17 protein-coding genes and 3 pseudogenes (2 of these 20 only partly in view) are annotated in these 57,671 nt (G+C 72.8%); 2 read left to right on the top strand and 18 right to left on the bottom strand.

The genetic code is table 11. From position 1 onward, the window contains the following. A protein-coding gene (locus IEZ11_RS42010) for an outer membrane protein assembly factor BamB family protein (RefSeq protein ID WP_189268323.1) crosses the window boundary here: on the top strand, positions 1–1,054 show its 3' portion. The gene continues 980 nt to the left of window position 1, outside the view; the window shows 1,054 of its 2,034 coding nt (coding positions 981–2,034); its start codon lies off the left edge, out of view; the stop codon is at positions 1,052–1,054. A 101-nt stretch (positions 1,055–1,155) separates the two neighbouring features. On the opposite strand, the pseudogene IEZ11_RS42005 reads toward IEZ11_RS42010, so the two are convergent. From IEZ11_RS42005 to ccrA, 6 genes and pseudogenes are all read right to left on the bottom strand, one after another. Further along, positions 1,156–1,697, bottom strand: a pseudogene (locus IEZ11_RS42005) (transposase); the annotation flags it as partial. Between the two features lie 210 nt (positions 1,698–1,907). Further along, complete coding sequence (locus IEZ11_RS42000; protein WP_189268322.1) at positions 1,908–2,537, bottom strand: malonic semialdehyde reductase; 630 nt, start codon at positions 2,535–2,537, stop codon at positions 1,908–1,910. Then, positions 2,530–5,328, bottom strand: a complete 2,799-nt coding sequence (locus IEZ11_RS41995; protein ID WP_189268321.1) for a helix-turn-helix transcriptional regulator — start codon at positions 5,326–5,328, stop codon at positions 2,530–2,532. Before IEZ11_RS41995 ends, IEZ11_RS42000 begins: the two co-directional genes overlap by 8 nt. Positions 5,329–6,141: 813 nt before the next feature. Beyond that, on the bottom strand, positions 6,142–7,002 hold the full coding sequence (locus IEZ11_RS41990) for a 3-hydroxybutyryl-CoA dehydrogenase (protein ID WP_189268320.1): 861 nt from the start codon (positions 7,000–7,002) through the stop codon (positions 6,142–6,144). Then, a complete protein-coding gene (locus IEZ11_RS41985; protein ID WP_189268319.1) occupies positions 6,999–8,000 on the bottom strand; it encodes a 3-oxoacyl-ACP synthase III family protein in 1,002 nt (333 codons plus the stop codon). The genes IEZ11_RS41990 and IEZ11_RS41985 overlap by 4 nt, the downstream gene beginning before the upstream one ends. A 3-nt stretch (positions 8,001–8,003) precedes the next feature. Then, positions 8,004–9,368 (bottom strand): crotonyl-CoA carboxylase/reductase, encoded by a 1,365-nt coding sequence (gene ccrA / locus IEZ11_RS41980; protein ID WP_229713690.1) that lies wholly within the window; start codon positions 9,366–9,368, stop codon positions 8,004–8,006. Positions 9,369–9,609: 241 nt separating this feature from the next. On the opposite strand from ccrA, the gene IEZ11_RS41975 reads away from it, so the two are divergent. Then, positions 9,610–10,695: a cytochrome P450 gene (locus tag IEZ11_RS41975; RefSeq protein ID WP_189268317.1), complete on the top strand. Its 1,086-nt coding sequence runs from the start codon at positions 9,610–9,612 to the stop codon at positions 10,693–10,695. A gap of 21 nt (positions 10,696–10,716) precedes the next feature. Here IEZ11_RS41975 and IEZ11_RS41970 read toward each other — a convergent pair whose 3' ends face one another. The 12 genes and pseudogenes from IEZ11_RS41970 to IEZ11_RS41920 form a co-directional block, all read right to left on the bottom strand. Continuing rightward, complete coding sequence (locus IEZ11_RS41970) at positions 10,717–11,547, bottom strand: ROK family protein (RefSeq protein ID WP_229713689.1); 831 nt, start codon at positions 11,545–11,547, stop codon at positions 10,717–10,719. Positions 11,548–11,608: 61 nt separating this feature from the next. Then, entirely contained in the window at positions 11,609–12,835 is a 1,227-nt protein-coding gene (locus tag IEZ11_RS41965; RefSeq protein WP_189268316.1) for an LLM class flavin-dependent oxidoreductase, read from the bottom strand. Next, on the bottom strand, positions 12,835–13,590 hold the full coding sequence (locus IEZ11_RS41960; RefSeq protein ID WP_189268315.1) for an arylamine N-acetyltransferase family protein: 756 nt from the start codon (positions 13,588–13,590) through the stop codon (positions 12,835–12,837). Before IEZ11_RS41960 ends, IEZ11_RS41965 begins: the two co-directional genes overlap by 1 nt. A gap of 28 nt (positions 13,591–13,618) precedes the next feature. Then, positions 13,619–21,844: a type I polyketide synthase gene (locus IEZ11_RS41955; RefSeq protein WP_444544945.1), complete on the bottom strand. Its 8,226-nt coding sequence runs from the start codon at positions 21,842–21,844 to the stop codon at positions 13,619–13,621. A gap of 269 nt (positions 21,845–22,113) precedes the next feature. Continuing rightward, positions 22,114–28,335, bottom strand: a pseudogene (locus IEZ11_RS41950) (SDR family NAD(P)-dependent oxidoreductase); the annotation flags it as partial. Next, a complete protein-coding gene (locus IEZ11_RS41945; protein ID WP_373295039.1) occupies positions 28,332–33,689 on the bottom strand; it encodes an SDR family NAD(P)-dependent oxidoreductase in 5,358 nt (1,785 codons plus the stop codon). The pseudogene IEZ11_RS41950 and the gene IEZ11_RS41945, both read right to left, overlap by 4 nt. Further along, complete coding sequence (locus IEZ11_RS52785; RefSeq protein WP_444544944.1) at positions 33,686–34,309, bottom strand: acyl carrier protein; 624 nt, start codon at positions 34,307–34,309, stop codon at positions 33,686–33,688. Before IEZ11_RS52785 ends, IEZ11_RS41945 begins: the two co-directional genes overlap by 4 nt. A gap of 183 nt (positions 34,310–34,492) precedes the next feature. Further along, positions 34,493–40,006, bottom strand: a pseudogene (locus IEZ11_RS41940) (SDR family NAD(P)-dependent oxidoreductase); the annotation flags it as partial. Between the two features lie 116 nt (positions 40,007–40,122). Further along, complete coding sequence (locus tag IEZ11_RS41935; RefSeq protein ID WP_189268310.1) at positions 40,123–55,482, bottom strand: type I polyketide synthase; 15,360 nt, start codon at positions 55,480–55,482, stop codon at positions 40,123–40,125. A 240-nt stretch (positions 55,483–55,722) separates the two neighbouring features. Next, positions 55,723–56,754, bottom strand: a complete 1,032-nt coding sequence (locus tag IEZ11_RS41930) for a 3-dehydroquinate synthase family protein (protein WP_189268309.1) — start codon at positions 56,752–56,754, stop codon at positions 55,723–55,725. Further along, positions 56,747–57,412: an HAD-IA family hydrolase gene (locus IEZ11_RS41925; RefSeq protein WP_189268308.1), complete on the bottom strand. Its 666-nt coding sequence runs from the start codon at positions 57,410–57,412 to the stop codon at positions 56,747–56,749. Before IEZ11_RS41925 ends, IEZ11_RS41930 begins: the two co-directional genes overlap by 8 nt. Further along, positions 57,397–57,671 carry the end of a Gfo/Idh/MocA family protein gene (locus IEZ11_RS41920; RefSeq protein ID WP_189268307.1) on the bottom strand. It continues 787 nt past the right edge of the window, so the window shows 275 of its 1,062 coding nt (coding positions 788–1,062); its start codon lies off the right edge, out of view; the stop codon is at positions 57,397–57,399. Before IEZ11_RS41920 ends, IEZ11_RS41925 begins: the two co-directional genes overlap by 16 nt.

The raw sequence follows: 57,671 nt of genomic DNA, 5'->3' as shown, positions 1-57,671 counted from the left end.
ACCCGCCGAGGACCACCGCGCCACATCCGCCCGTCCGGCACCGGCGATCCCCCCTCGGGAATCCGTTCCGGCAGGCCCCGCTCCGATCAGCGGCACCGTACGCTGGCGGGTGCAGGTCCCGGACGCGGGGGCCTACACGGTGGCCGTCGCCGACGGCGTCGTGTACCAGCCCACCCACCGTGACCTGCTGGCGCTGGACGCCGCCACAGGCCAGGAACGGTGGCGACTGACGTCCGCCCTCCCGTTCCACTCGTCACCGTTGGTCGTCGACACCACCCTCTACATCCGCAACGGGAAACACCTGTGGGCCGTGGACACGGTCACCGGTCACGTGCGGTGGAAGCGTGCGACCGACTACCTGGGAGACACCCGGCCGGCGGTGGCCGACGGCACGGTGTACCTGGCCGTCGGCGACGGACTGTGGGCCCTGGACGCGGCCACCGGCCGCAGGCAGTGGAAGCAGCGGCTCAGGCCGCGCCGGCCGCGCTCCTACCAGCAGTTCACCTCCCCCGCGGTGGCCGACGGCCGGGTCTACGTCTCTCACCCCCGTGACTCCCTGTGGGCGCTGGACGCCGCCACGGGAAGCAGACTCTGGCAGGTGAGGACCTACGCCTCAGCTCACGCCGCACCCGTCGTGGCCGACGGCACCGTCTATGCCGGCCGTCGCCATGGCCTGATCGCGTTGGACGCCGTCAGCGGTGAACAGCGGTGGGAGCGCCCCTTCGGCGATCCGACGTGGTCCACGCCCACGGTCGTCGACGGGACCGTGTACATGGGCAGCGACGGCTGGTACCTGTGGGCCGTGGACGCGGCCACCGGGGAGGAACGCTGGAGGCAGGAGACCGGAGCCGCTCGTGAGTCGTCGGCGGCGGTGGCGGACGGGACCGTGTACATCGGCAGCGAGGACCAGTCGCTCTGGGCGGTGGACGCGGCCACCGGCGAGGAACGCTGGCGTCTGCAGACCGGCGGGGAGGTGCATGCGACGCCCGTGGTGGCGGACGGGACCGTGTATGTCGGCAGCGAGGACGATGTCCTGTACGCGATTCACACCTGACGCCCTGTGTCCCCTTCCCCCACGGGAAACGATCACTCGCCGGACGGGGAAGGATCTTCGACCCTCCGCGGGACCAGTGGTCACACGTACTCATGAACACCCCAATGGACACGGCAGCGCTGCCAGGAGGCGCCGAGCATGACCTTGCGGACCGCGGCGACCAGGCGGACCCCGGACAGGCCGCGCTCGCGCAGGGATCGCAGGAACTCCTTCCAGAACGTCTCGCTCTCGCTGTCGCCGACCATCAGCCCGAGGACCTCGCGGTTGCCGTCCTCGGTGATGCCGGTGGCGACCACGCGGTCAGCGGCTCGTCCAGGGCCTGGCAGATCCGTGAGACCTCGGACTTGGAGATACCGCTGTCGCCGCCGAGGGCTTTTGCCAGGTCATCCACGCTGCGGGTGGAGACACCGTGCACGTATGCCTCCTTGACGACGGCGTAGAGGGCCTGGTCGATGCGGCGCCGGCGTTCCAGCAGGGAGGGGAAGATGCTGCCGGTGCGGACCTTGGGGGTCTCCAGGTCCAGGTCGCCGGCCAGCATGGTCAGCACCTTCTCCCGGTGCCCGTTGCGGATGTTGGTCCGCATCTGCGTGTGCTCGATCAGCTCCTGCACCATCCGCTCGGCGACGGCGCGGATCAGCTCGATGACGGCTTCATAGCGGGCACCGGCCTGGCTCTCGGCGGCCCAACATCACCCTGACCAGCTGAAGTCAGTACTCACCGGCAGAACTACGGCCTCACCACTCGATCGCAGCCGTCACGTGGAGTCCTGCTGCACTCGTAGCGCATGCGGAATGACCGGACGGCCCGGCCATCGCGTCGATGGAGTGGCCGGGCCGTCGCGGCAGCAGGTGGCTCAGGCCGTCCGTACCGCCTGCTCGAACGTGGGCCTCGGCAGTCGCTCGCGGAACGAACCCTCGGTCGGGTAGCCGATGTTCACCAGGAGGATCGAGCGCCAGCGGCCGTCGTCGAAGAACTCCTTGTCCACCGCCTCCGCGTTGAAGCCCTTCATCGGACCGGCGACCAGCCCGGTGGCGCGGACCGCGAGAATGAAGTAGCCGGCCTGTAGGTTGGCGTTGAAGTCGCCATGGGTGATCCGCAGTTCGTCGTTGGCCTCCAGCATGGACCGGAAGTTCGGATTGGACGGCGCAAGCTCGGGCACGAACTCCGGGTACTGGGTGTCCACCGCGATCACGGCGGTGACCGGTGCGGACGCGGTCTGTTCCTGGTTGGGCTTGGCGACGCAGGGCAGCAGTCGCTCCTTGCCCTCCGGTGTGCGCACGTACAGCACTCGCATCGGGTTGATGTTGGCCGAAGTGGGCGCCCACTTGACCAGCTCGTACACGGCCCGCAGGCGCTCGTCGGACACCGGTTCGGAGCTGAATTCGTACCCGGTCCTGGCGTCGGTGAATAACAGTCGCCTTCCCTCGGGCGACAATTCGTAGAGGTGTGAGAGGTCTGCGGAAGTCGAGGTGGTCTCAGTCACGGTATTCTTCCTTTCCCTTGTGTGAGTGGTGAGTCAGTCGGCGTCGTGCGGCCGACCAGGTGTCGAGCTGGCAGGGCAGTTCGTCCCGGCGCTTCACGTTGAGTTTGCGGAAGATCCGGGTGAGGTGCTGTTCGACGGTGCTGGGCGTGATGTAGAGCTTCGCGGCGATCTCGAGATTGGTGTCGCCCTCGACGGCGAGCGCGGCGACCCGGAGTTCCTGCCCGGTCAGCAGGGACAGTTTCTCCTCCTCGGCGCGGGCCAGTTCGACCGTCTTGGCTTCCTGGTCGTACAGGCTGGCTTCGTCGCACAGCGGCTGTGCACCGGCGGCCTCGGCGAAATGCAGGGCGCGTCGCGCGGTGCGGCGGGCCTTGAGCTGGTCGCCGGATTGGCGGAGGGCGATACTGAGGTCCGTCAACACGCGCGCCAACTCGTACTTGTCGCCACAGTCCTTGAGCACGTCGACGGCGTCGGTGAGCAGCTGAGGTCGCCGGGTGTCCCGGCTGACGCGCGCGAGCACCCGCATGGCCTGCCCACGGGCGCGGCCGCTGCTCGGTGGCAACATCGCCAGCTGGTCGCGCAGCAGCCGCCGCGCCTGCTCCGGGTTGCCGTGCCGGGACCACGCCTCGGCAGCGCTGGTCCGCCACGGCACCACGCCGGTGTCGCGGGCTCCCCACCCTTCGGCCAGGCTGCCGCAGGCGAGGAAGTCCGCCAGCGCGGCCTGCGGCAGCCCGACGGCCAACCGGTAGTGCCCGCGCGCGTGCAAGAAGTGCAGTCCGTAGCGGCTGCGCAGCGCGCTCTCCGGCACGGGTAGGCCGAGCAGGCGCTTCGCGGCGGCCAAGTCGCCCATGCGAACTGCCGCGTGGACCGCGCAGCCGACCGGTAGCCCCACCAGGATGCCCCAGCCCTGGACCGGGATCTCTGCGAGCGCCGTGACGGCCTGGCCGAACGCCCCGGGCAGGTTGCCCTGCCGTAACAGGGCTTCGGCCCGAATGGCCATGAACACCGCGTGCCACGTGGGCATTTCGGCGTCACGTGCTTCGTTCAGCAGCCGGTCGGCGTGCGCGACGGCGGCTTCGAGGTGGTCGGTGTAGACCAGTGTGAGCAGCGCCAGCGCGGCGGTTTCCCCGCTCCACAGGGAATCGTGGTCGAGCGCCAGGGACTGGAGCACCAGTTCGGCGTCGGCCACGCCCGGGTCGGCGGGCCCGCCGGCCAGGCCTCTGGCCAGACTCGAAGCCGAGTGCAGCCACGGCTCCGCGAGGGCCGAGGAGGGAGGTGACGTCGCCGTCCTACGCTCGAATGTGTGCTGTGGGAAGGTGAACGCCAGCCACTGCACAAGATCGTTCAGATCGCCGTCGTCCGGCGTCCGGCCGACCGTGGACAACAGCGGTTCGATGGCGTCGATCTGCCCGAACCACGCCGCTCGCCAAGCCAGATCGAGGATGTCACGTGGGCTCGACCAGCCGGCTGCGCTGTCCTTCAGCTGCGACTCCACGTGCCGAGCGGCGGCGAGGGGCTTGAGCTGCCACTCCAGGCGGCTGAGCCGGGCCTCGACGGCGGCGCGCGCCGCCGGATCCCGTTCGGCGCGGCTGGCCATCTTCACACATTCCAGGGCGAGCCATACCCGGTTGAGAGCAAGCGCCTCGCTGGCCGCATCGAGCAGGAGCCCGGCGGACCAGGGCAGTTCGTGCTCGTCCGCCTGAATCAACTGGCGTGCCACGTCCAGCGCCGGCGCCCCTTCGTCATGCAGCAGCAGCGCCGCCCGCCGGTGCAGGCCCGCACGGGACTCGGCCGACATGTCAGAGAGCACCGCCCGAGCGGCCGAGGGATGCCGGAACGCCTGCAGATCGAGCAGGCCCGCGTTCGTCAACGGCAGCAGGTTCATGTCCACGCGGTCGACGGCGGCCAGTTCGGCCACCCGCTCCGCTGTCGCCTGCCCACCGAGCACCGCCAGCGCCCGGACCACCTCGACGCTCTCCGGTGGACAGCGGCGCAGGCACTCCACGAACGCCTGGGCATACCCCTGCGGGTAGCCGGTGCCGGTGGCCTCGTATGCCCGGACGAGATACTCCAGCACCAGCGGGTTCCCCGCGCTGAGCGCCATGAGGTCGGCCGGGAGGGATTCCGCCGCGGCTTTGCCCACCCGGCGGGCGGCGGCAAGGCGTACGCCGTCCTCGCTGAGGCGGTTCAGGACCACCCGCTGGAGGTTGGGCCGCATCAGCAGGCCGGTGGGCATCCGCCAGCCGAGCGGATGCCGGCTCTCGTCGGCGGTCAGCACCACGAGGACACGGCCGGCGCTCGCGGTGGGCAGCAGGTGCAGCAGGGCGTTCAGTGAGTCGGTGTCGAGGTGATGGATGTCGTCGATGACGAGCAGAACCGGCACGGATTCGGCCAGGTCAACCAGATCTGCGGCCAGCTCGCACAGTTGTCTGATCAGTGCCGGGCCGTCGGCTTGGCCGATGCCCTCACGCAGTGCCAGCAGTCGACGGCCGACGGCGGTTCTGAAAAGATTCGGAACCGCCACGTTGCGAAACAGCCGATCCAGTATGCCAACGTTCAACGTGCGCTCATCCGGATGGATATGGACACCGAAGGCTAAGACACCCTCGGACTCCGCCTTCTCCAAAAAGCGCCAGACGACCGCACTCTTGCCTGTTCCGATCGCGCCCTCCACCAAAACCATCCGGACCCGGCCCTCGCTCGACCGGCGCAGCGCCACGTCGAGTGCGGCCGCCGCCTTCTCCCGTTCGACGAGTTCGTCGATGGCGTCGTCGATATGCTGGACCGTCGTCACCGCTTGTTGTGTGCCACAAGCTCGTCCTACCGCCATACGCATCACGCCTCCTCAAGATCAAGCGGATCACACGATTCCTATCGCGGCAATGCCCATAAAGGCACTCCTGTGTTCATGTGGGTGCACGTCGAGGGCGATGGCGAACCGGCGGCGGCCGAACGCTCCAGGCATCCCTGATCGAGGCCCGGGAGAGTGCGCGGGGATGCCGGGCTGATGCGTGCACAGCGGAGTTGGGTGGTCAAAGGGGCAGCTAGGGCATCGCCCGGTCATCCGCGACGGCCGTCGTCACAGGCGTGGGGTTGGGCATCGGTGCGGGCACGGACGAGCGCAAGTGGTGCTCGCCGGCGGTCCTGCCGCCCTGGGCACGGAAGTCCTCGAAGACCGGCGGCGTGTCGGGCAGTTCGTCCGCCCTGCTTCTGAGCCGACGGCCATCGCGCGTGGTCAGGGTCCTGGGCGGACCTGCTTCCAGGCACAGTGGGCAAGAGGAGCAACACGCGCACGCAGTACGCGGCCGAGTCCGAGGAGGTGCGCCGCAGGAGGTCTGCGGTGCGCGTTCCGGGCCGCGCGTGTCCGCCTCTTCCGCTTCATCGAGGTCGAGGACAACCGCTCGCGACTGCCAAAGCGTCCCGTCCAGGGGTGGGCCGACCCATGCGGTACCAGGGCCTTGGCAGCGCAAGACCTCGCCCTCGCCGTGCAGCCACCCGCTGTCCGAGGTCGGGGGGAGCCTCCCCCCTCAGGTGAACTCCCTTGCCGGTGGACAACGTGAATGGGCCGCCCGGTGCGGGCGGTATGTTTCACCGCTGCATACGTCTCTCAGGGGTAGAGGTGGAAGCCGCGACCACTCTTGCGCCCGGTCAGGCCGCACTCGACCATGCGCAGCAACAGGGGCGGCGGTGCGCAAGCCGGGTCCTTCGACTGCGCGTACATCGCCTCGCCGACGGCGACGATCACCTCCAGGCCGATCAGGTCCAGCAGCGCGAGCGGCCCCATGGGGTGGCCGCAGCCCAGCGTCATGCCCCGGTCCACGTCCTCGGCGCTGACGCCCCCCGCGTCCAGCATCCGCACGGCGTTGAACAAGAACGGCACCAGCAGCGCGTTGACCGCGAAGCCGGGCCGGTCCTTGACCCGGATCACCTGCTTGCCCAGGGCCCCGGTGACGAACGACTCGGCCCGGTCGCAGGTGGCCGCCGAGGTGCACAGCGACCCGACGATCTCGACCAGCGGCATCTTCGGCACCGGGTTGAAGAAGTGGGTGCCGACCACGCGGCCCGGGTCGCGGGTGACGCTGCCCAGGCTCATGATCGGGATGGACGAGGTGTTCGACGCCAGCACGGCCTCCGGGTCCTCGACCACTGCGTCCAGCACCCGGAACACGTCCTGCTTCGCCGGCAGCGACTCGCTGATCGACTCCAGTACGAGCTGACGGTCCTCCATCGACTTCAGGTCGGTGCCGAAGGACACCCGGGCCACGGCCGCATCCCGTTCGACTTCGCCGATCCGCCCCTTGGCCCACTGGCGGTCCATCGATTCCGCCAACCGACGTTGGGCGCGCTCGGCACTGGCCAGGCACGATGCCACCACCCGCACGTCCAGGCCGGCCAGGGCGCAGACGTCCACGAGTCCGCCGCCCATCGCGCCGGTGCCGACCACGCCCACCCGTTCGATCACGGTCACGCGGGGCCACCGCCCCAGCGCAGCAGGCCGTTGCCCACCGACATGCCGGACCCGAACGCCGACAGCAGCACCAGGCCGCCCGGTTCGACGGTGCCCTCGCGGACAGCGTGGTCCAGGCCGATCGGCACGGAGGCGGATCCGATGTTGCCGTACTGCTCGACCACTTGGACCAGTGGTGTGCCGGCCAGCCCGCAGCGCGCCGCCAACTCCTGGATGAGCACGCCGTTGGCCTGGTGCGGCACGAAGCAGTCGATCTCCTCGACGCTCACGCCGGCGTCGGCGAGCAGTTTGTCCACGCTGGGCGGGATGTTCTCCAGCACGAACTCGCGGACCGCACGGCCCTGCATGCGCAGAAAGTGGCCGCCTGCGGCGACCGACTCGGGCGACGCCGGCGATCGGCTGCCGCCCGCGGGAATGCGCAGCAGGTCCTGTGCGTCGCCGCGGGTGCTCAGGTCGATGCCGAGGATGCCGTGTCCTTCCGTGACAGCGCCCAGGACCACTGCGCCGGCCCCGTCGCCGAGCAGTACGGCGGACCGGCGGTCGCTGAAATCCAGGAAGCGGGAGTAGACGTCCACACCGATCAGCAGGACGTGTGCGCCGGGGCGTGCGGTGATCAGGCCCCGGGCCACTTCGAGGCCGTAGACGAAACCCGCGCAGACCGCGTTGAGGTCGAAGCAGGCGGCCGAGTCCGCGCCGACCAGCTGTTGCACGACGCTCGCGGTGGGCGGCAGCGGGTAGTCGCCGGTGGACGTGCAGACGATGATGTGGTCCACCCGGTCGGCGGTGAGGCCGGCGTCCGCCAGTGCGGCCTGCGCGGCGCCCGCGGCAAGATCCGAGGCGGCCTCGTCCGGGGCCGCGTAGCGCCGGCTGCGGATGGCGGTCTTGCGGAGGATCCATTCTGCGGTGGTGTCCGGGATCCGGGCGGCGAGTTCGTCGTTGCCGACTTCGCGGGCCGGCACGTACGCCCCGGTGCCGAGGATGCCGATGGCAGAGGTCATCGTCTACTCACCTTCCACGACGGCCGTCATGCCGCGCAACGGGTTGAGCCGGTCGTCGCCGCCGACGCGGGCGCGCAGCTCGGGATCCGTGACGCCGAGCCCCGGCCGGTCGGCCAGGCACAGCAGCGCGATCTTGCCGACGTGCCGGTTGTGCTGCACCACCCGGACCGCCTCGCCGACCTCGTCCATCGGGAAGACCGCGGACACCGTCGGCACGATCGCGCCCAGCTCGAACAGCCGGTTGCAGTCCCACGCCTCCTGGAGGTTGGCCACGTGGCTGCCGACCACCCGCTTGAGCTTCATCCACAGGTAGCGGTTGTCGAACACGTGCTGGTAGCCGGTGGAGGAGCCGCAGGTGACCACCACACCGCCGCGGCGCACCACGAACACCGAGACGCCGAAGGTCGCCCGGCCGATGTGCTCGAAGACGATGTCGGGGTCCCGGCCGGTACGCTCGCGGACGATCGCGCCCAGCCGCTTGCCGATCCGGATCACCTCGTCCGGGTCGTCGGTGGGGTCGTCGGTCAGGCCGATCTCGTTGCGGTCGATGATGATGTCGCAGCCCAGTCGGCGCACGGCGTCGGCCTTACGGGCGGAGCTGACCACGGCGACCGGCACGCCGCCACCGTTGCGCACCAGCTGCACACCGTAGCTGCCGAGGCCGCCTGCCGCGCCCCAGACCAGCACCACGTCGCCCTGCTTCATCCGCGCGCCGCGCTCCCCGACCAGCATCCGGTACGCGGTGCTCGCACACGCGGTGTTGGACGCCGCCTCCTCCCACGTCAGGTGCGGCGGCTTCGGGATGAGCTGGCTTGCGCGGGCCACGGTGTAGTCGGCCATGCCGCCGAAGTTCGTCTCGTAGCCCCAGGCGAGCTGCTCCTCGCCGATCATGCCGTCCGAGTGCGTGCCGGGATCCTGCTCGTCCACGTAGGCGGCGCTGACCACGACGTGATCGCCGATCCGCCAGCGGCGCACCCCGGAGCCGACCCGGACCACCACGCCGGCCGCGTCCGAGCCGAGCACCTGGTAGGGCAGGTCGTGCCGGCCGGCCCATCCGCCCTTGCGGCCGAACTTCTCCAGGAATCGAAAAGGCGACACCGGTTCGAACTGTGCCGACCACACGGTGTTGTAGTTGACGGAACTCGCCATCACGGCGATCAGTACCTCGTCGGGCGCCAATTCCGGCATCGCAACCGATCCGACGCGGAGAGATTTTCGGACGTCCTTGTCCGAAAGACCCGAGAACATTGCCTCGTCCTCGGCGCAGACGTGTACGGCCCGGAATTCCGCGGGCAGATCGGCACGTTCGATCTCCTCCGCTGACACGGCGTCGGCCAGCGCGTCCGTTAGCGAGCCCACTGCCACCATCCTTATTTCAGGGGTTGTCAACAGGCCAACACTGCTCTGGCGGGCGCCGTCGGAACAACCCCCTATCCACTCACCGGAGACCCCCTCACTGCACCCCGGAACACCAATTTTCCTGGTATCCCGTTGCTAGCATCACGCCGTGACCGAAATTCAGAGCGAGCATTTTCCGATCTTCGATCCACAGTCCATTGCAGCGGAACGGAATCGGCACGTTCCGCCGAGACGGGTGAGCCTGAACGGAATGCCGGTATGGCTGGTGTCGCGGTACGACGAGGTGCGGGAATGCCTGTCGAATCCGGCGCTGAGCCCGCCCGCGGCCTTCGCCGCCGAGCACGGGCTGGCCTCGCCGCTGAGCGGACTGTTCGAGGACACCGTGATCGGCAGCAACCCGCCGACGCACACCCGGCTGCGCCAGCCGCTGACCAAGGTGTTCAACATACGCCGGGTGGACCAGCTGCGGCCGCGGATCCAGGAGATCACCGACTCACTGCTGGACGAGGTCGCCGCCGACGGCAGTGCCGACCTGGTGCAGGCGCTGGCCGTGCCGCTGCCGCTGCTGGTGATCTGCGAGCTGCTGGGCATCCCGACCAGCGACCGGGAGCAGATTCACCACCAGGCGCAGGCGATGCTGGCCGCCGGTTTCGATCCGGAGGCGATCGCCGCTTCCCAGACCGCGGCCGCGCAGCTGTGGGACTACATGGCGGACCTGACCGAGGAGAAACGCCGCTCCCCCGGCAACGACCTGGTCAGCGACCTGGTCGCGGCCAGCGGCGAAGAGCGCCTCAGCCAAAGCGAGTTGGTGGCCGGCTGCCGGGCGCTGGTGATCGCCGGCTACGAGCTGACCAGCGGGTTCATCGGCAACGCCCTCCACTCGCTGCTGTCCCGGCCGGAGGTGGCCGCGGAACTGCGCGAGCGCCCGGAGATCGACCTGCGCGGGGTGGACGAGCTGCTGCGGCACGACGGCCCCGGCCAGTTCAACGTGCGCTTCGTCAACGTGGACTTCGCCATCGGCGGAGCGGACATGCACCCCGGTGACCAGGTGCTGCTCGACCTTGAGGCTGCCAACACCGACCCGGGCCGCTACGTCGACGGCACGGAACTGGACCTCACCCGCGACTCGGCCATGCACGTCCAGTTCGGGTACGGCATCCACTTCTGCGTCGGCGCCCCGCTGGCCCGGGTGGAGGGCGAGATCGCCATCAACACGCTGTTCCGGCGGTTCCCGGACATCGAGCTGGCCAAGCCGGCCGACGAGGTGGGCCGCAACGCCAACCCGTTCCAGCGTTCGCTGTCCGAGCTGCCGGTGCGGTTCTCGCCGCCCGCCTGAGCGGTCGTTCCCACGGCGCCGTCAGGCCAGCCCCCGGGCGGCCAGCACGGCGCCGTGCAGCGAGGACAGCCCGCCCAGCAGAGCCGGGCGGACCGGCGGGGTCGGATGGCCGGGACGAGCCAGCTCCGACACCCGGTCGGCGATACCGGTGACAAAGCCCGGCAGGCCCGCCGCGAAGCCACCGCCGACCACGAGAAGCTCGGGCCGGACCAGTTCGGCCACGCTGACCAGCGCCGTGGCCAGCACGGTGGCGGCGTGGCCGAGCGCCGCACCCGCCCACGGCGCGCCGGCGGCCCACCCGCGCGCCAGTTCGTCGTAGGTCACACTCGTTCCCAGCGTCCGGCCGGCGGCCCGCAGTACCGCCGGACCGGACGCTTCTGCCTGCAGGCAGCCCCGCCGGCCGCACACGCACGGCGGTCCCGAGCGATCGACCACGATGTGCCCGAGTTCGCACGAGCCGCGGCCCAGGCCGGGGCAGGACCGGCCGTCCAGCACGATGCCGCCGCCGATTCCCGTGCCCACCCCGACGTAGACGACGTCGCGCACACCGAAGGCCGCCGCTTCGGCGACCGCGGCCAGGTCGCCGTCGTCGCCGAAGCGGGCACCGGTCACCGGGAACAGGTCGGAGAGCAGCGAGCGCAGGTCCAGCCCGGTCCACCACGGCCGGTTGGGCCATGCCGTCACGATGCCGTCGGTGTCCACCGTGGCCGGCAGCGCGATGCCGACTCCTTGCAGCGAAGCCCGATCCGCCGTCATGCCGGCGACGTGTGCCCTCAGTTCGCGCACGTCGTCGACGCCGCGGGAGGTCGCGGTCCACCGGAATGCCGTCTCCCGCACGGTGCCGTCGGTCAGCTCGGCCCGCAGCGCAACCTTGCTGCCGCCGATGTCGATGCCCAGGTAGATGCCGTCCTCCTCAGTGCTTGCTGCGCGGCAGCACCCGGTAGCCCGGGTCGGCGGTCCGGGCCGGCTCGCGCCGGGCCAGGGCGGCGTCGACGGCCGGCCGCAGGCGCTCCATTTTCCGCCGCTCCGTTTTGTCGTGCCGTTCCTTGAACTCCGGCATCACCTCGGCGGCGAACAGTTCCAGCGACTCGCACACGTCCTCGTGCCGCATCCCGCCGCCCTGCACCAGGAAGATCGCCTGGTCCAGGCCGGCCTCCTCGTGCTGGCGCAGCAGGTCGCGGATCTGCTCCGGGGTGCCGACGGCGCCGCGCGCCGGATTTCCGAGGGGGCCGCCGAGCTTGCCGAAGGCGGCCCGGTCCATGCCGCGTCCGGCCCGCTCCCGCTGGAAGACCTCCCACACGTTGGTGTGACCGGGTGCGGGGCTGCCGAAGCCGCCGTAGTAGCCGAGCCCGAAATTGAAGAACTGGATGCCGTCCACGGCGCGTTCCACCGCGGTGGCCTCGTCGCGGTGGCACATCATCGGGATGGTCGCGGCGATCTGCGGATTGACCGCGAACCCGGCCGGTACGCAGTCCTCGGACTCGATGCCGGCGTAGTAGGCGTCCACCCACTTGCGGGTCTCGGCCGGCCCGAAGAAGGAGAAGTTCAGCGCGCCCAGGCCCCGGTTGGCGGCCAGCCGGATGGCGTCCCGGTTGCCGCAGGCCATCCACATCGGCGGGTGCGGCCGCTGCACCGGTTTGGGCAGCACATTGCGGATCGGCATCGAGACGTACGCGCCGTCGTAGCCGGCGAACGGCTCCTCCACGAACATCCGGGCGGCCGCGTCCACCGCCTCCGCCCACTGGTCCCGCTTCGTGGCCCGCTCGATGCCGAAGCCCAGCAGCTCGGTCGGCGTGGTGGACTCCCCGGTGCCGAACTCGACCCGTCCGCCGGACAGCACGTCCAGCGTGGCGATCCGTTCGGCCACCCGGGCGGTCGGGTTGAACGCCGGTGGCATCAGCATCACCGCATGCCCGATCCGGATGGTCCGGGTGCGCTGGCTGACCGCCCCCAGGAACACCTCGGACGCGCTCAGGTGCGAGTACTCCTCCAGGAAGTGGTGCTCGGGACACCAGACGTTGTCGAAGCCGAGCCGGTCGGCCAGCTCGATCTGGTCCAGGACGTCGTGGTAGAGCCGGCTCTCCGCGTCCGGGCCCCAGGGCCGGGGCAGTTGCAGGCCGTACAGCAGACCGAACCTCATTACGCGCGGCCCTCCCAGTAGGTGTCGATGACGTGCCGCTCGTCCGCCGGGTCGCGCAGCAGCCTGGTCTGTTCGACGCCGTCCTCGACGACGGTGAACAGGTTCTTGGTGAGCGTGACCTGGCCGCCGGGCACGGCCCGGCGCCGGCGGCGCACCGAGGCGAGCACGCCGGGACCCTGGCCCTCGCCGACGCCGTCCCAGTCCTTCGGGGTGCGCGGCCGCGTGGTGAACCGGAACGTCATCCGCCAGTCCCTGCCCTTGGTGCGGGTCTGCAGCACGTGGTAGCCGTCCTGCCGCAACAGCTGGAACTCGCAGCCGTCCTGCTGCTGCACGCCGGGGGCGAACCGCAGCGGTTCCACGAAGCTCACGCCCGCATGGCCGACGTCGGCGAGCCACTGCGCGCCGTCGACGTCGACCAGCATCAGCATGTGCTCCGGGTCCGGGTAGAACACGTTGCCGGGGATCCAGGTCCCGCCGGCCACCACCGTCGCCCGGAAGCCGAGACCGGTCAGCAGCCGGTCGAACAGCGTGTTGAGCTGAAGGCACATACCACCCTGCTCGCCGAGTACGACGTTGTCGAACGTGTCGTCCAGGTCCATGTCGGCCATGTTGTCCGGATTGAGCCGCAGCGCGTGCAGGGTGTCGTACTGCACCCGGCTCAGGTGCCGGCGGTGCACGTCGCGCAGTGTCCGAAGGGTCGGCGCCGGCCGCTGCGCGTAGCCGAGGTATTCGAGGTACTTGTCCACCGTGAACACGGTCGGTCCCCTCTGTCAGGTCGCCCGGTCACCGGGACGCCAGTTCGTGCCGCAACTGCTCGCCGAGCAGCCGTAGCGTCGGATGGTCGAAGACGAACGTCGCCGGCAGCCGCAGTCCGGTGCGCGCCGCCAACCGGTCCCGGAGCTCCACCGCGGTCAGTGAGTCGAAGCCGATGTCGGTGAACACCAGCTCCGGGTCAAGGACCGTCGGCGAGGAGTGGCCCAGCACCTGGGCCGCCTCGGCGCGCACCAGGTCGAGGAGGATCTCGTCCTGTTCCGGTTCCGTCGCGGCGGCCAGGCGCGCCGCGAACGTCTCGGTGTCCACCTCGGCGCCGGCGGCCCGGCGGGGGCGGCGCACCAGGCCCCGCAACACGGGCGCGACCTGGCCGACGGCCGCCCGGTCGGCCAGGGCGGCGAAGTCCAGGCGCATCGGCAGCACCACGGGTTCGTCCAGCCGCAGGGCCGCGTCGAACAGGGCCAGACCCTCCTCGGGGCTGAGCCCCGTCGCGCCGCCCCGGCCGAGTCGATGGCGGTCTACGTCGCTGAGACCGGCCGTCATACCGTCGGTCTGCGTCCACAGACCCCAGGCCATCGACACCGCCGGAAGTCCCTCGGCCCGCCGGCGCAGCGCCAGCGCGTCGAGGTAGGAGTTGGCGGCGGCGTAGTTGCCCTGGCCCGGATTTCCGAACACGCCCGCGCCGGAGGAGAAGAGCACGAACGCCGTGAGGTTCAGGTCCCGGGTCAGCTCGTGGAGGTTGACCGCTGCGTCGATCTTGGGCCGGAACACGGTGTCCAGGCGCTCGGGCGTCATGGCCGTGGTGACGCCGTCGTCGAGCACTGCGGCCGTGTGCACGACGGCGGTGAGCGGCGCATCGGCCGGGACCGACGCCAGCAGCGCGGCCAGCTGGTCCCGGTCGGCCACGTCGCAGGCGGCGATGCGGACCTTCGCGCCGAGCGCGGTCAGCTCCGCCGTCAGGTCCGTGGCCCGGTCTGCATCGGGGCCGCGCCGCCCGGCCAGTACGAGGCTGCGTACCCCGTGCACGGCGACCAGGTGCCGGGCGACCGCCGAGCCGAGCGCGCCGGTGCCGCCGGTGATCAGCACCGTGCCGGCGGGGTCGATCGGGTGGGCCTGCGCCGCGGTGGCATCGGCGCGCCGTACCCGGCGGGCCAGCACCCGGTCGCCGCGGACGGCCACCTGCGGCTCGTCCGCGTCGATCAGCGCCGGCAGCACCGCGTTCACCGGTTCCCCGCTGTCGACGAGGAGGATCCGGCCGGGGTTCTCGGCCTGCGCGGAGCCGACCAGACCCCACACCGCCGCCTGCGCCGGATCGGGCTGCTCCGTGGCGACGGCGCCGTCGGTCCGCACGACCAGGCGTGTGCCCTCCAGGGCCGGTTCCGTCAGCACCGCCCGCAGGATCGCAAGCACGTGTCCGGTGACCTCCCGGACGTCGCCGGCGGGCACGTCGAGCAGCAGCGTGCCGGTCCGGTCCTGGCTCCCCTCGGCCCGGCTCCGCACCTCTGCCACGGTGGACACCGCGGTCGGGGTGACGGCCGGGCGGTCGGCCGACGCCGGGATCTCCGTCCAGCCGTCGAGGAACACCCGGTCGGCGACCGGGCCGGCGGCGAGCTGCTCGGGGTCGACCGGTCGGGAGACCAGCGACCGCACGGAGGCGACCGGGGCACCGGCGGCGTCGGCCAACTGCACGGTGATCGCGTTCTCGGTGTCCGGGGCGATGCACACCCGCAGCGTCGACGCACCGCCGGCGTGGAGTTCCATGCCCCGGTAGGCGAACGGCAGCAGCAGAGGCACATCACCGTCGCGGTCCCGGAACGCCGTCCCATGCAGGGCGGCGTCGAGCAGCGCCGGGTGCAGGCCGAACCGCGCCGCGTCGGCCCGTGGCCCGTCCGGCAGCGCCACCTCGGCGTACACCGTGTCGCCCAGCGTCCATGCCGCCCGCAGGCCCTGGAACGACGGCCCGTAGCGGTAGCCGGCACCCGCGAGGTCCCCGTAGAGGCGGGCGATCCGGTCGGCGTCGACCGGCTCCGCGCCGGCCGGTGGCCACGGGGCCAGGCAGAAGGCGGCCGGCGTGACCGGCGGCGCGAGGGTGCCGCTGACGTGCCTGGTCCAGGCGGCACCGGGTCCGGCATCGACGGCACGGCCGTGCACCGCCACCGTGCGCCGGCCGTCCCCGCCCGGCTCCCCCACCTGTACATGGAGGTGCACGTCCCGATCGGTCAGCAGTAGCGGAGCCTCGAACACCAGCTCGTCGACGGCGCCGCAGCCGACCTCGTCGCCGGCCCGGATCGCCAGTTCCACGAACGCGGCGCCCGGCAGCAGGGCCGTCCCGGCGGCGACGTGGTCGGCTAGCCACGGCTGCCTCCGCAGGGACAGCGTCGACGTGAACACGACGCCGCCGGAGCCGGGCAGCTCCACCATCGCCCCGAGCAGCGGATGGTCGGCGTCGGCCAGCCCGGCCGACGCGACGTCCGCCGGCCGGCCGGTGTCGAGGAGCCAGTAGTGCTCGTGCTGGAACGCGTAGGTGGGCAGCTCGACCGGTGGCGCGGTCGGGCCGTCCAGCCACGTCGACCAGTCCACCAGAACGCCGCGTGTGTGGGCGGTGGCCAGCGCGGTGAGGACAGACCGCCCCTCGCCCTCGTCCCGGCGCAGGCTCGGTACGAACGCGACCCGGCCGCCGTCGTCGAGACAGGCCCTGCCCATCGCGGACACCGTGCCGTCCGGCCCCAGCTCCAGGACCGTCCGCACGCCGTGTTCGGCCAAGGCGTCCACGCAGTCGGCGAACCTGACCGTGGCCCGGACGTGCTCCACCCAGTAGTCGGGCGAGGTCAGCCGGCCGGCGGTCGCGATCCGGCCGGTCACGTCGGAGACCACGGGCAGCTGCGGCTCGTGGTACGTCAGGGTGGCCAGCACGGCCCGGAAGTCGGCGAGCATGTCCTCCATCCGCGCCGAGTGGAAGGCGTGGCCGACTTCCAGCCGCTTGGTGCGGACGCCGTCCGCTGCCAGCGCCGCGGCGACGGCCAGCACCGCGTCCTCGTCGCCGGACAGCACCACCGATGCCGGACCGTTCACGGCGGCGATGTCGACGCCCGGACCGAGCAGCGGCCGGACCCGGTGCTCGCTCGCCGCCACGGACACCATCGCGCCGCCGTCCGGCAGAGCCTGCATCAACCGGCCGCGGGCGGCCACCAGCGCCGCCGCGTCCGGCAGCGTGAACACCCCCGCCACATACGCGGCGACGACCTCGCCGACGGAGTGCCCGGCCACGATGTCGGGGCGCACGCCCCACGACTCCCACAGGCGAAACAGGCCGACGCCCAGGGCGAACAGTCCGGCCTGGGCGTACGCGGTCCCCCGGAGGTTCCTGGCCGCCGCCGGGGACTCGCCGAGCACGGTGTCCCGCACCGCGTGCGAGACATGGCCGTGGAGATGCCGGTCCAGTTCGGCGCAGACCTCCTCGAAGGCGTCCCGGAACACCGGGAACCGGCTGAACAGCTCGCGGCCCATGCCCACCCGCTGGCTGCCCTGGCCCGGGAAGACCATGGCCAGGCGGCCGGCCCCGGAGGCGTTGCCGACCACGACGCCGTCGCCCAGGGTGCGCAGCCCGGCCAGGGCGGCGGTCCGGTCGGCGGCCAGCACGACAGCCCGGTCCGGCAGGGCGGTCCGGTTGGCGGCCAGCGTGCGGGCCACCGCCGACGACTCGAGGTCCGGCTCGGCGTCCAGCCAGGCCGCAAGGCGTCGCGCCTGCGCGGCCAGGGCGGCCTTCCCCCGCGCCGACACCAGCATCGGGACCGGCAGTTCGGCGTCCAGCAGCGTCACCTTCGCCGGCGGCAGGGTGTCGGCCTGTTCGAGGATCACGTGGGCGTTGGTGCCGCTGACCCCGAACGCCGACACACCGGCGCGGCGCGGCCGGTCCAGCTCCGGCCAGTTCTGTCGGGAGGTCAGCAGTTCCACCGCGCCCGCCGACCAGTCCACTTGTGGCGTCCGCTCGTCCACATGCAGGGTTCGGGGCAGCACGCCGTGTCGCAGCGCCATCACCGTCTTGATCACGCCGGCGACACCGGCCGCCGCCTGGGCGTGACCGATGTTCGACTTCAACGACCCCAACCACAGCGGCCGCTCCCGGCCCTGACCGTACGTGGCCAGGATCGCCTGTGCCTCGATGGGATCGCCCAACACGGTACCGGTGCCGTGCGCCTCGACCGCGTCGACCTCGGAAGCGGACAGCCGGGCATTGGCCAGCGCGCGCCGGATCACCCGCTGCTGCGACGGACCGTTCGGTGCGGTCAGGCCGTTGGACGCGCCGTCCTGGTTGACCGCGGTGCCGCGAATGACGGCCAGCACGCGGTGGCCCAGCCGCTCGGCGTCCGACAGGCGCTCCACCATGAGCACGCCGGCGCCTTCCGACCAGCCGGTGCCGTCCGCGGAAGCGGCGAACGACTTGCAGCGGCCGTCCGCGGACATGCCGCGTTGCCGGGAGAAGCCGACGAAGATACCGGGTGTGGTCATGACCGTGACGCCGCCGGCCAGCGCCATCGAGCATTCGCCGTTGCGCAGCGCCTGCACCGCCAGATGCAACGCCACCAGCGACGACGAACACGCCGTGTCCACCGCCACCGACGGCCCCTCGAACCCCAACGTGTACGACACCCGCCCGGACAGCACGCTGGCGGAGGTGCCGAACGCCAGGATCCCTTCCAGTTCCTCGGGAACGTTCCGCACGTCAGCGGCATAGTTGTGGTAAGTGACGCCGGTGAAGACGCCGATGTCCTTGCCGCGCAGGTCGGCCGGGTCGAGGCCGCCGCGTTCCATCGCCTCCCACGAGATCTCCAGCATCAGGCGCTGCTGCGGATCCATGGCCAACGCCTCGCGCGGCGAGATCCCGAAGAAGTCGGCATCGAACTGCCCCGCGTCGTGCACGAAGCCGCCGTGCCGGCTGTAGCTGGTGCCGGGGTGGTCGGGATCGGGGTGGAACAGGTTGTCCAGGTCCCAGCCGCGGTCGGTGGGGAACCCGCTGATCCCCTCCCGGCCGTCGAGCACCAGGTCCCACAGCTGCTCCGGGGACTCGACGCCGCCGGGCAGCCTGCAGGCCATGCCCACGATCGCGATCGGCTCGTCGTTGCGGACCGCGCCGGCGGTGACGGCGGTGGCTGCGGTGGGCGCCGGCAGGCCGTCGGACAGCCGCTCCGTCAGGTGGTCGGCCAGGCTCTCCGGAGTCGGGTAGTCGAACAGCAGGGTCACCGGCAGATCCGTGCCGCTGCGGGCGGCCAGTCGGTTGCGCAGTTCGACCGCGGTCGTGGAGTCGAAGCCGATCTGGTTGAACGCCAGGTCGGGCTCCACGGCGTCGAGGGTCTCGTGGCCCAGCACCACCGCTGTCTCCGCGCGGACGAGGTCGAGCAGCACGGCCCGCCGCTGGGCAGGGCTGACTCCGGCCAGGCGCGCCGCGAGGCTGTCGGTGTCCACCGGCTCGGCCGGCAGGTGGACGGTGTTCCGGGAGGCGCCGGCGGCCTGGTAGTTACCGGCGAGCCAGAAGTGCCGGTGGCGGAAGTTGTATGTGGGCAGCCCGAGCGGTTCCGCCGGACCACCGCCCAGCACCGTGCCCCAGTCCACGGCGGTCGCGGCGACGTGCAGCGCCGCCATCGCGGTCAGCACCCGCTGGGCGCCGCCCTCGTCCCGGCGCAGCGTGCCGGTCGCCGTCACGGCGACGCGGGCCTGCTGAGCGGTCTCCTCGATGGCGGGCACCAGCACCGGATGGGGACTGACCTCGACGAACGCGCCCATGCCGTCGTCGATCAGCCTGCGTGTGACGGCTTCGAACTGGACGGTGCCGCGCAGGTTGCCGTACCAGTAGTCGCCGTCGAGTTCGGCGGTGTCCAGCCGGTCGGCGTACAGCGTGGAGTAGAACGGGATCTGAGACCTCGTCGGCCGCAGCCCGGCCAGCGACCGGGTCAGCTCCGCCTCGATCGCCTCCACCTGCGCGGTGTGCGAGGCGTAGTCCACATCGATACGGCGGGCGCGCAGCCCACCGCGCTCGGCTTCCTCGATCAGCTCGGTCAACGCCGCCGGCTCACCGGCGACCACGGTCGAGGCGGGGCCGTTCACGGCGGCCAGCTCGATCCGGCCCGCCCAGCGTCCGATCAGAGCGCGGGCCTCGTCGACGGGGGTGCCGAGCGACACCATGCCGCCCCGGCCGGACAGTCCGGCGGCGATCGCCTTGCTGCGCAACGCCACCACCCTGGCGGCGTCGGCCAGGGACAGGCCGCCGGCGACGCAGGCGGCGGCGATCTCCCCCTGCGAGTGCCCGACGACGGCGGCCGGCGTCACGCCGGCGGCCCGCCAGAGCGCGGCCAGCGACACCATCATCGCGAACGACGCCGGCTGCACGACGTCCACCCGGTCCAGGGAAGGCGCGCCGGGTGCGCCTGCGAGGACGTCGAGCAGGGACCAGCCGGTCACCGGGTCCAGCGCCTCGGCGCAGTCCCGCATCCGGGCCGCGAACACCGGCGAGTCGGCCAGCAGCGCCGTGCCCATGCCGATCCACTGCGACCCCTGGCCCGGGAACACGAACACGACCCGCTCGGTGGCGTCGGCGCGGCCGGTGACCACGTTCGGAGTCGGTTCGCCGGCCACCAGCGCCCGCAGCCGGACCAGTGCGTCGGCGTGGTCGGTGGCCAGCACGACGGCCCGGTTCGGCAGCGCGGCGCGGGTCGTGGCCAGTGCGCGGGCCACCTCGGTCAGGTCCAGGCCCGGCCGGTCGGCCAGGAAGGTGTGGAGCCGTTCGGCCTGACCGGCGAGGCCGGCACCGCCGCGCCCGGACAGCACCAGCGGGACGTGCGCGCCGGTCACCACCGGTTGCCCCGGCACCGAGGCCGCTTCGGCCGTCGGCGGTTCCTCGATGATCACGTGCGCGTTGGTGCCGCTCACCCCGAAGCCGGAGACGCCGGCCCGGCGCGGCCGGTCCACCGCCGGCCATTCCCGTTGCGCGGTCAGCAACTCCACCGAGCCCGCCGACCAGTCCACCTCGGGCGTCGGTGCATCGACGTGCAGGGTCTGCGGCAGCACGCCGTGCTGCAACGCCATCACCATCTTGATCACGCCGGCGACACCGGCCGCCGCCTGGGCGTGACCGATGTTCGACTTCAACGACCCCAACCACAGCGGCCGCTCCCGGCCCTGACCGTAGGTGGCGATCAGGGCCTGCGCCTCGATCGGATCGCCCAGCACCGTGCCGGTGCCATGTGCCTCGACCGCGTCGATGTCCGCGGTGGAGAGCCGGGCGTTGGCCAGCGCCTGACGGATCACCCGCTGCTGGGACGGGCCGCTCGGCGCGGTCAGGCCGTTGGAGGCGCCGTCCTGGTTGACCGCCGTGCCGCGAACGACGGCCAGCACGCGGTGGCCCAGCCGCTCGGCGTCGGAGAGCCGCTCCACGAGCAGCACGCCGGCGCCTTCGGACCACCCGGCACCGTCGGCCGCCGCCGCGAAGGACTTGCACCGGCCGTCCTCGGACATGCCGCGCATCCGGGAGAAGCCGACGAACACCCCTGGGTTCGGCATCACGGTCACACCACCGGCCAGCGCCATCGAGCACTCGCCGTTGCGCAGCGCCTGCACTGCCAGGTGCAAGGCCACCAACGACGACGAACACGCCGTGTCCACCGCCACCGACGGCCCCTCGAACCCCAGCACATAGGACACCCGCCCGGACAGCACACTCGCGGAGACGCCGGTGCCCATCACCGATTCCAGTTCCTCGGGCACCGGCTGGAGCCCGCCGGCGTAGCTGTGGTGGGTGACGCCGGTGAACACGCCGACATCGGAGCCCCGCAGGGGCAACGGGTCGACGCCGGCGTGCTCGAACGCCTCCCAGGAGATCTCCAGCATCAGGCGCTGCTGCGGATCCATGGCCAACGCCTCACGCGGCGAGATCCCGAAGAACGCCGCGTCGAACTCGCCCGCCTCGTGCAGGAAGCCGCCGGCCCGCGCGTAACTGGTGCCTGGGTGTTCCGGGTCCGGATGGAACAGGTTCTCCAGGTCCCAGCCGCGGTCGGTGGGGAACTCCGAGATCCCCTCCCCGCCGTCGGCGACCATCTCCCACAGCTGTTCCGGCGAGCCGACGCCGCCGGGCAGCCGACAGGCCATGCCCACGATCGCGATCGGGGCCGTGCTCGCGGCGCGGATGCGCAGGTTCTCCCGTTCCAGCCGGTCGTTCTCGATCAGGGAGGCCCGCAGCGCCTCCACGACCTTGGCGTCCGTCGTCTGTGTCATTTCCCCGCCTTGCTCATCGCCCTGGCCACCAGGTCGTCCACGTCCATGCCGGCGAGTGCCTCGGCGGCACCGTCCGCCGGTTCCTCGGCCACCTCGCCCAGCAGCGGCCGGACGGCGTCGAGCACGCCCAGCTCCCGCAGCCGGTCCAGCGGAGCCGTCGCCAGCACCCGGCGCAGGTCCGCCTCCGCCACCCCGATCCCGTCGTCCGGCGCGGGCTCCCCGTCCGGACACAGCACCGACCGCAGGTAGCGGGCCAGTGCCGTCGGCGTCGGGTTGTCGAAGGTCAGCGTCGCCGGCAGCCGGACGCCGCTCCGGTTGGCCAGCCGGTTGCGAAGCTCCACCGATGTCAGCGAGTCGAAGCCGACCTCCTTGAACGCCAGGTCGGGCCGCACCGTCGCGGCCGAGGAGTGGCCGAGCACAGCCGCCGCCTCCTGGCGCACCAGGTCGAGCAGGATCTGCTCCCGGTCCCCGGCGCCGGCCCGGGCCAGCCGCTCGGCCAGCGCGTCCGCCCCGCCTCCGGACTGCGCGGTCCGCCGGCCCTGTCGGACGAGCCGACGCAGCAGCGGCGGCACGGAGCCGTCCGCCGCCTCGGCCCGCAGCGCCGCGAAGTCGAGTTTCATCGGCAGCACCACGGACTGCGGCGCGTGCAGGGTGGCGTCGAACAGCGCCATGCCCTCCTCGGCCGACAGGCCGGCGACGCCACCGCGGGCCATCCGCCTGTGGTCGACCTCGCCGAGGTGCGCTGCCGCGCCGGCGGACACACTCTGCGCCCACAGACCCCAGGCCAGCGACACGGCCGGCAACCCCTGCGCGCGCCGCCACTCGGCGAACGCGTCCAGGAAGGCGTTGGCCGCCGCGTAGTTGCCCTGGCCGGCGTTGCCGAACACGCCGGCCCCGGAGGAGAACAGCACGAAGGCGGCCAGGTCCAGGTCCTTGGTCAGCTCGTGCAGGTGGACCGCCGCGTCGATCTTCGGCCGCAGCACGTCGGCCAGTCGTTCCGGCGTCAGCGACATCACCACACCGTCATCGAGTACGACGGCCGCGTGCAGCACCGCCGTCAGCGGGGCCTTCTCGGGGATCGACGCCAGCACCTCGGCCAGCGCCGACCGGTCGGCGGTGTCGCATGCCACGATCCGCACCCGCGCGCCGAGTTCGGTCAGCTCCGCCCGCAGCTCGGCGGCTCCCTCGGCCTGCGGTCCGCGCCGGCCGGTCAGCACCAGGTTGCGCACGCCGTGCACGCGGACCAGGTGCCGGGCCAGCATCGTGCCCAGGGTGCCGGTGCCACCGGTGACCAGGACCGTGCCGTCGGGGTCGAGGTCCCTCGGCACCGTGAACACGTTCTTGCCGACGTGCAGGGCCTGCGCCATGTGCCGGAAGGCGGCCGGCGCCTGCCGGATGTCCCACGTGGTCACCGGCAGCGGCGTGAGCACGCCCCGGTCGAACAGCTCCAGCAGTTCCTCCAGCAGCTGCCGTAGACGGGCGCCGCGGGCCTCCGCGATGTCGAAGACCCGGTACGTCACACCCGGATACCGTGCGGCGACGGCCTGCGGGTCGCGGGCGTCGTTCTTGCCCATCTCCAGGAACTGGCCGCCGCGGGGCAGCAGTCGCAGCGAGGCGTCGACGAACTCGCCGGTGAGTGCGTCCAGCACCACGTCGAAGCCCCGGCCGTCGGTCATGTCCAGGAACTGCTGCTCGAAGTCCAGGGTGCGGGAGTTGGCCAGGCGGCCCGCCGGCACGCCGGCGGCGAGCGCCGCCGGCCACTTGGCCGGGCTCGCGGTGCCGTAGACCTCCGCACCGAAGTGGTGGGCCAGCTGGACCGCGGCCATGCCGACGCCGCCGGCGGCGGCGTGCACCAGCACCGACTGGCCGGGGCGCAGGTCGATCAGGTCCTTGAACGCGTAGTACGCCGTCAGGTAGACGGCCGGCACCGCGGCGGCCTGTTCGAAGGTCCAGCCGGCGGGCATCCGGGCCAGCGCGAACCGCTCGGCCACCGCGACCGGACCACCCGCCCCCGGGAACATGCCCATCACCCGGTCGCCGGGGCCGAGGTCGTCCACGCCGGGGCCGACCTCGGTGACCACACCGGAGCCTTCGTGGCAGATGTCGATCGTGCCGGGAAACATGCCCAACGCCATCAGCACGTCACGGAAGTTCATGCCTGCGGCGCGGACCGCCACCCGCACCTGGCCCTCCTCCAGCGGGCGCGCGGCCTCTGGTGCGGGTACCAGTGCTAGGCCTTCCAGCGTGCCCGTGGCGCGGGTGTCCAGCCGCCAGGTCGGCTCGCCTGCCGGTGGGACCAGAGTGCCGGCGGCGTCGGCGCGGATCAGACGGCGCAGAAGGCATGCCCCGTCCCGCACGGCGAACTGCGGTTCGTCCACGTCCAGGAGAGCCGGCAGCACGGAGTCCGACGCCGGCGAGCCGTCGGCGTCGACCAGCACGATCCGGCCCGGGTGCTCCGACTGCGCGGCGCCGACCAGGCCCCACACCGCCGCCACCGCCGGATCCGGCGTCTCGCCGTCCCGGATCTTCACACCCCGGCTCGTGCGGACCACCAGGCGGCTGTCCGCCAACGCCGGGTTGGCCAGCCACGTCTGCAACACCGTCAGCACCCGGGTGGTGAGGTCGCGAGCCGCCTCGGCCGCGGTGCCGGGCACCGTGGGCACGTCGTAGAGCAGCACGTCGCCGCCGGTCAGCTCGGCCAGGTCCGCGGTGGTGGTCACCGGGGTGGGCCGGGTCGCCGCGGTGACGGCCGGCGCGTACTCCTCCCAGTCGACCAGGAACACCTGGTCACCGGTTGGGCTGCCACCGAGCCGGGCCGGTTCCACCACCCTCGACACCAGAGAGGACACCGACGCCACCGGGGCCCCGGAGCCGTCCGCCGCCTGTACGCGGATGGAGTCGGCGCCGGCGGGGCTGATGCGCACCCGCAGCGCCGACGCACCGTTCGCATGCAGGACCACGCCCCGGTACGCGAACGGCAGCGCCAGCTTCGGCTCGTCGCCGGCGGCGAACACGCCGGCGTGCAGGGCCGCGTCCAGCAGCGCCGGGTGCAGCCCGAACCGCGCGGCGTCGGCCTGCTGTTCCTCGGGCAACTCGACCTCGGCATAGATGTCGTCACCGGCCAGCCAGACGGCGCACAGGCCGCGGAACGCCGGGCCGTAGCCGAATCCGGCGGCTGCCAGCCGGTCGTAGAAGCCGGCCAGGCGGTCCTCGTCGACCTGGGTCGCCCCGGGCGGCGGCCAGTGGCTGAAAGAGAAGTCGGCGAGCGGCGGGGAAGCCGTCAGGGTGCCGTGCACGTGCCGGGTCCACGGCGCACCGGGGCCGGCGTCCTCGGCACGGGCGTACACGTTGACCGGACGGAACCCGGAGTCGTCCGCCTCACCGATGGTGATCCTCAGCTGCACCGCGCCGTTCGGCGGCAGTGCCAGCGGGGTCTCCACGATCAGTTCCTCGACGGCGCCGCACTCCACTTCGTCGCCGGCGCGCACCACCAACTCCACAAATGCCGCGCCGGGCAGCAGCACCGTGCCCGCCGCGGCGTGATCCGCCAGCCATGGCTGTGACCGCAGCGACAGCCTCGATGTCACCAGCACACCGCCGGACTCGGGCAGCTCGGCCACCGCTCCCAGCAACGGGTGCTCGGCGCCGCTGAGGCCGAGGCCGCCGGCATCGCCGGTCGTGTCGCTGGTGGCCAGCCAGTAACGCTGCTGCTGGAACGGGTAGGTCGGCAGTTCGACATGCGCCGGGCGGTCGGCGTCGAACAGCGTGGACCAGTCCACCGGCAGACCGCGCACGAAGCCTTCGGCCATGGAGGTGAGGAACCGTCGGGGGCCGCCGTCGTCGCGGCGCAGCGAGCCGACGGCGACGATGTCCGCGCCGACCGCCTCCGCGGTCTCCTGCACCGGCACGGTGAGCACCGGGTGCGCGCTGAGCTCCACGAAGAACGCGTAGCCGTCGGCGATCAGGTTGCGTACGGCCGTTTCCAGGTCGACCGGCTCGCGGGCGTTGCGGTACCAGTACTCCGCGTCCATGCCGGTGGTGTCGATCTTCGTGCCGCTGACCGACGAGTAGAACGGTACCCGCGCGGCCATCGGAGTGACGTCGGCGAACATCGCCAGCAGCCGGTCACGCAGCGGTTCGATCTGCGCGCAGTGCGACGCCACCGACGAGCCGACGATCTGGGTGCGGATGCCGTCGGCCTTGCAGGCGGCGACGAGCTCGTGCAGCGCCTCGGTCTCGCCGACCACGGTGACCGCCCGGGGCGAGTTGCGGCCGGCGACGGAGACCCGGTCGGCCCACTCCGCCAGCCGGGCCTCGACGTCGGCCGCGGAGGTGCCGATCCACGCCATCGCGCCCTTGCCCAGCAGTTCTTCGGCCAGCAGGGCGCTGCGGGCCACGATGACGCGGGCGCCGTCGGACAGCGACAGCGCGCCGGACACGACGGCGGCGGCGATCTCGCCCTGGCTGTGTCCGACCACCGCGGCCGGCCGCACGCCGACGTGCTGCCACAGGGCGGCCAGCGACACGTGTACGGAGAACAGCGACGGCTGTACGACCTCGATGCGGGTCGGGTCGGGAGCGGCCGGATCCTGGCGGATCACGTCGATCACCGACCAGTCCACGTAGTCGCGCAGCACCTCGTCGCATTCCGCCATGGCGGCGGCGAACACCGGCGAGGACTCGAAGAGTTCGGCGGCCATGCCCAGCCACTGCGAGCCCTGCCCGGGGAAGACGAACACCACTTCGCCGGTCACGAGCGGTCCCTCGCCGCGGACGACGCCGGCGGCGGACCGGTCGTCGGCCAGCGCGGTGAGCCCGTCCACGACGTCCGCGGCGAGCACCACGGCGCGGTCCGGGAGCACCGCGCGGTTGCGGACCAGCGCATGGGCGACATCGCCGACCGCCAGGTCCGGCCGGTCGGCCAGCAGAGCGGCCAGCTGCCGGGCCTGGGCGGCGCGTCCGGCCGCGCCCTGGCCGGTCACCACCACAGGCGCGATGCCGCCGCCGACGGACGTCTCGTCGAGGGCGGCCCCGACGGGGTCGGCAACCGGCGGCGCCTGCTCGATGATCACGTGCGCGTTGGTGCCGCTGACCCCGAACCCGGACACCGCCCCGCGGCGTGGCGCGGCCGCCTCGGGCCAGTCCCGGCCGGCGGTCAGCAGTTCCACCGCGCCGGTCGACCAGTCCACCTGTCTGGTCGGTTCGGTGACGTTCAGCGTCGGCGGCAGCTGCGCGTGCCGGATCGCCTGCACCATCTTGATCACGCCGGCGACGCCGGCGGCGGCCTGTGTGTGGCCGATGTTGGACTTCAACGACCCCAGCCACAGCGGGCGGTGCGCCGGCCGGCCCTGGCCGTAGGTGGCCAGCAGGGCCTGCGCCTCGATCGGGTCGCCCAACGCGGTGCCGGTGCCGTGCGCCTCCACGGCGTCCACGTCGGACGGTGCGAGCCCGGCCGTCTCCAGCGCCTTCAGGATCACGCGTTGCTGCGACGGCCCGCTCGGCGCGGTCAGCCCGTTGGAGGCGCCGTCCTGGTTCACCGCGGAGCCGCGTACCACCGCAAGCACCGGATGTCCCAGCCGCTCGGCCTCGGACAGCCGTTCCAGCAGCAGCACACCGGCGCCCTCGGCCAGACCGGTGCCGTCGGCGTCGCTGGAGAAGGACTTGCACCGCCCGTCCTCGGCCATGCCGCGTTGCCGGGACACCCCGACGAAAGCCCAGGAGGTGGACATCACGGTCACGCCGCCTGCCAGCGCCATCGAGCACTCGCCGTCGCGCAGTGCCTGCGCCGCCAGGTGCAACGTCACCAGCGACGAAGAACAGGCGGTGTCCACCGTGACCGCCGGGCCCTCCAGTCCCAGCACGTACGACACGCGCCCGGACAGCACGCTGCCGGCGCCGCCGGTCACCAGGTGGCCCTCCACGCCCTCGGGCACGGTGTCCAGCCGGGCCGCGTAGTCCTGGTTGAGGGCGCCGCAGTAGACGCCGACGGCCTCGCCGCGCAACGTCGTCGGGTCGATCCCGGCCCGCTCGAACGCCTCCCAGGAGACCTCCAGCATCAACCGCTGCTGCGGGTCCATCGCCAGCGCCTCGCGTGGTGAGATCCCGAAGAAACCGGGGTCGAACCGGTCGGCGTCGTGCAGGAAGCCACCGGCCCGCACGTAGCTGGTGCCGGGGTGGTCCGGGTCGGGATGGAACAGGGTGTCCAGGTCCCAGCCGCGGTTGTCCGGGAACGCCGTGATGGCGTCCCGGCCGCCGGCGACCAGGTCCCACAGGTCCTCCGGCGAGGCGACGCCGCCGGGCAGCCGACAGGCCATGCCCACGATGGCGATCGGCTCGGACCGCTCCGCCGTCACCCGCGCCAGTCGCTGCCGGGTCTGGTGCAGGTCGGCGGTCACCCGCTTGAGGTACTTGACCAGCCGCTCGTCGCCACCGGTCGTGTCCTGACTGTCCACTGCTCTGGTCACTCTCCCTCGGGGTCTTCCGGGCCGAACTCGTCGTCGATGAAGGCCAGGACGTCGGCCACGGACGCCGACTCCAGGCGGGCGGCCACGTCGCCGGACGACTCGGACGCGGCGGCGGCCTCGGCCCGGGCCAGCAGCGCCCGCAGCCGCGGCACGAGGCCGGTGGCCGCGCCATCGGGTCCGGCGTCGGCCACCGCCGACTCCAGCCGGGCCAGTTCGGCCAGCACACGGTCGTCGTTCCGGCCGCCGCCGAGCCGGTCGCCCAGGTACTCGACCAGCGCGGACGGCGTCGGGTGGTCGAAGGTGAAGGAGGCCGGCAGCCGCAGTCCGGTGCGTGCCGCCAGCCGGTCCCGCAGCTCGACCGCGGACAGCGAGTCGAAGCCGATGTCGGTGAAGACCTGGTCGGGTGCGATCGCGGCCGGCGAGGCGTGGCCCAGCACCAGCGCGGCCTCCCGGCGCACCACGTCCAGCAGCAGCTTCGGCCGGTCGGCGGCGGTGGCGGCGGCCAGCCGGGCGGCGAAGTCGTCGCCCGCCGGTGCCGTCCGTCCTCGCGGCCGGGGCACCAGGTCGCGCAGCAGACCGGGCAGTGTGCCTGCGGATGCCTGTGCCCGCAGCGCCCCGAAGTCCACCTTCATCGGCACCAGCACGGATTCGGCGGCGCCCAGGGCCGCGTCGAACAGCGCCATGCCCTCCGCCGCGGTCAGGGCCGCCGCTCCCCCACGGGCCAGCCGGGTCCGGTCGGTGTCGCCGAGCGCGGCCGTCATGCCGTCGCGCTGCGCCCACATTCCCCAGGCCAGGGCGACGGTGGGCCGGCCGGCGGCGTGCTGCCGACGGGCGTACGCGTCCAGGAAGGAGTTGGCCGCCGCGTAGTTGGCCTGGCCGGGGCTGCCGAACAGGCCGGCGGCCGAGGAGAACAACACCAGCTTCGCGGCCGTCGGCATGAGCTCGCGCAGGATGACGGCAGCGTCGGCCTTGGGCCGCAGTACGGTGTCCAGTCGCTCGGGTGTCATCGCCGTGACCGTGCCGTCGTCCAGGACACCGGCGGTGTGTACGACGGCGGTCAGCGGCGGCTCGACGGTGGCCAGCAGTCGCGCGGTCGCCTCGCGGTCCGCCACGTCGCACGCCACCGCGCGGGCCGTGGCCCCGAGGGCGGTCAGCTCGGCGACGAGGTCGGCGGCCTCGCCCCGGCGGCTGGCCAGCACCACGTGCCGCACGCCGTGTTCGGTGACGAGATGGCGGGCGACGATGCCGCCGAGCGACCCGCTGCCACCGGTGATCAACACCGTCCCGGCCGGCTCCGGCACGAACGGTTCAGCGGCCTCGGCGCGGATCAGGCGGCGGCGGTGCGCGCGGCCGGCCCTGATCGCCAGTTGCGTCTCGTCCGTACCCAGCACCGACGACGCCTCGACCGGGCCGTCGGTGTCGACCAGCACGATCCGGCCCGGGTTCTCGGCCTGCGCGGAGCCGACCAGGCCCCACACCGCGGCCTGGGCCGGATCGGGGACGTCGGCCGGGTCGACGGCGACCGCGCCGCGTGTCGTCACGATCAGGCGGCCCGAGTCGGAAAGCGACAACCCCAGCCACTCGGTGAGCACGGCCAGGACCTGGGAGGTCAGCTCCCGGACGTCGTCGGATTCGGGCACCGCCAGCTCGGCGACCGCGTCGCCGTCGAGCTGCCGTACGTCGGCGACGGTCGCGACCGGGACCACCGTGGTCGGCGCGGCCGGTGCGAGCTCCAGCACGGGCCAGGTCTCGCGGAACAGGCTGTCCCGCACCCGGGCGGCGCCGAGCTGACCGGTGGCCGGCCGCGACAGCAGCGAGCCGATCGACGCCACCGGCATGCCGTCGCCGTCGGCGAGATCCAGCCGCAGCACGTCGGGACCGCCGGCCGTGACCCGGACGCGGAGCATCGTCGCCCCCGGCGCGTACAACGCGACGTCGCGCCATGCGAAGGGCAGCGTCGTCTGCCGGGAGGACAGGCCGGCGCGGTCGAGGAAGGCTGCGGCGTGCAGGGCGGTGTCGAGCAGGGCGGGGTGGAGCCCGAACTTCGCCGCCCGGTCGTGGTGGTCGGCCGGGAGCGACAGCTCCGCGTACACGGCGTCGTCGAGGGTCCAGACCGCACGGACGCCCTGGAACACCGGCCCGTAGCGGTATCCGACGCTTCTCAGATCGTCGTACAGGCCGGCCAGGTCGGCAGGATCGGCGGCGACCGCGCCGTCCGGCGGCCACTGCGCGAGCGAGAAGTCCGGGGCCTCCGGCTGCTGGCGAACGGTGCCGTGCGCGTGCCGGGTCCATGGCGCGCCGACCACGTCCGACCGGGTGTGCACGCTGACCGGTCGACGGCCGTCGTCATCGGTCTCCCCCACGCTCACGCGCAGCGCCAGCGCTCCGTCGGAGGTCAGCACGACCGGCGCCTCGATCACCACCTCCTCGACCGCGCCGCAGCCGAGTTCGTCGCCGGCTCGCAGTGCGAGGTCGACCATGGCGGCGCCGGGCAGCAGGACTTCGCCGCCGACGACGTGGTCGGCCAGCCACGGCTGCGCCCGCAGCGAGAGCCGGGAGGTGAACACCGCGCCGCCGGTGTCGGGCAGGTCGACGAAGGTGCCGAGCAGCGGGTGCCCGGTGGTCGATGGTCCTCTGTGGTCGCCGGACAGCCAGAAGTTCTCGTGCTGGAAGGCATAGGTCGGCAAGCCGGTGTGGACCGGGCCGGCCCCGAGCAGCGCCGACCAGTCGACGGCGACGCCGCGCACGTGGCCGACGGCGAGCGCCCTGAGTACATCGCCGTCGCGGTGCAGACTCGGCACGAAGGCGATCCGCTCGTCCGGCGAGCAGTCCCGGCCCAGCGCCGACAGCGCGCCGTCCGGCCCCAGTTCCAGCACCGTGCGCACCTCGCAGCCGACCAGTGCGCTGACGCCGTCGGCGAACCGGACGGTGTCCCGCACCTGCCGCACCCAGTACTCGGTGTCGAACTCCGCCATGACCGTGCCGGTCACCGTCGACACGAACGGCAGCCGCGGCGGCGCGAAGGTCAGCCCGGACACCGCGGCCCGGAACTCCGCCAGCATCGGCTCCATCAGCGCCGAATGGAACGCGTGCGACACGGTCAGGCGCTTCGTCTTGTGACCCGCAGCCGCCAGTTCGTCCGAGACCCGGGACACCGCGTGCTCGTCACCGGAGAGCACCACCGACGACGGCCCGTTGACCGCCGCCACGTCCACACCGGGCACCAGTGCCGCCCGCACCCGTTGTTCCGGCGCGAGCACCGACACCATCACGCCGCCCGGCGGCAACGCCTCCATCAACAGGCCGCGCGCCGCCACCAGCGTGATCGCGTCGGCCAGGGACAGCACGCCGGCCGCGTGCGCCGCGGCGATCTCCCCGACCGAGTGGCCGGCGACCACGTCCGGTCGTACGCCGAACGACTCCCACAGCCGCAGCAGGCCGACGCCCAGCGCGAACAGCGACGCCTGGGCGAACACCGTCCGCTCGATCAGCTCCCCCGCGTCACCGAACACGACGTCCCGGACGTCCGTGCCGAGTTGCCGGTCCAGCTCCACGCAGATCTCGTCGAACGCCTGCCGGAACACCGGATACCGCTCGTACAGCGCGCGGCCCATGCCGGCCCGCTGCGCTCCCTGCCCGGGGAACACCATGGCCAGCCGGCCGCGGGCGACGGCACCGGTCACGACGGCCGGGTGGTCGGCACCCTGCGCCAGGGCGTCCAGGGCGGACAGTGCGTCGTCGCGTCCCGGGGCCAGCACCACTGCGCGCCGCGGCAACGCCGCCCGCCCGAACGCCAGTGTCCGGGCCGCCTCGCCGGTCGGCGCCGCCGAGTCGCGCAGGAACGCCGACAGCCGGCCGGCCTGCGCCCGCAGTGCCTCGCTTCCGTGCCCGGAGAGCACCAGCGGGGTCACGTCCAGTTCGGCCGGCGATTCCCCGGCGTCGATCGGCGGTGCCTGCTCCAGGATCACGTGCGCGTTGGTGCCGCTCACCCCGAAGCCGGACACCGCGGCCCGGCGCGGCTGCCCGGTCCGCGGCCACGGACGCTGCGCGACGGCCAGTTCCACCGCGCCGGCGGTCCAGTCCACCTGCGGCGTCGGCTCGTCCACGTGCAGGGTTCGCGGCACGATGCCGTGTCCCATGGCCAGCACCATCTTCATGACCCCGGCCACGCCGGCGGCGCCCTGTGTGTGGCCGATGTTGGACTTCACCGAGCCGAGCAGCAGCGGCCGGGCCCGGTCCTGTCCGTACGTGGCCAGGATCGCCTGTGCCTCGATGGGATCGCCCAGTGCGGTCCCGGTGCCGTGCGCCTCGACCACGTCGACGTCCGAAGGGGACAGACGTGCGTCGGCCAGCGCCCGACGGATCACACGCTGCTGCGACGGACCGCTCGGTGCGGTCAGCCCGTTCGACGCGCCGTCCTGGTTCACGGCCGAACCCCGCACCACCGCCAGGACGTTGTGCCCCGACCGTCGGGCGTCGGACAGCCGCTCCACCACCAGCACGCCGACCCCCTCGGCGAAGATGGTGCCGTCCGCGCCGGCCGCGAACGCCTTGCAGCGGGCATCGGCGGCCAGCCCGCGCTGCCGGGCGAAGCCCACGAACGCCCGCGGTGTGGCCATCACGGTCACCCCACCGGCCAACGCCATGGCGCAGTCGCCGTCCCGCAGGGCCTGCACGGCCAGGTGCAGTGCCACCAGCGAGGACGAGCACGCCGTGTCGATCGTGACGGCCGGCCCCTCCAGGCCCAGCACATAGGCGACCCGCCCGGACAGAACGCTGCCGGCGTCGGAGGTCATCATGAAGCCCTGCAGGGAATCCGGTACCTCGGGCAGGCCGGTGCCGTAGTCGTGCCCGCAGTAGCCGCTGAAGACTCCGACGTCCGCGCCGCTCAGCGACCGCGGGTCGAGACCGGCGCGTTCCAACGCCTCCCAGGACACCTCCAGCATCAACCGCTGCTGCGGGTCCATGGCCAACGCCTCACGTGGCGAGATCCCGAAGAGCCCCGCGTCGAACCGACCGGCGTCGTGCAGGAAGCCGCCCTCGCGCACGTAGCTGGTGCCGGGATGGTCGGGGTCGGCGTGGAACAGCGCGTCGAGGTCCCAGCCGCGGTCCGTGGGGAACCCGCTGATGCCGTCCCGTTCGGCCGTCACCAGGTCCCACAGGTCCTCGGGCGATGTGACGCCGCCCGGCAGCCGGCATGCCATGCCGACGATGGCGATCGGCTCGGTGCGTTCGGCCTCCAGGTCCCGCACCCGCTTCTGCAGCCGCCGGGCGTCGGCCACCACCCGCTTCAGGTAGTCACGGAGCTTGTCGTCTGCCATGGGCGGTCCCTCTCCTCGATCGGCGCGGCTCATGCGGTGCCGAACTCCTGGTCGATGAGGTCGAAGATCTCGTCGTCGCTGGCTGTCGCCACGTCGAAGTCCGGCTCCCCGTCGGTCGGTTGCGCACCGGGCGAGTCCCAGCGCCGCACGATCGCCCGCATCCGGTCGAGCACCCGGGCGTGCGCCTCCGCGCCCGCGGTGTCCAGCGCCGCCGCCAGCTGATCCAGGTCTGCCAGCAGCGCCTCGGTCCCGTCGCCCCCGGCGCCCAGCTCGCCGAGCAGATGGCGGGTGATCGCGGCCGGGGTGGGGTGGTCGAACACCACGGTGGCCGGTACCCGCACGCCGGTCCGTCCGGTCAGCCGGTTGCGCAGCTCCACGGCGGTCAGCGAGTCGAACCCGATGTCCCGGAACGGCCGGTCCGGTTCGACCAGGTCGGGCGAGGCGTGGCCGAGGATGGCCGCGGCCTCCTGCCGGACCAGGCCGAGCACGATGTGCTCCCGTTCGGCCGGGCCGGACCGGGCCAGCCGGGCTGCCAGTTCGTCCACGTCCGCGGCGGCGCTCTGGGCGGCCCGCCGCCCCGGCCGGACCAGGGTGCGGAGCAGGGCCGGCAGCGCACCCGTGGCCGCCTGCGCGCGCAGCGCCCCGAAGTCCATGGCCGCCGGGACCAGCACGGCATCCGGTTCGCCCAGCGCGGCGTCGAGCAGTTCGAGGCCCTCGGCCGCGGTCAGGCCGGTCATGCCGCCACGCGCCATCCGCTTCTGGTCCACGTCGTCCAGGTGGGCGCTCATCTCGGTGACCTGCGACCACAGGCCCCAGGCCAGCGACGTGGCCGGCCGGCCGTCGGCGTGCCGCTGCTGGGCCAGGGCGTCCAGCGCCGCGTTGGCGGCGGCGTAGTTGCCCTGGCCCGGCGCGTCGAAGGTGCCGGCCGCGGAGGAGAACAGCACGAACCGGGCCAGGTCGGTGTCACGGGTGAGGTCGTGCAGGTTGCGCGCGGCGTCGATCTTCGGCCGCAGTACGGCGGCCAGCCGCTCCGGGGTGAGTGCGGTGAGCACGCCGTCGTCCAGCAGGCCTGCGGTGTGCACGACACCGGTCAACGGCGCATCGGCAGGCAGGGACGAGAGCAGGTCGGCGAGCGCCGTGCGGTCGGCGGCATCGCAGGCCACCACCCGCACGGAGGCCCCGAGCTCCTCCAGCTCGGCGCTCAGTTCCCCGATCCCCTCGGCCGCCGGGCCACGCCGACTGGCCAGCACCAGGTGGCGCACCCCGTGCTCCGTGACCAGCCGACGGGCCACCTGCCGCCCCAGCGATCCGGTGCCGCCCGTGACCAGCATCGTGCCGGCGGGATCGAGCTGCCGTGGCAACGTGAACACGTTCTTGCCGACGTGCCGGGCCTGGCTCATGTGGCGGAACGCCGCCGGGGCGAGCCGAGCGTCCCATACGGTCAGCGGCAGTGGCGTGAGAACCCGCTGCTCGAACAGTGCGACCAGCTCGGCGAGCATCTCCCCGATGCGGTCGTTGCCCGCCTCGAAGAGCGAGAACGCCGAGTAGCTCACGCCGGGGACGGTGGCCGGGTCCCGCAGGTCCGACTTGCCCATCTCCAGCAGCCGGCCGCCGGAGCCGAGCAGCCGCAGCGAGGCGTCCACGAAGTCGCCGGCCAGCGAGTTCAGCACCGCGTCCACGCCCCGGCCGCCGCTGGCGTCGCGGATACGGGTCTCGAAGTCCAGGCTGCGGGAGCTGGCGATCCGAGCCGGGTCGACGCCGCACGCGGCCACCGTCGCCCACTTGCCCGGACTTGCCGTCGCGTAGACCTCCACGCCCCAGTGCCGGGCCAGCTGTACGGCCGCCATGCCGACGCCGCCGGCCGCGGCGTGCACCAGCAGCGACTCCCCGGCGACCAGGCCGCCGAGGTCGCGCAGCGCGTAGTAGGCGGTCAGGAACGCCATCGGCACCGAGGCCGCCTGCTCGAAGGTCCACTCCTTCGGCATCCGGACCACCGTGCGGTGGTCGGCCACGGCCAGTGGCCCGACGGCGTCCGGGAACAGCCCCATCACCCGGTCGCCGACGGCCGGCCCGGTGACGTCCGGCCCCACCTCGACCACGACGCCCGAGCCCTCGTTGCCCAGGCCCGCCTCGTTCCGGACCCCCAGCGCCACCAGCACGTCCAGGAAGTTCAGGCCGGCCGCCCGCACCTCGACCCGCACCTGTCCGGGCCGCAGCCGGGCCGTCGCGGCCGGGGCCTCGACCGCCGCCAGGTGCTCCAGCGTGCCGTCGCCGCCGGGCTGCAGCCGCCACGTGGCCGGTCCCGCCGGTATGTCGAGCCGTTCCCGTCCCACGGCCCGCACCAGCCGTCGTACGAACAGCTGCCCGTCCCGCAAGGCTAGCTGTGGCTCGTCGGCGTCGAGAGCGGCTGCCAGCGCGGCGGCTGACGCCGCCGCCCCGTCGCTGTCCACGATCACCACCCGCCCGGGGTTCTCCGCCTGAGCGGAGCGCAGCAGGCCGTATGCGGCGGCCGTGGCCACGCTGGTCAGCTCACGCTCGTGGTGCACCGCGACACCGCCGCGGCCGAGCACCAGCAGGCGGCTGTCGTCGAGCAGCGGCTCCGCCAGCCACGCCTGGAGCAGGCTCAGCACGCGGGTGGTCAGCGCCGTCACGTCGTCGTCGGGCCGGTCGTCCGGGAGGTGGAGCAGCAGCAGTTCCGGCAGCCCGAAGTCGGCGGTCTCGGCCAGTTCCCGGATGTCGTCGGCGGTGCCCACTGTCACGGGGTCGGCCATGGCCCTGGACGTCTCTGCGGCGACGGGCTCCCACACGACCTGGAAGATCCGCTCCGACACCGGCTTCACGGCGGGCGCCGCCGACTCGACGGCCCGTGACACCACGGCGCCGATGGTGGCCACGGGCGCGCCGGTGGCGTCGGCGAGGTGCAGGGCCACCGCGTCGGCTTCGGCGGGGGTGATGTGCACCCGGAGCGTGGCGGCCCCGGCCGCGTGCAGGACGACGTCCCGGTAGGCGAACGGCAGCGCCAGGCGGGCGTCGGCATCGGCCCGGAACGCGATCGCGTGCATGGCGGCGTCCAGCAGCGCGGGGTGCAGTCCGAACGCCGCCGCGTCACCACGGACCGCCTCGGGCAGTTCCACCTCCGCGAACACGTCGGCGCCGGCTGTCCACACTGCTTTCAGGCCCCGGAAGGCCGGACCGTAGCCGTAGCCGAGCGCCGCCAGTTCCTCGTACGCACCGGCCACGCGCTCGCCGTCGACCGGAGTCGCCCCGGCAGGGGGCCAGTCCCGGAGTTCGGCCGCCGGTTCGGGAGCCTTCGCGGTGAGCGTGCCACTGGCGTGGCGGGTCCATTCGGCGTCGGGCCCGGCGTCCTCGGCCCGTGCGTGCACGGTGACCGGCCGCCGGCCGCCGGAGTCCGGTGCGCCTACCGCGATCTGCACCCGCACCGCGTCGCGGGCGCCCAGGGTGAGCGGCGCTTCGAGCACCAGTTCCTCGATGACGCCGCAGCCCACCTCGTCACCGGCGCGCACCATCCATTCCACGAACGCCGCACCGGGCAACAGCACCGCCCCCGCCGCCGCGTGATCCGCCAGCCACGGTTGCGCCCGCAGCGACAGCCGCGATGTCATCACCACACCGCCGAACTCCGGCAGCTCCGCCACCGCACCCAGCAACGGGTGCTCGGCGCCGGTGAGCCCGAGTCCGCCTGCCTCCACCGCGCCGCCGGCCGACTCCAGCCAGAAGTGCTGACGGTGGAAGGCGTACGTGGGCAGGTCGACGCGCTGCCCGCCGCCGAGCACCGTCGGCCAGTCCACCGGCATCCCGCGCACGAAGCCCTCGGCGAACGAGGTCAGCAGCCGCCGGGCGCCTCCTTCGCCGCGGCGCAGCGAACCGACCGCGACCGCCGCCGCGCCGAAGTCCTCGAACGTGGCCTGCATCGCCACCGTGAGCACCGGATGCGCGCTGCACTCGACGAAGTACTGGTGCTCGTCGGCGAGCAGGGCCCGGACCGTGCGGTCGAACTCCACCGGGAAGCGGGCGTTGCGGAACCAGTACTCGCCGGTCAGCGACTCGGTGTCGATCGAAGCGGCGTCGACCGTCGAGTAGAACGGGATGCGCGCCGGCTTCGGGGCGATGCCGGCCAGCATGTCCACGATGCGGTCGTGCAGCGGGTCGACCTGTGCGCAGTGCGAGGCCACCGTGGAGCCGACGACCTGCGCCCTGATCCCGGCGGCCCTGCACTCCGTGACGAACTCCGTCAGGGCCGCCATGTCACCGACGACGGTCGAGGCCGCCGGGCTGTTGCGGCCGCCCAGCGTCAACCGCCCGTCCCAGGCGGCGATCAGGCGCTCCACCTCGTCCGGCCCGAGGGCCACCGAGACGACCGCGCCGTTGCCGACGAGTTCCGCCGCGAACAACGCGCTGCGCAGCACGACGACCCGCGCCGCGTCCTCAAGGCTCAACGCCCCGGCCACGCAGGCGGCGGCGACCTCGCCCTGACTGTGTCCGACGACCGCCGCCGGCTCGACGCCGGCCCCCTGCCACATCGCGGCCAGCGAGACGTTGACGGCGAACAGCACCGGTTGCAGGATCTCGATCCGGTCCAGCGACGGGGCGCCGGCGGCGTCGGTCACCACGTCGAGCAGCGACCAGTCGACCAGTTCACCGACGGCCCGGTCGCACTCGGCCATCCGGGCGGCGAAGACCGGCGACTCGTCGAGGAGCCGGGCGGCCATGCCGTGCCACTGGGAGCCCTGCCCCGGGAACACGAACACCACCCGCTGGTCACCGTCGGCGGCGCTGCCCGGCACGGCCGACGGCGAGGGCAGGCCCTCGGCCAGCGCGGTCAGCCCGGCCAGTGCCTCGTCCCGGTCGTCGGCCAGTACGACCGCCCGCTGGTCGTGCGCGGTGCGGGTGGTCGCCAGCGACCAGGCGACGTCCCCGAGCCCGGTGTCCGACGCGGAGTCCAGGTGGCTGTGCAGGCGGTGTGCCTGTGCCCGCAACGCGTTCTCGCCACGGCCCGACACCAGCAGCGGGGTCGGCGAGGTGGTGAACATCGGCCGGGTGCCGGTCGGCTCCGGCGCGACCGGTTCAGGGGCCTGTTCGATGATCACGTGAGCGTTGGTGCCGCTGATGCCGAAACCGGAGACGCCGGCCCGGCGCGGCCGGCCGGTCGCCGGCCACGGCTGCTGCCCGGTCAGCAGCTCCACCTCGCCGGCCGTCCAATCCACCTGCGGGGTCGGCTCGTCCACGTGCAGGGTCCGGGGCAGAACCCCGTGGCGCATCGCCAGCACCATCTTGATGACGCCGGCCGCGCCGGCCGCCGCCTGGGTGTGGCCTATGTTCGACTTGAGGGAGCCCAGCCACAGCGGCCGTTCCCGGTCCTGACCGTAGGTGGTCAGAATCGCCTGGGCCTCGATCGGGTCACCGAGTGCGGTGCCGGTGCCGTGGGCTTCGACGGCGTCCACTTCGGACGGTGTCAGGCCGGCGTTGGCCAGGGCGCGCCGGATGACCCGTTGCTGGGACGGGCCGTTGGGCGCGGTCAGACCGTTGGAGGCGCCGTCCTGGTTCACCGCCGAGCCGCGCACCACCGCGAGGACGTTGTGCCCCGACCGTCGGGCGTCGGAGAGCCGTTCCACCAGCAGCACGCAGGCACCCTCGGCGAACCCGGTGCCGTCCGCCGCCGCGGCGAACGCCTTGCACCGGCCGTCCGGGGCGAGCCCGCGCTGCCGGGAGAAGCCCACGAACGCGTCGGAAGCGGCCATCACCGTGACGCCGCCGGCCAGCGCCATCGAGCACTCGCCGTTGCGCAGCGCCTGCACGGCCAGGTGCAGCGTCACCAGCGACGACGAGCAGGCGGTGTCCAGGGTGACCGCCGGCCCCTCGAAGCCGAAGAGGTAGGAGACGCGGCCGGACAGCACACTGCCGGCCCCGCCGGTGAGCACGAACCCTTCCAGCCCTTCCGGCACCGCCGAGAGGTCTGCGCCGTAGTCGTGGAACGCGATGCCGGAGAAGACCCCGACGTCCTTGCCGCGCAACGCCGTCGGGTCGACACCGGCCCGCTCGAAGACCTCCCACGAGATCTCCAGCATCAGCCGCTGCTGCGGGTCCATGGCCAACGCCTCACGCGGTGAGATCCCGAAGAATCCCGGGTCGAACTCCCCGGCCTCGTGCAGGAAGCCGCCCTCGCTCGCGTAGCTGGTGCCGGGATGGTCGGGGTCGGGGTGGAACAGGTTGTCCAGGTCCCAGCCCCGGTTGTCAGGGAAGCCGGTGATGCCGTCGCCGTCGCTCGACACCAGCCGCCACAGGTCTTCCGGCGACTCGACACCGCCCGGCAGCCGGCAGGCCATGCCCACGATGGCAATGGGCTCGGCCGCGGCGGCCAGCACGCTGTCGTACCGGTGCCTGAGCCGCGCGTTGTCCTTCAGCGAGGCCCGCAGGGCGTCAATGAGCTGTGCGTTCTCGGTGGTGCTCATGGCTGCGTGCCCTCCAGCGCTCGTTGCAGCAGGTCCGAGACGTCCATTCCGTCGATCCGCTCGATCTCGTCCGCCACCGGCACCGCGACCGCCGGTGCGCCGTCGGTGCGGGCGAGGTCCAGCAGGATGTCCAGCACGCCGGCCTCCCGCAGCCGGCTCGCCGGCACGGTGGCCAGCGCCCGCCGCAGCTCGGTCTCGTCGACCTCGGCCTCCGGCGGCCCGGCCAGCTCGGTGCGCAGGTGCTCGACCAGCGCGGCCGGCGTCGGGTGGTCGAAGAGGAGGGTCGCCGGCAGGCTGATGCCCAGCGCGGCACCGAGGGAGTTGCGCAGGCTCACTGCGGCCAGCGAGTCGAACCCCATCTCCTGGAAGGCCCGGCGTGGGCTGATCGCGTCCGCGCCCTGGTGCCCGAGTGCCGTCGCGGTGCTCTCGCGCACCAGTCTGGCCAGCGCCCGGTCCCGTTCCGCCTCGGGCAGGTCGGCGAGGCGCCGGGCGGCGGCCTCGTCCGGTTCCGGCCGGGCGGCCTCGATCGCCGCCCGCACGCCGGGCACGTCGCCGATCAGTGGGCTCGGCCGCTGTGAGGTGAACGCGGGGGCGAACGTCGGCCAGTCGATCCGTGCCATCGCCAGCACCGGGTCACCGCCGGTCACATGGGCCAGCGCGGCGACCGCAGCCTCCGGACCGATCGACAGCACGCCGCGACGGCGCAGCTGCTCCTGGGCGACACTGTCGGCGGCCACGCCGAACCCGTCGATCAGACCCCAGGCCACCGATGTCGCCGGCAGCCCTCGCGCCCGCCGGCGCTGCATGATCGCGTCGACGACGGCGTTGCTCGCGCCGGGTGTGCCCTGACCGCCACCGCCCCAGATGCCGGCCACGGAGGAGAACGCCACGAACAGCTCCAGCGGCCGGTCGCCGAGCACGTCGTCGAGGACGGCGAGCCCTTCGGCCTTGGCGGCCAGGACGGCGTCGAGTTCGGCCGCCGTGATGTCGGTGACCGGGCCGGTGCGGACCAGGTCGGCGGTGTGCACCACCCCGGTCAGCCCCTCGTCGACCAGGCTCCGGACCGCGTCCCGGTCGGTCAGGTCCACGGTCGCCAGCGTCACCTTCGCGCCGCGTTCGGCCAGTTCGCCCTTCAGGGCTGCGACCTCCGGCGTGGCCGGGTCGGCATCCAGCGTCAGCACGAGGTGTTCGGCGCCCGAGTCGGCCAGCCACCGGGCCACGTGCCGTCCCAGGCCTTCGGTGCCGCCGGTGACCAGCACGGTGCCGTGGATGTGCGGGGCCGCGGTGGTGCCGGCCGAGGCCGGCACCACCCGTCGTACGTACAGGCCGTTCGTCCGGACGGCCACCTGGTCCTCGTCGGCCAGGCCGGTGAGCGCGGCGACCAGGGCCCGTGCCGACCGGTCGTCCAGCCGGGCCGGCAGGTCGATCAGACCACCCCAGCGATCGGGGTGCTCCAGGGCGGTGGCGTAGCCGAGGCCCCAGACCAGCGCCTGCTCGACGGTGGGCGCGGGATCGTTCGGGCCGACGCTCACCGCGCCGCTGGTGACGCAGCAGAGTTGTTGCCGGGCCCCGAGCTCCACCAGGGCCTGAATCAGTTCCAGTGTCGCCGCCGCGCCGGCGGTCAGCAGGGGCGATCCCGGTCGCCGGCGGTCGTCCAGGGCCAGCAGGCTGAGCACACCCGTCACGGCGTCGTCGGCCAGCGCGGCGCCGAGTTGCTCGGTCAGCGGCCCGGCCCCGGGTTCGACCGTCACGGTGACGGCGCGCAGCCCCTGCCGGGACAGCAGCGGCGTCGGGTCCTCCACCTGCGCCGTCCTGACCACGAGCCAGGTCCCGTCCGGTGCGGCCGGACCGTTGCCGCGGTGAGGTTTCCAGCTCACCCGGTAGCACAGATCGTCCACCGCGGACCGTTCGGCGCGCCGGCGCCGCCAGTCGGCCAGCACACCGATGACCGGCCCCAGGTCCGGGGCGGCGTGGACACCGAGGGTCTCCCTCACCATGGCGAGGTCTTCCGCCTCCACCGCCGCCCAGAACCGCCCCTCGACACCGTCGGTCCGCTGTACCGACGGTGCGGCGGCCTCGAGCCAGTACCGGTCGCGCTGGAAGGCGTAGGTCGGCAGTTCGAGCAGGTCCGCCGGGCGGGTGGAACCGGCGAGCAGGGCCGCGAAGTCGATCCGGCGTCCTCGCACGAGCAGCGTGGCGATGGCCGTGAGCAGGGTGCGCACGCCGTCGGTGGTGCGACGCTGCGCCGGCACGAACACGACATCGTCGTCCGGCTGTCCGGTCAGGCAGTCCGGTCCGGCCGCCGACAGCACCGCGTCCGGCCCCAGTTCGAGGAACGTGTCGACGCGTTCGTCCAGCAGCGTCCGGATGCCGTCCGCGAACCGCACCGCGGCCCGCACGTGCTCGGCCCAGTAGTCCGCGGTGAACTGACCCGGCTGCGCCAGCTTGCCGGTCACGTTGGACACCACCGGGATCTCCGGCTCGTGGAACGTGAGACCGGCCGCCACCGACCGGAACTCCGCCAGCACCGGCTCCATCAGGGCCGAGTGGAACGCGTGCGACACCGTGAGCCGCTTGGTCTTGTGGCCGGCAGCCGCCGACTGCGCGGCGACTTCCTCGACCTTGGCCTCGTCGCCGGAGACCACCACCGCCGACGGCCCGTTCACCGCCGCGATCTCCACCCCCGGCACCAAGAGCGACAACACCTCGTGCTCAGCGGCCGCCACCGCCACCATCGCACCGCCGGACGGCAGCGTGTCCATCAATCGACCGCGCGCCGCCACCAGCACCGCGGCGTCCGCCAAGGACAGCACGCCGGCGACATGTGCCGCCGTCAGCTCGCCAAGGGAGTGCCCGGCAACGAAATCCGGCCGCACACCCCAGGACTCGACCAGCCGGAACAATGCCGTCTCCAGTGCGAACAGACCCGACTGCGCGAACACGGTCCGGTCCAGCAATTCCTTGTCGTCGAAGACGACATCGCGAACCGACGGCCCCTTCAGATGCCGGTCCAACTCGACACAGGCGTCGTCGAATGCCTTACGGAACACCGGATACCGCTCATACAGTTCGCGGCCCATGCCCAGGCGCTGGCTGCCCTGACCGGTGAACAGCACCGCGGTCCGCCCTCGCGTGACGGAGCCGCGCACGATGTCCGCCGATGTCTCGCCGCGGGTCAGCGCCGCCAACTTCTCGTGCAACCCCGCCCGGTCCCCGGCCAGCACGACCGCCCGCTCCGGCAGCATCGCCCGCGACGCCGTCAGCGCCCTCGCCAGGGCCGCCGGTTCGGCGTCCAGGGCCAGCAGCCGTTGCGCCTGGGCCGCCAGCGCCACGGAAGACTTGGCCGACACCACGACCGTCACCGGCCCGGTCGCCGCCGGTTCGGGCGCCGCCGGTTCGGGCGCCGCCGGTGTCGGTGCCGCCTGTTCCAGGATCACGTGCGCATTGGTGCCGCTCACGCCGAACGCCGACACACCCGCCCGCCGCGGCCGATCCAGGTCCGGCCACTCCCGTTGCGCGGTGAGCAGTTCCACCGAGCCGACCGACCAGTCCACCTGCGCCGTCGGCTCGTCCACATGGAGAGTCCGCGGCAGAACCCCGTACCGCAGCGCCAGCACCGTCTTGATCACGCCTGCCACACCGGCCGCCGCCTGCGCGTGACCGATGTTCGACTTCAAGGACCCCAGCAGCAGTGGCTGTTCGCGATCCTGGCCGTAGGCGGCGATCAGCGCCTGCGCCTCGATCGGATCGCCCAGCACCGTGCCGGTCCCGTGCGCCTCGACGGCGTCGACGTCGGCCGGTTCCAGTCCGGCCCCGGCCAGGGCGCGACGGATCACCCGCTGCTGGGCCGGACCGCTCGGCGCGGTCAGGCCGTTGGAGGTGCCGTCCTGGTTCACGGCCGAACCGCGGACGACGGCCAGGATCCGGTGTCCGAGCCGTTCGGCGTCCGAGAGCCGCTCCACCAGCAGCACTCCCGCGCCCTCGGACCACCCGGTGCCGTCCGCCGTCGAGGAGAACGACTTGCAGCGGCCGTCCGGGGACAGCCCGCGCTGGCGAGAGAACTCCACGAAGGCATCCGAACTCGACATCACCGTCACGCCGCCGGCCAGCGCCATCGAGCACTCGCCGTTGCGCAGCGCCTGCGCCGCCAGATGCAAGGCCACCAGCGAGGAGGAGCACGCCGTGTCGACGGTGACGGCCGGCCCTTCCAGGCCCAGTACGTACGAGATCCGGCCGGACAGGACGCTGCCGGCGCCGCCGGTCATCAGGTAGCCCTCGGCCTCGGCGGGGACGTGGCCGGCGCGCACACCGTATTCGTGGTTGACCACACCGGCGAACACGCCGACATCGCTGCCCCGCACGGACATCGGATCCACACCGGCGTGCTCGAACGCCTCCCACGCGATCTCCAGCATCAACCGCTGCTGCGGATCCATGGCCAACGCCTCGCGGGGCGAGATCCCGAAGAAGTCCGCGTCGAACCCTGCGGCGCCGTGCAGGAAGCCGCCGGCTCGGGTGTAGCTCGTGCCGGGGTGGTCCGGATCGGGGTGGAACAGGTTCTCCAGGTGCCAGCCGCGGTCCGTCGGGAAGTCACCGATTCCGTCCCGGCCGTCGCACAGCAGCTGCCACAGCTGTTCGGGCGACTCGACACCGCCCGGCAGCCGACAGGCCATGCCCACGATGGCGATCGGCTCATCGACCGCGCCGGCCGACGCCGTCTCGACGATGTCGTCGCCGGCCAGGAACGCGGCGAGCGCGACCGGCGTCGCATGGTCGAACACCAACGTGGTGGGGAAGGAACGGCCCGTCTCCTCCTGCAGCCGGTTCCGCAGCCGCACCGCGTTCAGCGAGTCGAACCCCAGGTCCTGGAAAGAGCGGTCCAGGTCGATGTCCCGGCTGTCGTGGTGTCCCAGCACCTCGGCGGTGCAGGCGAGCACCAGCTCCAGGCCCGTGCGCCGCTGCCTGCCCCGTTCGGCCGTCTCCGGCGCCGAGGTCACCGCTTCGGCACGCCTGGGCACCACGTCGCCCGGCAGGTCGATCCAGTACCTGCGGTGCTGGAACGCGTAGGTCGGCAGGTCGAGGTGGTGCGCGGGGCCGCCGCCGAAGAAGGCCGGCCAGTCGATGTCCACGCCGCGGACGTGCAGGTGAGCCAGTGCGGTGACGAGGTCGAACGCCTCGTCCTCGGTGCGCTGCAGGGCCGGGACGAACGCCGCCGGGTCGCCGCCGGCCTCCTGCGCCATGGCGGTCAGCACGCCGCCGGGTCCCAGTTCGAGGAAGGTGGCCACGCCGGCCTCCCGCAGCGCCGTGACGCCGTCGTGGAAGCGCACCGCCGCCCTGACGTGCTCGGCCCAGTAGTCCGCGGTGAACCGGTCCGGTCCGGCGAGCTTGCCGGTCACGTTGGACACCACCGGGATCTCCGGCTCGTGGAAGGTGAGACCGGCCGCCACCGTCCGGAACTCCGCCAGCATCGGCTCCATCCGGGCCGAGTGGAAGGCATGGGAGACCGTCAGGCGCTTGGTCCGGCGGCCCTGCGCCGCCAGCGCCGCCGTGACGGCCGCCACCTGGGCCTCGTCACCGGAGATCACCACTGCCGACGGCCCGTTCACCGCCGCGATCTCCACCCCTGGCACCAGCAGCGGAGAAACCTCATGCTCAGCGGCCGCCACCGCTACCATCGCACCGCCTGTCGGCAGGGCGTCCATGAGGCGGCCCCGGGCAGCCACCAGCACCGCCGCGTCCGGCAAGGTCAGCACACCGGCCGCATGGGCCGCCGTCACCTCCCCGACCGAATGCCCGGCAACGAAGTCCGGCCGCACGCCCCAGGACTCGACCAGCCGGAACAGCGCCGTTTCCAGTGCGAACAGACCCGCCTGCGCGAACACCGTCCGGTCCAGCAGGTCCTGCTCTCCGAACACGACGTCCCGGACCGAGGGGCCGTCCATATGCCGGTCCAACTCCGCGCACACGTCGTCGAAGGCCTTGCGGAACACCGGATACCGCTCATACAGCCCACGGCCCATGCCCACCCGCTGACTGCCCTGACCGGTGAAGAGCACCGTGAGTTTGCCCGGCACGGGAACGCCACGAACGACACGGTCCAGCGACCGCAGCAACTGGTCCCGGTCGGCGCCGACAGCGACGGCCCGGTGCCGGAGCGCGGCCCGGGTGTCCAGCAAGGACCGGGCCACGGCGACGGGATCGAGGTCCGGGCGTTCGGCCGCGTACACCGCCAGGCGCTCGGCCTGGCCACGGAGCCCCGCTTCCGACCGGGCCGACAGCACCCACGGCACGATCGCCGTCTCCGCCGTGGCCGGCGCCACGGCTTCGGCGTCGGCGCCCTGTTCCAGGATCACGTGCGCGTTGGTCCCGCTCACCCCGAACGCCGACACCGCCGCGCGCCGCGGACGACCCACCTCCGGCCAGTCTCTCCGCGCGGTCAGCAGTTCCACCGACCCGGCCGGCCAATCCACTTCCGGGGTCGGCTCGCCGACGTGCAGGGTCTGCGGAAGTACGCCGTGCCGCAGGGCCATCACCGTCTTGATGACACCGGCGACACCGGCGGCCGCCTGCGCATGCCCGATGTTGGATTTCACCGATCCCAACCACAGCGGGCGGTCCGCCTGTCGGCCCTGGCCGTAGGTGGCGATCAGGGCCTGGGCCTCGATCGGATCGCCCAGCACCGTGCCGGTCCCGTGCGCCTCGACGGCGTCGACGTCCGAAGCGGACAGCCGGGCGTTCGCCAGCGCCTGGCGAATGACCCGTTGCTGCGCCGGGCCGCTCGGCGCGGTCAGGCCGTTGGAGGCGCCGTCCTGGTTCATCGCCGAACCGCGAACCACCGCCAGCACCCGGTGCCCCAGCCGTTCCGCATCGGACAGCCGCTCCACCAGCAGCACGCCGGCCCCCTCGGACCACCCGGTGCCGTCCGCCGTCGAGGAGAACGACTTGCAGCGGCCGTCCGGGGCGAGCCCGCGCTGGCGAGAGAACTCCACGAAAGGATCGGAGCTCGTCAGCACCGTCACACCACCGGCCAGCGCCATCGAGCATTCGCCGTTGCGCAGCGCCTGCGCTGCCAGATGCAAGGCCACAAGCGACGACGAACACGCCGTGTCCACCGTCAGCGCCGGGCCCTCGAGACCGAACTCGTAGGCCACCCGGCCGGACAGCACCGCGGTCGACGCACCGGTGATCCGGTGTCCCTCCACCAGTTCCGGCGCGAGGTGCAGGCGCAGCGCGTAGTCCTGGACGTTCAGGCCGGTGAACACGCCGACCGGGGCGCCCCGTACCGCGGTCGGATCGATACCGGCGTGCTCGAACGCCTCCCAGGAGACCTCCAGCATCAACCGCTGCTGCGGATCCATCGCCAACGCCTCGCGGGGCGAGATCCCGAAGAAGTCCGCGTCGAACCCGGCGATGTCGGCCAGGAACGCGCCCTTGTCGGTGTAGCTGGTGCCCTCGTGGTCCGGATCAGGGTCGATCAGGGTGGCCAGGTCCCAGCCCCGGTCGTCCGGGAACGAGCCGACGGCGTCCCGTCCGTCCCGCACGAACCGCCACAGGTCGTCGGGGCCGGCCACGCCACCGGGGAACCGGCAGGCCATGCCGACGATCGCGATCGGCTCGTCGGCCGGAGCGGTGACCGCGGTGGACTGCTCCTTCGCCGTACCGGTCAGCTGCGCGTGGAGGTGCCGGGCCAGCCGAAGCGGGTCCGGGTGGTCGTAGACCAGCGTCGTCGGCAGGCGCAGGCCGGTCGCGGCGCTGAGCCGGTTGCGCAGCTCCACGGCGGTCAGCGAGTCGAAGCCGGCTTCCTTGAACGGCCGCTGCGCCACGATGAGGTCGCTGTCGGCGTGGCCCAGCACCTGCGCGGCATGCCGGCCGATCAGGCTCAGCAACGCCTCCTCGTCGAGCGCCGCGTCCGTGGCAGGTCGCACCGAGCGGCGGCGGGCCGCGACGAGCCCCCGCAGCAGCGGCGGAACCTCGTCGCGCGGCTGGACGAGATCGAGCTTCGTGGCCACGACCGTCGGCGCGCGCCCGGCCAGGGCGGCGTCGAACAGCGCCAACCCCAGTTCCTCGGAGAGGGCGGCCATGCCGCTGCGGCGGGTCCGGTCGAGGTCGGTGTCGGTGAGCTGCGCGGTCATCTCGGACCGGGGCGCCCAGAGCCCCCAGGCGATGGAGGTGGCCCGCCACCCGGCCGCCAGTGCGTCCAGGGCGGCGTTCGCGGCGGCGTAGTTGCCCTGGCCGGGGTTGCCGAAGACCGACGCGGCCGAGGTGAACAGCACGAACGCGTCCAGGCCCATACCGGCGGTCAGGTCGTGCAGGACGGTCGCCGCGTCGGCCTTCGCCCGCATGACGGCGTCGATCCGGTCCGGGGTCAGCGCCGTGATCACACCGTCGTCCAGGACGCCGGCCGCGTGCACGACCGCGCTCAGCGGCGGCTCGACCGTGGCCAGTAGCCGTGCGGTTGCCTCTCGGTCCGCCACGTCGCACGCCACCGTGCGCACCGACGCGTCCAGTCCGGCCGCGAACTCGGCGGCCCCTGGGGCGTCCGGGCCGCTGCGGCTGACCAGCAGCAGGTTCTGGACGCCGTACTTGTCGACCAGGTGCCGGGCCACCAGGCGTCCCAGCGTTCCGGTGCCGCCGGTGACCAGAACGGTGCCGGCCAGCGGTCGTATGTCCGGGGCCCTGGTCGGTGTGCGGGCCAGCCTCGGCACGGTGAGCTGCCCGGCCGTGAGGGCGAGCTGCGGTTCACCGGTGGCCACGGCGCGGGCCGGCAGGTCAGGCCCGGCCGGCGCATCGACGGCGACCAGCACGAACCGGTCCGGGTGCTCCGACTGCGCCGACCGGACCAACCCCCAGACCGCGGCGCTCGCAGCGTCGGTGACCGGTGACGTCACGATGACAAGCGGGCCCTGCGCCGACTCGGCCAGCCTTGCCTGCACCGCCGCCAACGCCCGGTTCACGGCGTCCCTGATATCGACGGAACCGGTGGTCAGGTCGACGGTCTCGAACGCCGCCGGTGGCTCGGCGGCGTCGGCTATGGGCTGCCACACCACCTCGAACAGCGCGTCGCGCAGGTCCACGCCACCCTCCGGCTCGCCCAGCCGGACCGCCTCGACGTACGCGACGACCTCGTCACCGGTGTCCGTCAGCCACAGCGCGTCACCGGCACGGTGCACCCGCACCCGGGTCGCGCCCGTGGCGACCACCTGCACGCCCCGGAACTCCACGACCGGGCCGACACGTTCCAGGGCGGCGGCGAACAGCGCGGAGTCGACGTCCACCTCGCCCAGCACCTCACCGGCCGGGGGCGGCACCGAACCCACGCCGGTCGCGAGCGTGCCGGTGGCGTGCCGAATCCATCCGTCCTCGGGGGCTCGTCGGCCGTGCACGGTGACCGGCCGCCGGTCCCGCTCGTCGGCGGCGCCGACGACCACCCGGAGCTCCGCGCCCGCCGGATCCAGCGCGTGCTCCACCGTCAACTGCTCGACCAGCCGGCCACCGACCTCGTCCCCGGCCCGCACGACCAGATCGAGCAACCGTGCCGGACCGGCCGACGGTGGCAGGGTCGAGGTGAGCACGACCCCGTCCGGCAGGACCACGACGGAGTCGTCGCCTGCCGGGGCCAGCCAGAAGTGCTCGTGCTGGAACGCGTACGTCGGCAGCTCGCCCGGCCGCGGGCTGCTGCCGAACGCGGCGCGCAGGTCGGTGGGGACGCCTCGCACGTGGAGTTCGGCCAGCGAGGTGAGGAACCGGCGCAGGCCACCGTCGTCACGGCGCAGCGTGCCGGCGACCGTCACCGGATGCTCGTCTCCGTCGAGCAGGTCCTGCACGCTCGTGGCCAGCACCGGGTGCGAGCTGACCTCGACGAAGACGTCATACCCCTGGTCGGCCAGCGCCCGGACGGCCGGGGCGAAACCGACCGGGTGCCGGAGGTTTTGGTACCAGTACCGTGCGTCCAGCACGCCGGTGTCCAGCCATTCGCCTGTCACCGTCGAGTAGAACGGCACGGTCGCGGCGCGCGGGGTGATCGTGTCCAGCGCGGCCAGCACATCCCGCTCGATGCGCTCGACGTGTGTGGTGTGCGAGGCGTAGTCGACCGGGATCCGGCGCGCCCGCACGTCCTGCCGCTCGCAGACCGCCAGCAGTTCGTCCAGCGCGGCGGCGTCTCCGGCCACCACCACGGCGGCCGGCCCGTTCACCGCGGCCGGCTGCACCGCGCCGCGCCACTGTTCGATCAGCGTCGTCACCTCGTCGAGGGGCAGCGCGACGGAGACCATGCCGCCGAGCCCGGACAGCCCGGCGGCGATCGCACGGCTGCGCCCGACGACCACCGTCGCGGCATCCCGCAGGGACAACGCCCCCGCCACACACGCGGCGGCGATCTCGCCCTGCGAATGCCCCAGCACCGCGTCCGGCACGATTCCCACGGACTCCCAGAGCGCCGCGAGCGCCACCATCACCGCGAACGAGGCCGGCTGGACCACGTCCACGCGTTCCAGCGAAGGCGCGTCGGCCGCCCCGGTCAGGACGTCCAGCAGCGACCAGCCGGTCAGCTCGTCGAGCACGGCCGCGCACTCGCGCAGCTTCGCCTCGAACACCGGCGATTCGGCCAGCAATTCGGTGCCCATACCGGTCCACTGGGCGCCCTGGCCGGGGAACACGAACACCGTGCGGCCGGCTCGCTCGACCACGGCCCCGGTCACCACGCCGGCCGCCGGCTCCCCCGCTGCCAGGGCGTCCAGCCCGGCCAGCGCCTCACCGTGGTCGGCGGCGACGACCACGGCACGGTCGGACAGCGCCGCGCGGCTGGCCGCCAGCGACCAGCCGACACCGGCCAGGGATCGATCCGGCTCCGCGGCGAGGAAGTCCCGCAGCCGCCGGGCCTGGGCGGCGAGGGCAGCCCGCCCCTTGGCCGACAGCAGCAGCGGCACCGTGCCCTGTGCCGGCACCTCGATCGTCGGCGTCGGCTCCGCCTGTTCCAGGATCACGTGCGCGTTGGTGCCGCTCACCCCGAACGCCGACACACCCGCCCGCCGCAGCCGGTCCAGCTCCGGCCACTCCCGTTGCGCGGTCAGCAGCTCGACCGCTCCCACCGACCAGTCCACCTGCCGCGTCGGCTCGTCCACATGCAGGGTCCGCGGCAGAATCCCGTGGCGCAGGGCCATCACCGTCTTGATCACGCCGGCCACTCCGGCCGCCGCCTGTGTATGACCGATGTTCGACTTCAGTGACCCCAGCCACAACGGCCGTTCCCGGCCCTGACCGTACGTCGCCAGAATCGCCTGCGCCTCGATGGGATCGCCCAGCACCGTGCCGGTACCGTGCGCCTCCACCACGTCGACGTCGGAAGCGGACAGCCGGGCGTTCGCCAGCGCCTGGCGGATCACCCGCTGCTGCGACGGACCGCTCGGAGCGCTCAGGCCGTTGGAGGCACCGTCCTGGTTGACGGCTGATCCCCGCACCACCGCCAGCACCTGGTGGCCGAGCCGCTCGGCGTCGGACAGCCGTTCCACCACCAGCACGCCGACGCCCTCGGACCACCCCGTTCCGTCCGCCGACGCCGAGAACGACTTGCACCGGCCGTCCCGGGACATGCCACGCTGCCGGGAGAAACCGACGAACGAGTCGGGCGTCGCCATCACCGTGACACCGCCGGCCAGCGCCATCGAGCACTCGCCGTTGCCCAACGACTGCGCCGCCAGGTGCAGTGCCACCAGGGAGGACGAGCATGCGGTGTCGACCGTCAGCGCCGGCCCCTCCAGGCCGAGCACGTACGACACGCGACCGGACAACACGCTCTCCGACAGCCCTGTCGGCAGGTAGCCCTCGACGCCGTCGGTGGCCGCGCCGACGCCGTAGTTCTGGTGCATCGCGCCGGTGAACACGCCGATCGGTCGGCCCCGTAGCGAGGTCGGGTCGAGACCGGCCCGTTCCAGTGCTTCCCAGGAGACCTCCAGCATCAGCCGCTGCTGCGGATCCATCGCCAACGCCTCACGCGGCGAGATCCCGAAGAACTCCGCGTCGAACTCGCCGGCGCCGCCCAGGAATCCGCCGTGCCTGCTGTAGCTCGTGCCGGGGTGATCCGGGTCCGGGTGGAACAGCCGGCCCAGGTCCCAGCCTCGGTCCGTGGGGAACTCGCCGACCGCGTCACCACCGGCGAGCACCAGCTCCCACAGGTGCTCCGGTGACTCGACGCCGCCGGGCAACCGGCACGCCATGCCCACGATCGCGATCGGCTCGTCCGCTCCGGCCGGCCGGAGCGGTGCCTCAGCCGTGCTCTCCGGCTCGCCGAACAGTTCCCGGTGCAGCGACTCTGCCAGCGCGGCCGGAGTCGGGTGGTCGAAGGCGACGGCCACCGGGAGCCGCAGACCGGTGGCGTCGCCCAGCCGGTTGCGCAGCGCCACCGCGCTGAGCGAGGTCAGGCCCAGCTGGGTGAAGGCCTTCGACACGGCCACCGCCCGCGGCCCGTCCAGCCCGAGCAGGGCGGCCGTCTGCTCCCGCACCAGTTCCAGCAGCATGCGGGCCTGGTCGGCCGTGGCGAGGCCGGCCAGCCGGTCCCGCAGTTCCGTCGGCTCGGGCGTGTCAGCGGCCGCTCCAGGCCTGTCCACCAGGTCCCTCAGCACGTCCGGCACCTGGTCCCCGGTGTAGGAGGCGGTGTCCAGCTCGGCCGCGAGCAGGTGCGGCCGGTTCAGCCCCAGGGCGATGTCGAGCACGCCCAGGCTCCGGCGTACGTCGAGCGCGGCCGTCGCGTCGCCGTGCCCGCGCTCGCACGCCCCCCAGGCCAGGGACGACGTCGCCACGCCTCGAAAGCCGAGCCGCTGCGCGTAGGCGTCGAAGTAGGCGGCGACCGCGGCCGTCTCCCAGGACTCCGGAGACCCCAGCACGCCACCCGCGGCGGAGAACAACACGAAGGCCCCGAGGCCCGGCTGGGCCACCAGGTCGCCGAGGGCCCGCACCTCCGCGACGGCCTGTTCGACCGAGGTGCTGTCCCGGGGATCCCATGCGTGCAGCACCACGCTCACCGAGACGCCGGCCTTGGCCACGGCCCGTCGGAGCTGTGGCCGGTTGGCCAGGTCGCACTCGACCACGTCCACCGCGGCGCCGGCCTCGACCAGTCGGGTGCGCAACTCCGCGGCGAGTTCGGCTGTCCCCGGCGGCACGATCAGCAGCAGCCGGCGGGCACCGCGTGTGGTGACGAGGTGGTGCGCGGCGGCCGCGCCGCGTTCGGTGTGCGCACCGGTGATGATCGCGGCGCCGGTCGGCTTGCCCGGACCGTCCGCACCGGCCTCGTTGTCCACCGGCAGCCGGTGCAGCCGCGGCACCAGCACGACGTCCGGGCGTACGGCCGCCTGGCCTTCCCCGCAGCCGACGACGAACGGCAGCCTCGCCACCGCCGCCGCGTCCTCGTAGTCGTCGAGGTCCACCATCACGATCCGGCGGCCGCCGGCGGCCTGCGCCGACCGGAGCGCGCCCCACAGCGCCGCCTGGTCCAGGTTCCCGACGGCCTCGCCCGCGCCCGTGGCGACGGCGCCGCTGGTCAGCACCAGCACGGTGGCGGCGCCCAGGCGGTCGTCGGCCAGCGCAGCGCGCAGCCACGCCACCTGCTCTGCGGCCGGTGCCTGGTCGGCGGAGACCAGGACCACGACATCCGGGTCGGCGTCCGGCACGGCGTCCGTCGACACCTCGGCGCCGGCGCCACGCAGTCCGGCGACCAGGCTGTCCGGTGCGTAGCCCCGCACCGACCAGCGGCCGAGCGTGGGCGTGCCTCCGGACGGCAGCGGGACCCAGTCCAGCCGGAACACGGCCTCGTGGTGGATGCTGCCCACCGCGCGCAGCCGGGCCGGGCCGTCCAGCAGCTTGCGCCGGGTGACCTTGCCGGACGCGGTGCGCGGGAGCTGCTGGATCTCGTAGAGCTCCTCGGGCACCTTGAAGTAGGCCAACTGCTCCCGGCACAGCGACAGCACCCGCGCCGGGTCGAAGCCGTTCGGACCGGGCACCACGAACGCCACCGGCACCTCGCCGAACACGTCGTGCGGCTTTCCGGCGACGGCGACGTCCGCCACGCCCGGCGCCCGCCGTATCACCTCCTCCACCTCGCCCGGGTGGATGTTCTCCCCGGCCCGGATGATCAACTCCTTGATCCGGCCGGTGATGGTGAGGTAGCCGGCCTGGTCGCGGCGGGCCAGATCGCCGGTGTGGTACCAGCCTCCGGCCAACGCCTGCGCGGTGGCAGCGGGCTGGTTGTGGTACCCCACCATCACGTTCGGCCCGCGGACCCAGACCTCGCCCTCCGCGCCGTCGGCCACGTCCTGCCCTGACGTGTGGTCCACCAGGCGCACCGCCAGCCCCGGCACGGGCAGCCCGCACGAGCCCTCCGCGCGGGCCCCGGTCGGCCAGTTGATGGCGATCGAGCCGGCGGTCTCGGTGCTGCCGTAGGCGTCGATCAGCGCGGTGCCGAAGGCGTCCTCGAACGACCGGCGCAGCGCAGCCGTGGTCACCGCGCCGCCGACCAGGCCGACCCGGACCGGCGGCGCGGTGAATCCCGGGGTCCTGGCGGCGCGCGCGAGGTAGTGGTACAGCGTCGGCACACCGGCGATGACGGTGGATTCCTCTGCCCGCCACACGTCCAGCACGTCCGCCACGGACAGGCCGTCGGTGATGCGGGCGGTCGCGCCGACGGCGGTCACCGCGAGCACACAGGCGATGTGCGCGAGGCTGTGGAACAGCGGAAGCGGCCACAGCACGCGGTCGGCGTCGGTCAGGCCGAGCGCGGGCACGTACGAGGCGGCTACCGACCAGAGGCAGTTGCGCTGTGTGGTCAGCACGCCCTTGGGCCTGCCGGTGGTGCCCGAGGTGTAGAGCATCCACGCTATGTCGTCCAGGCCGTGGTCGTCCGGGGCCGGGGCGGCTGGTTCCGTGGTGGCGAACCGCTCGTACGAAAGGCAGCCGGGCGGCGTGGGCTCGTCGCCGACGAGGAGGACGGTCAGCGGGTGGCGCAGCGGCGGGAGCTGGGCGAGATGGGCGTGGTCGGTGACGATCACGGTGGCGCCGCTGTCGGCGAGGATGTGCTCCAACTCGGCGGCGGACACCCGGGGGTTGATCGGCACGCCGACGCCGCATGCGCGGACCACGGCGAAGTAGCTCTCCACCATCTCCACGCGGTTGCCCAGCAGCATCGCCATCCGGTCGCCGGGCCGCAGCCTCGCCTGTGCGAGGTGTCCGGCCAGCCGACGGGTGCGCGCCTCCAGCTCGGCGTAGCCGACGGCCCGGTGGGCGTCCCTGAAGGCGACCTTGTCGCCGAATCGAGCGCTCTGTTCCCGCAGGAGTTCATGGAGGGGACGAATCAATTCGGCGCGCAGCATGCCACCCACACTTCTCTTCGTGCTTGACATTCAAGGGCGAGGTCGGCCGGAACTTCGACTGGCTCCTAAATGCTAACTATGGAAAACACGAATACAGCCACCCCTCATTTCCCCCCTCACACCCCCTATCCGTGGAAATACACAGCTCAGGCGCGATCCTCGGGAGGAGGAAAAGCCTTCCGGCCTGCGCCTTGAAAAAGACCTCCCAATGCCCTGTCGGAACTCGCCGACGTGTTTCGACTACTTTTCGGCGCGAGGCATCGCGGCCAGCGTGTCGGCGACCGCCCGTTCGGGTACGCCTCGCACCAGCTCCGCTCCGTTCGGGCCGTCCAGCACGAACGCCAGGCCCACGGTCGCCTTCTTGTCATGCCGCATCAGGTCCACCAGTGCGGCATCGTCCACGCCGGCCGGCAGTCCGGTCGGCAGGCCGTAGTGACTGACCACGGCCTCGTGCTCGGCCACCCGATCGGGCGGGATCCGTCCCAGTTCGCCGGACAGCCGGCCCGCGAACACCGTTCCGATCGCGACGGCCTCGCCGTGGCGCACCTCGTAGTCCGTCGCCCGTTCGATCGCGTGCCCCAGGGTGTGGCCGTAGTTCAGCAAGTGGCGCAAGCCGCCGTCGCGTTCGTCGGCCGCCACCAAGGACGCCTTCAACCGCACGCCGGCCACGATCCGGTCCGGCAGCGGCAGCCCGAGCAGGTCGTCGGCGCCGATGAAGTGGCAGCGGGCGATCTCCCCATAGCCGTTGAGCAGTTCCCGTGGCGGCAGCGTGTCGAGGAACTCGCTGTCGCACAGCACCGCCGCCGGCTGCCAGAACGCGCCGACCAGGTTCTTGCCGGCGGGCAGGTTGACCGCCGTCTTCCCGCCGACGCTCGCGTCCACCTGGGCCAGCAGCGAGGTCGGCAGGTGGATGACGGGCGTGCCGCGGTGGTAGACCGCCGCGGCCAGACCGACCACATCGGTCGTGGTGCCGCCGCCGCACGAGACAATCACATCCGACCTGGTCAGACCGAACTCGGCGAACCGCAGGCACAGCCGCTCCACCTCGGCGAGCGTCTTGTGATGCTCACCGTCCAGGGCATCGAGTCGCAACGTCGGCCGGCCGCAGTCGGGCACCCAGTCCGGCGGGCGCGCCGACACCACCGCCACCCGGCGCGCGCCGGTACCGGCGACGATGTCCGGCAGCAGGTTGCGCACGCCGGGACCGATGTGCACGTCGTACGAGCGGTCACCGAGGTCGACGGCGACGCGCTCCGTCGTCCCGTCATGCAAGGGAACCACCCCGGCACAGCGCCAGCAGCTCACCGGGCGTGCGCAGGATCGCGTCCGGCTCGGCGGCCAGCAGACCGGCCGGATCGCTCTCGCCCCACAGCGCCGCGACGGCCGCGACGCCCGCGGCCCGGGCGCTGGCCAGGTCGGTCACCGCGTCGCCGATCATCATCGTCTCGTCCGGGCCGACACCGAGCAGCTCCATCGCCCGTAACACGATGTCCGGCGCGGGTTTGGCGTTCGCCACCTCGTCCGAACCGAGCACGTGATCGAACAGCTCCAGCACTCCGAGCCCGTCCAGCAGGGACCTGGCCCGCGGTCCGCTCTTTCCGGTCGCCACCGCCAGGCCGAACCCGCCGGCGCGCAAGGCGTGCAGCAGGTCCGGCACACCGTCGAACATCCGGACCTGGTCGGCCAGCCGGTAGCTCTCCCGCACGAACGGCTCCTGCATCGCCGGCGGCAACCCCATGATCCGCATGATGTCCGGGAAGAAGCGTCCGAGGTGCTTGCTGTATTCGGCGAACGGCGGCTCGCCCGGACCGACCACCTCGCGGTAGGCCACCGTGAACGCCTGCCGCATCACACCGAAGCTGTCCACCAGTACGCCGTCCAGGTCGAACACGATCGCCTTGGTGGGCAACGGAGTCAGGCCGCCGCGCATGCTGCCCTGCCCTGTGCCGACGCGTAGACCCGTTCGATCACGCGCACCGTCCAGCGCGCGTCGTCCATGGCCCGGCCCCTGCTCGCCGGATCCGCGAGAAGCGGGGTGAGCGCGGCCACCTGTCGGTCGTACTCGGCGCCGACGGGCTCCGCCGCGAACGGCACCGTGCTGGTCGCGCCGTCCCGGGTCAGTGTCAGCACCGGATCGCCGACCCGGTTCGGGCTGAAGCCGAAGGTGCAGGTCAACGTGGCTGTGCCGG

Source organism: Streptomyces fuscichromogenes (assembly GCF_014645815.1).
GTDB lineage: Bacteria > Actinomycetota > Actinomycetes > Streptomycetales > Streptomycetaceae > Streptomyces > Streptomyces fuscichromogenes.
This window is presented reverse-complemented; position numbering and strand designations above follow the sequence as displayed.

What these genes read in the sequence shown, in the direction of transcription:
- IEZ11_RS41985 (WP_189268319.1), bottom strand. Translation starts at nt 8,000, where the DNA reads ATGACCTCTGCCATCGGCATCCTCGGCACCGGGGCGTACGTGCCGGCC.
- ccrA (WP_229713690.1), bottom strand. Translation starts at nt 9,368, where the DNA reads ATGGTGGCAGTGGGCTCGCTAACGGACGCGCTGGCCGACGCCGTGTCA.
- IEZ11_RS41975 (WP_189268317.1), top strand. Translation starts at nt 9,610, where the DNA reads ATGCCGGTATGGCTGGTGTCGCGGTACGACGAGGTGCGGGAATGCCTG.
- IEZ11_RS41965 (WP_189268316.1), bottom strand. Translation starts at nt 12,835, where the DNA reads ATGAGGTTCGGTCTGCTGTACGGCCTGCAACTGCCCCGGCCCTGGGGC.
- IEZ11_RS41945 (WP_373295039.1), bottom strand. Translation starts at nt 33,689, where the DNA reads ATGAGCCGCGCCGATCGAGGAGAGGGACCGCCCATGGCAGACGACAAG.
- IEZ11_RS52785 (WP_444544944.1), bottom strand. Translation starts at nt 34,309, where the DNA reads ATGGACTTCGGGGCGCTGCGCGCGCAGGCGGCCACGGGTGCGCTGCCG.
- IEZ11_RS41935 (WP_189268310.1), bottom strand. Translation starts at nt 55,482, where the DNA reads ATGCTGCGCGCCGAATTGATTCGTCCCCTCCATGAACTCCTGCGGGAA.
- IEZ11_RS41925 (WP_189268308.1), bottom strand. Translation starts at nt 57,412, where the DNA reads ATGCGCGGCGGCCTGACTCCGTTGCCCACCAAGGCGATCGTGTTCGAC.